The organism is Desulfobotulus pelophilus (assembly GCF_026155325.1).
In the GTDB taxonomy this organism is placed as follows: Bacteria; Desulfobacterota; Desulfobacteria; order Desulfobacterales; family ASO4-4; genus Desulfobotulus; species Desulfobotulus pelophilus.
In genome coordinates this window covers 1-47,580 of sequence record NZ_JAPFPW010000022.1, presented here as the reverse complement: position 1 = coordinate 47,580, position 47,580 = coordinate 1, and the positions used below count along the sequence as shown (strand labels likewise).

General features: G+C 49.4%; 44 protein-coding genes. 34 read left to right on the top strand and 10 right to left on the bottom strand.

Features of this window, described 5'->3' with window-relative positions; all coding sequences use genetic code 11:
- Positions 1–277: 277 nt before the first annotated feature.
- Positions 278–661, bottom strand: a complete 384-nt coding sequence (locus OOT00_RS14265) for a hypothetical protein (RefSeq protein WP_265426072.1) — start codon at positions 659–661, stop codon at positions 278–280.
- 306 nt (positions 662–967) lie between these two features.
- On the bottom strand, positions 968–2,290 hold the full coding sequence (locus OOT00_RS14260; RefSeq protein ID WP_265426071.1) for an FAD-dependent oxidoreductase: 1,323 nt from the start codon (positions 2,288–2,290) through the stop codon (positions 968–970).
- A gap of 634 nt (positions 2,291–2,924) precedes the next feature.
- On the opposite strand from OOT00_RS14260, the gene OOT00_RS14255 reads away from it, so the two are divergent.
- The 10 genes from OOT00_RS14255 (at position 2,925) to OOT00_RS14210 (ending at position 12,796) form a co-directional block, all read left to right on the top strand.
- Positions 2,925–3,785, top strand: a complete 861-nt coding sequence (locus OOT00_RS14255) for a hypothetical protein (RefSeq protein ID WP_265426070.1) — start codon at positions 2,925–2,927, stop codon at positions 3,783–3,785.
- Between the two features lie 63 nt (positions 3,786–3,848).
- Positions 3,849–4,466, top strand: coding sequence for a GTP-binding protein (locus OOT00_RS14250; RefSeq protein ID WP_265426069.1), 618 nt, complete (start codon positions 3,849–3,851; stop codon positions 4,464–4,466).
- A 41-nt stretch (positions 4,467–4,507) separates the two neighbouring features.
- Entirely contained in the window at positions 4,508–5,674 is a 1,167-nt protein-coding gene (locus OOT00_RS14245) for a DUF4388 domain-containing protein (protein WP_265426068.1), read from the top strand.
- A complete protein-coding gene (locus tag OOT00_RS14240; RefSeq protein ID WP_265426067.1) occupies positions 5,649–6,011 on the top strand; it encodes a PilZ domain-containing protein in 363 nt (120 codons plus the stop codon). The genes OOT00_RS14245 and OOT00_RS14240 overlap by 26 nt, the downstream gene beginning before the upstream one ends.
- Before the next feature lie 9 nt (positions 6,012–6,020).
- A complete protein-coding gene (locus tag OOT00_RS14235; protein WP_265426066.1) occupies positions 6,021–6,536 on the top strand; it encodes a metallophosphoesterase family protein in 516 nt (171 codons plus the stop codon).
- Positions 6,537–6,587: 51 nt separating this feature from the next.
- Positions 6,588–7,469, top strand: a complete 882-nt coding sequence (locus tag OOT00_RS14230) for a phosphoribosylaminoimidazolesuccinocarboxamide synthase (protein WP_265426065.1) — start codon at positions 6,588–6,590, stop codon at positions 7,467–7,469.
- 160 nt (positions 7,470–7,629) lie between these two features.
- Positions 7,630–8,055, top strand: coding sequence for a type 2 periplasmic-binding domain-containing protein (locus OOT00_RS14225; protein ID WP_265426064.1), 426 nt, complete (start codon positions 7,630–7,632; stop codon positions 8,053–8,055).
- 49 nt (positions 8,056–8,104) lie between these two features.
- Complete coding sequence (locus OOT00_RS14220; RefSeq protein WP_265426062.1) at positions 8,105–9,352, top strand: porin; 1,248 nt, start codon at positions 8,105–8,107, stop codon at positions 9,350–9,352.
- Positions 9,353–9,435: 83 nt separating this feature from the next.
- A complete protein-coding gene (locus tag OOT00_RS14215; protein ID WP_265426061.1) occupies positions 9,436–10,608 on the top strand; it encodes a hypothetical protein in 1,173 nt (390 codons plus the stop codon).
- 97 nt (positions 10,609–10,705) lie between these two features.
- The gene (locus tag OOT00_RS14210; protein ID WP_265426060.1) at positions 10,706–12,796 is read left to right on the top strand and encodes an SUMF1/EgtB/PvdO family nonheme iron enzyme; all 2,091 of its coding nucleotides are present in this window, start codon (positions 10,706–10,708) and stop codon (positions 12,794–12,796) included.
- A 258-nt stretch (positions 12,797–13,054) separates the two neighbouring features.
- Here OOT00_RS14210 and OOT00_RS14205 read toward each other — a convergent pair whose 3' ends face one another.
- Positions 13,055–14,260 (bottom strand): ABC transporter substrate-binding protein, encoded by a 1,206-nt coding sequence (locus tag OOT00_RS14205; protein ID WP_265426059.1) that lies wholly within the window; start codon positions 14,258–14,260, stop codon positions 13,055–13,057.
- Between the two features lie 453 nt (positions 14,261–14,713).
- Between OOT00_RS14205 and OOT00_RS14200 the strand changes: the two genes are divergently transcribed.
- The 11 genes from OOT00_RS14200 (at position 14,714) to OOT00_RS14150 (ending at position 24,539) form a co-directional block, all read left to right on the top strand.
- Positions 14,714–15,109 carry a roadblock/LC7 domain-containing protein gene (locus OOT00_RS14200; protein ID WP_265426058.1) on the top strand — a complete coding sequence of 132 codons (396 nt, stop codon included), beginning with the start codon at positions 14,714–14,716 and terminating at the stop codon, positions 15,107–15,109.
- A 19-nt stretch (positions 15,110–15,128) separates the two neighbouring features.
- A complete protein-coding gene (locus OOT00_RS14195; protein ID WP_265426057.1) occupies positions 15,129–15,740 on the top strand; it encodes a GTP-binding protein in 612 nt (203 codons plus the stop codon).
- The gene (locus tag OOT00_RS14190) at positions 15,741–16,400 is read left to right on the top strand and encodes a hypothetical protein (protein WP_265426055.1); all 660 of its coding nucleotides are present in this window, start codon (positions 15,741–15,743) and stop codon (positions 16,398–16,400) included.
- Between the two features lie 101 nt (positions 16,401–16,501).
- Entirely contained in the window at positions 16,502–17,074 is a 573-nt protein-coding gene (locus tag OOT00_RS14185; RefSeq protein WP_265426054.1) for a DUF8082 domain-containing protein, read from the top strand.
- Positions 17,075–17,093: 19 nt separating this feature from the next.
- Positions 17,094–18,275, top strand: a complete 1,182-nt coding sequence (locus tag OOT00_RS14180; RefSeq protein ID WP_265426053.1) for a HAMP domain-containing protein — start codon at positions 17,094–17,096, stop codon at positions 18,273–18,275.
- A 33-nt stretch (positions 18,276–18,308) separates the two neighbouring features.
- On the top strand, positions 18,309–19,295 hold the full coding sequence (locus tag OOT00_RS14175; protein WP_265426052.1) for a hypothetical protein: 987 nt from the start codon (positions 18,309–18,311) through the stop codon (positions 19,293–19,295).
- A gap of 75 nt (positions 19,296–19,370) precedes the next feature.
- On the top strand, positions 19,371–20,450 hold the full coding sequence (locus tag OOT00_RS14170; RefSeq protein ID WP_265426051.1) for a response regulator: 1,080 nt from the start codon (positions 19,371–19,373) through the stop codon (positions 20,448–20,450).
- A gap of 76 nt (positions 20,451–20,526) precedes the next feature.
- Positions 20,527–20,910 (top strand): hypothetical protein, encoded by a 384-nt coding sequence (locus OOT00_RS14165; RefSeq protein WP_265426050.1) that lies wholly within the window; start codon positions 20,527–20,529, stop codon positions 20,908–20,910.
- Between the two features lie 24 nt (positions 20,911–20,934).
- Positions 20,935–23,322, top strand: a complete 2,388-nt coding sequence (locus OOT00_RS14160) for a GspE/PulE family protein (protein WP_265426049.1) — start codon at positions 20,935–20,937, stop codon at positions 23,320–23,322.
- A 25-nt stretch (positions 23,323–23,347) separates the two neighbouring features.
- Positions 23,348–23,815 carry a PilZ domain-containing protein gene (locus OOT00_RS14155; RefSeq protein ID WP_265426047.1) on the top strand — a complete coding sequence of 156 codons (468 nt, stop codon included), beginning with the start codon at positions 23,348–23,350 and terminating at the stop codon, positions 23,813–23,815.
- A gap of 160 nt (positions 23,816–23,975) precedes the next feature.
- Positions 23,976–24,539 carry a thermonuclease family protein gene (locus tag OOT00_RS14150; RefSeq protein ID WP_265426046.1) on the top strand — a complete coding sequence of 188 codons (564 nt, stop codon included), beginning with the start codon at positions 23,976–23,978 and terminating at the stop codon, positions 24,537–24,539.
- A 13-nt stretch (positions 24,540–24,552) separates the two neighbouring features.
- Here the strand turns inward: OOT00_RS14150 and OOT00_RS14145 are convergent, their stop codons facing one another.
- Entirely contained in the window at positions 24,553–25,071 is a 519-nt protein-coding gene (locus OOT00_RS14145; RefSeq protein ID WP_265426045.1) for a hypothetical protein, read from the bottom strand.
- Positions 25,072–25,447: 376 nt separating this feature from the next.
- On the opposite strand from OOT00_RS14145, the gene OOT00_RS14140 reads away from it, so the two are divergent.
- The gene (locus OOT00_RS14140; protein ID WP_265426044.1) at positions 25,448–26,461 is read left to right on the top strand and encodes a 3-oxoacyl-ACP synthase III family protein; all 1,014 of its coding nucleotides are present in this window, start codon (positions 25,448–25,450) and stop codon (positions 26,459–26,461) included.
- Here OOT00_RS14140 and OOT00_RS14135 read toward each other — a convergent pair.
- Positions 26,443–28,050, bottom strand: coding sequence for a phosphoglucose isomerase-related protein (locus tag OOT00_RS14135; RefSeq protein WP_265426043.1), 1,608 nt, complete (start codon positions 28,048–28,050; stop codon positions 26,443–26,445). The two genes, OOT00_RS14140 and OOT00_RS14135, sit on opposite strands and share 19 nt — an antisense overlap.
- Before the next feature lie 177 nt (positions 28,051–28,227).
- On the opposite strand from OOT00_RS14135, the gene OOT00_RS14130 reads away from it, so the two are divergent.
- The 3 genes from OOT00_RS14130 to OOT00_RS14120 are packed head-to-tail and all read left to right on the top strand — an operon-like array spanning position 28,228 to position 32,255.
- On the top strand, positions 28,228–29,376 hold the full coding sequence (locus OOT00_RS14130; protein WP_265426042.1) for a protein GlmU: 1,149 nt from the start codon (positions 28,228–28,230) through the stop codon (positions 29,374–29,376).
- 16 nt (positions 29,377–29,392) lie between these two features.
- Positions 29,393–30,742, top strand: coding sequence for a phosphoglucosamine mutase (gene glmM, locus OOT00_RS14125; protein WP_265426041.1), 1,350 nt, complete (start codon positions 29,393–29,395; stop codon positions 30,740–30,742).
- 55 nt (positions 30,743–30,797) lie between these two features.
- Positions 30,798–32,255 carry a mannose-1-phosphate guanylyltransferase/mannose-6-phosphate isomerase gene (locus OOT00_RS14120; protein ID WP_265426040.1) on the top strand — a complete coding sequence of 486 codons (1,458 nt, stop codon included), beginning with the start codon at positions 30,798–30,800 and terminating at the stop codon, positions 32,253–32,255.
- 116 nt (positions 32,256–32,371) lie between these two features.
- Here OOT00_RS14120 and OOT00_RS14115 read toward each other — a convergent pair whose 3' ends face one another.
- Entirely contained in the window at positions 32,372–33,055 is a 684-nt protein-coding gene (locus OOT00_RS14115; RefSeq protein WP_265426039.1) for a Bax inhibitor-1/YccA family protein, read from the bottom strand.
- Between the two features lie 615 nt (positions 33,056–33,670).
- On the opposite strand from OOT00_RS14115, the gene xseA reads away from it, so the two are divergent.
- From xseA to OOT00_RS14070, 9 genes are all read left to right on the top strand, one after another.
- Entirely contained in the window at positions 33,671–35,011 is a 1,341-nt protein-coding gene (xseA, locus tag OOT00_RS14110; RefSeq protein WP_265426038.1) for an exodeoxyribonuclease VII large subunit, read from the top strand.
- The gene (xseB, locus tag OOT00_RS14105; RefSeq protein WP_265426037.1) at positions 35,004–35,243 is read left to right on the top strand and encodes an exodeoxyribonuclease VII small subunit; all 240 of its coding nucleotides are present in this window, start codon (positions 35,004–35,006) and stop codon (positions 35,241–35,243) included. Before xseA ends, xseB begins: the two co-directional genes overlap by 8 nt.
- Positions 35,240–36,145 (top strand): polyprenyl synthetase family protein, encoded by a 906-nt coding sequence (locus OOT00_RS14100; protein WP_265426036.1) that lies wholly within the window; start codon positions 35,240–35,242, stop codon positions 36,143–36,145. Before xseB ends, OOT00_RS14100 begins: the two co-directional genes overlap by 4 nt.
- A gap of 38 nt (positions 36,146–36,183) precedes the next feature.
- A complete protein-coding gene (gene dxs, locus OOT00_RS14095) occupies positions 36,184–38,064 on the top strand; it encodes a 1-deoxy-D-xylulose-5-phosphate synthase (protein WP_265426035.1) in 1,881 nt (626 codons plus the stop codon).
- Positions 38,064–38,924, top strand: a complete 861-nt coding sequence (locus OOT00_RS14090) for a TlyA family RNA methyltransferase (RefSeq protein ID WP_265426034.1) — start codon at positions 38,064–38,066, stop codon at positions 38,922–38,924. Before dxs ends, OOT00_RS14090 begins: the two co-directional genes overlap by 1 nt.
- A gap of 34 nt (positions 38,925–38,958) precedes the next feature.
- Complete coding sequence (gene fusA, locus OOT00_RS14085) at positions 38,959–41,025, top strand: elongation factor G (protein ID WP_265426033.1); 2,067 nt, start codon at positions 38,959–38,961, stop codon at positions 41,023–41,025.
- Positions 41,026–41,316: 291 nt separating this feature from the next.
- Positions 41,317–42,618, top strand: coding sequence for a pyridoxal phosphate-dependent aminotransferase (locus OOT00_RS14080; RefSeq protein WP_265426032.1), 1,302 nt, complete (start codon positions 41,317–41,319; stop codon positions 42,616–42,618).
- Between the two features lie 81 nt (positions 42,619–42,699).
- Entirely contained in the window at positions 42,700–42,978 is a 279-nt protein-coding gene (locus tag OOT00_RS14075) for a hypothetical protein (RefSeq protein WP_265426031.1), read from the top strand.
- Positions 42,979–42,980: 2 nt separating this feature from the next.
- Complete coding sequence (locus OOT00_RS14070) at positions 42,981–43,445, top strand: regulatory protein RecX (protein ID WP_265426030.1); 465 nt, start codon at positions 42,981–42,983, stop codon at positions 43,443–43,445.
- Between the two features lie 14 nt (positions 43,446–43,459).
- On the opposite strand, the gene OOT00_RS14065 is transcribed toward OOT00_RS14070, so the two are convergent.
- The 4 genes from OOT00_RS14065 to OOT00_RS14050 all read right to left on the bottom strand — a co-directional run.
- Positions 43,460–44,731 (bottom strand): valine--pyruvate transaminase, encoded by a 1,272-nt coding sequence (locus tag OOT00_RS14065; protein WP_265426029.1) that lies wholly within the window; start codon positions 44,729–44,731, stop codon positions 43,460–43,462.
- A 191-nt stretch (positions 44,732–44,922) separates the two neighbouring features.
- Entirely contained in the window at positions 44,923–45,237 is a 315-nt protein-coding gene (locus OOT00_RS14060) for a DUF4389 domain-containing protein (protein ID WP_265426028.1), read from the bottom strand.
- A gap of 163 nt (positions 45,238–45,400) precedes the next feature.
- Entirely contained in the window at positions 45,401–46,621 is a 1,221-nt protein-coding gene (locus OOT00_RS14055; protein WP_265426027.1) for an OmpP1/FadL family transporter, read from the bottom strand.
- Between the two features lie 351 nt (positions 46,622–46,972).
- A partial coding sequence (locus OOT00_RS14050) for an AAA-type ATPase lid domain-containing protein (protein WP_265426025.1) occupies positions 46,973–47,580 on the bottom strand: 608 nt, incomplete at its 5' end.

The window sequence follows — 47,580 nt, the reverse complement described above, 5'->3', positions numbered from 1 at the left end:
AAGGCCTGGGTTGATGGGCTAAAGTCTGGTTATGAAATGAACGGATCTCTTCTTTAATGATTAGCAATAATCATGCCTTCGAATGTGCAGAGCGTGCTATGCTGCGCAATTAAACACAAAAACAAAAGCTTATGCTCATGGTATCGCAGTGGTAATAAAAAAATATGCGGTTGCTTCCCCCTGTTTTGGCCCAAGGAAGTCTCCGGTTTTTTACACCTGCTGTCATCATGTTTGGCAGCCGGTATATTCTATTAGCATCGGATGGTAAAGATGGGACTTACAAAGGTCGTACAGGAAGGGTGCTTACCCGTATTCCGGGTTCCGGGTCCATACAGATTTCATGATGAATAATTCCTTTCAGAATACCCGGATATTTATTTTGCCGCTTCCGGATAACCGTTTCCATGAATGCATAAAGGACCTGGCGCTGCTCTCCCGCCAGCCGGGCAGGCAAATGGCTCTCAATGCGTGCCGCATAACCATCATCCCCTGACGGTTCCAGAGACAGATTCCACCCGGCAACCGTCAGTTCAGCAAAAGCAGCCATCAGTTCCATTTCTCCATTACAGGCCGAGAGCATGGGGCTTGCCATTGAGGTGATTGCCATACCCACTTCTTCATCACTGGTTCCTTTATACTGGCGGATCCGAACTTTCGGCATTGGTTCCTCCTTTACTCTTCTGTCCATGGATCTGAATGCGGCCCAGGAAGGCCGGGATGGGGTAGATATCCTGATACCTGATATTTCCCCTATGATACATCGTATCCGTTTTTTTTCTTGACACATATGTTCTGTATGTGGAAAGGTAGGACTCAGGAGTAAACATTGTTTATTGGGTAAAGCTTTGTAACGGGTCTGCTATGACCCATAACCGTACACCACCAACCCACTCCTAACTTCCTCCCTTGTACAGGCTGCACCCCATCCCCAGGGTGCAGCCTGTATTATTTATGCTGTCCCTTCATGTCATCCAAACAAAAGTTCTTCCGTAAAACGATTTTCGTCAAAGGTGCAGCCAAGATAATTTTGAATGATTTTAAGGTCTTTATGGGCGTTATCAAGACATACGGTTCCTCCCGGGGATGGTGTCATGTTGAAAGTAATCCCTTTTCCCGTATCGATCTTCGCCTCACCAAGGAGAAGTTCTTTTTTCTTTTTGTCAATCAGCTGGGGACGCAGGCCACCGAAGCCTTTGGCAAATTTCAAGTCTTCCAGTCTTACGGAAGGAATAATTTTTTTCACATCTTTCAGGAAAAGCCTCCGGTTGATATAGGGAATTTCAAACAGGAAGTTTTTGAAGATATAGTTTCTGATGTCCGGGACGGTGTATAGATCCATCAAAACACTTGCGACGGAGGTGTCCAGTTTCAGAACCCGAAGAAAATCCACGATTGTTCTGGCGTTATATCGCTCCAGCATGGGGAGCAGAAGGGCGGTAGGGCCTATGCGGGTCATGCCGGGAGCAACAAAATCAGGGTCTCCGTGAATGGCTGCAAAGGGAAGTCTGTCATTTTGGACTGTGTACACCTTGCCCCTCAGGTAAGGAGGAATAAAGTAATAGGACCCTCCCACGGGGAGGCAGCTGAACTCGTGTCCATACCCCATGTTCTGCGCAAAAAGCAGTGAGTGACCTCCCGCTGAAACAACCACAAATTTTGCAGAAATGTTACCTCGGGCTGTCGTTATGTCGTATCCGTTTTCCTGCTTACGAATTCTGAGGACTGGCTCGCTCAGACGTATGTCTACGGTTTTTCCGGATTCCCTGCGGGCATTACGGACAAAAGAGTGAGCCATGGCATAGTAGTCCACAGCTGTATACTGATTTTGCACACCAATGGCCACAATCTCATCCTTCCGACCCTTGACAACAGCCGGCTCAATGCGGGCAATATCCTTTTCCTCCCAAAGACACATGTCCGGAAAATGGGGGGTAAAATTCTCAAATCGCCTACGCAGAAGCGCACATTCTTCTGGACCCACACCCAGCACCATTTTAGAGTAGACCTCCATCAGGGCATGGGTGTTTTGCTGCGCTTTGGCATAATGAATCAGCATATGGGCAGCTTTGTTGACCTTGATGGCTTTTTCCAGAGAGTAGTTCGTTTCTATGTCTCCGCAATGCAGAGTCTGAGAGTTGTTGCTTGCAGCGGAATTAACCAGAGAAAAATCCCTGTATTTTTCAATCAGCCCTATATGTTTGAGGTCTGTATACCTTGCCAGCTCATAAAGCAGGGATGTACCTGATATCCCCCCGCCAATAATCAGAACGTCATATCGGTCCGTTGCCATTGTTGTTATCCTTTAATAATTGAGGCCTGTTTCGGGCTGCCAGATCTTCTGACTTTCTGCCGGTGTCTTCCTGAACACCCACCCCGGGATTCCTTCGCAGCCGGTAATAAAATCCCCTTTGAAAAAGCCTTTTATACTGAAAATCAAAAGGGGACAACTCCTGCTGCTTTTTTGAAAAAAAAATAGCCGCAGCTCAGCATATGGCATGCAGGAATTTCAAAGATGTTATTTCCGCCACCGGAGCCCGGTGAAAGGCAGGCATGTGTGTGCATGATTCTGTCCCGCATTCATGGTTTTTGCGCTTGAGAGCAGAAGAACAATCTGGCCTGCCTATCGGTGCGGCTGTCTGGCAGGTTGGGGAATTGCACCGGTTAGCAACAAAGTATATCACGCTGCCGCTTCCTGCTGTCAGTTGTTTGCCGCTTACCTGTATAATCCTCTTTCTTGCCATGAAAAGCGGAGACATGATGCTCGTTTTCATGGAGTTATGATTCTCTGAGCTTGCCAAAACATATTCAAAGGAAAATAATTGACTATGGGATTGGAGTCTAAAGGATTGTGCTCCATATCAGCTTCTGGTAGTATAGAATATTTAAGTTCAAAATTAAATTTAGGCATTTATGCGGGAGAATCCATGCCGACGAAAGAGAATTTTCAAACTATCCTCAAAGAGGCACGACTCTATTCTTCACAGGGACTGTTCGATGAAGCCCTGAACCGCTTTGAGACCCTTGAAATCCTTGTCCATCAAATAACAGGGCTTAAAAAGAAAGAAGCGCTACAGGCAGATATCCGTGCCCGTATTTCCGAGTTGAAAAGAAAGATGGCCGATGTTTCTGAGGAAAATGAAACCAGAATTTTTACAGCCGAGGAATCCGAACTGGTTACAACGCTTCTGCCGGATACCGATGAAATTCCCCTTGAAATGAGACTGGAAAAGGCACGGCTTCTTGCACGTTACGGTTCCTACGCAGCCGCTATTGCTCTCTTTTCTCCTCTGGTAAAGGAAAAAGAAGTGGGCGAGGAGGCGGCAAAGGGCCTTATCACGGCCATGGTCAAAGACGGAAAAGATAATGATGCTGTCAACCTTCTGAAAAAGTGGGAAAAAAGCCGGAATTTCAACGAAAGGTTTCTGGTGCGGTGCCAAAGTCTTATTCCCGGCATGGCATCGGAAGCGGACCCGGCGGATGAAAATGAAATGGATCTGCTTCCGGTAAGCTCCGTGGGTATCCGGCTGGAAAACGTTCCGGAGGATTTGAATGATCAGGTAGATCTTGATGTGAGTTTTCAGTCCGGCAACCAGGTAAGTCTGATCATCTCCAGTAAAGATAAAAAACTCATTGATGACTTGAAGGTAGGGCTTCGGCTGAATGACATGCGCTGCTATTCCCCAGTGGCAGTTTTTCGGAGTTCAGGAATAGTGGCTTCCAAGCACCAGATTCATGCCGGACCCAAAAAGGGGGACTGGTGCCTGAACATAGAAATCAAGGGCTGATGTTTTCCCATAGGGTCCCAGCGGATTGTCATGGTTGGAGTAACGGAATTCTGGAGGGTCTTTATGGCCGTTTTTAACATGCAGCAACGGGTCATTGAATGTAAAATTGTTTACTATGGCCCGGGCCGATGCGGTAAAACAACCAACCTCGAAACCATACACAAACTTTTCCGGAAGCATATGAAAGGAGAGCTGGTTTCCATCGATACTCAGGGAGACCGGACCCTTTTCTTTGATTTTCTGCCCATGGGGCTTGGCAAGATTCATGGCTGCGATGTCAGGGTACAGCTGTTCACCGTTCCCGGCCAGCCCCAATATGCATCTACGCGAAAACTGGTTCTGAAAGGGGCGGATGGCCTTGTCTTTGTTGCTGACTCCCTTACGGTTCGCAGGGAAAAAAACATGCTCTCCCTGAAGGATCTGCATGAAAATCTCAAATCCTACGGATTGAATATCGCACGGGTTCCTCTGGTCATGCAGTACAACAAGCGGGACCTGGCCAGAGAAGGGCTGCCCGTCATGTCCATTGCTCAGATGGAAAGGGATCTCAACCGCCAGCTGAAGGTTCCTTCCTTTGCCGCCAGTGCGGTAACCGGAGAAGGGGTTGGAAAGACACTCAAAGCCTGCATAGAAAGCACACTCAGACATCTGCAGAAAGAACTGGACTGGGCGAAAAAATAAAGTCTGTCCGTAAACGGCCATGATTGATTCTGGAAATACCGATGCCAAAATCAGACGTCCTTTCAGGCAAGCTGTCTTTTATCAGTCTTGCTGACCTTCTTCAGTTTCTCGGAACCGCTGTAGCCAGTGGTGAGGTTCGCATTTTTGCGGAAAATGGTGCGGAAGGTGTCATTAACATGAAAAACGGAGATGTTTTTGATGCCCGCCAGGGGGGACTTTCCGGTGAAAAGGCTTTCCATGAACTGTTTACCTGGCAGGATGGGGATTTCCTTTTTCTTCCGGGGACTGGCCCAGCTTCCAGAGAGATCCACCGAAATCTCACAGGGCTTCTTCTGGATGCTCTCCGCCGGGTGGATGAGTCCCGGGAAGAACAGTCCTTTCATCACAGCTCGTCAGGTAAAGAGCCCTTTCTCAAAGGCCCATCCATTGAGTACAGTGATATTGTCGATGAAGAGTTCCACCGGGACGGCAGCGTGGTGGTGCGTCAGGGGCGTTTTGGTTCATGGCTATGGGTTATTCTGGAGGGGAAAGTCCGCACCCACAGGGAAATAGGGGGGCGGAGCATACCCCTTTTCTGCCTTGGCAAGGGTGCTTTTATCGGAAGCGCTGCCACTTTTTCCCTCATGAATCGCCCCAGAAATGCATCCGTACATGCGGTTGGTGAGGTATTGCTGGGAGTTCTGGATGCCCAGAGGCTCGCCCGTGAATACACAACTTTTTCTCCTTTTTTCCAGCAGCTTTTTCTGGATGTGGACAAAGAACTGACTCAGCTTGGCGAAACTCTCGCAAGGCTTCGGTCGTCCCTTTCCCTGTCTTCGGAAATACCGAAATCATGGACTGTCCTGCAGGCCTCAGGCACCCTTTCTTCAGGATCTTTTTTCTGTGTAAAGGGAGGGCGGGCCATTCTGGCCTATAAAGGGAAAGACGTCACATGGGAACTGGCATCTTTTGCCGAAGACAGTATCCTTGCCCACCCCATGGCGGGTAACCCCCTTGCCATCGATGGCCTTGTTTTTATGGGAGACAGTCATACATCCATTGTACCGGTAAGCGATGCAGATGCGGGCATGCTCTGGGACAGGCTCTCACCAACGTTCAGAAAAATGCTGGGTTTTTCCCTGAAGTCGGTGCAGACAACCCTGGAGCTCATTGGAGAATCCATAGATGTCAGAGGAAAAAGCCATGACACAGACCCGGAATCAATCTGAAAAAAGGCGTTTTATCTTTCGTCCGGAAACCCGGAATCTTGTTCACTTTTTTGTTCTGGGAGATCGGGGAGGCCTTATTCTTCAGGGGATGGGAAAAACCCTGAACATCAGCCGGGGAGGTGTGCTTCTGGAAATTCACACCCCCATTCCCGAAGGTTCCCGTGTACAGCTGTCCATTGGCATAGAGGACGATATTCTTGAACTGGATGCCATTACAGCACATATAAGAACTTCCCGGGAGGGTACTATCTATATAGGCTTTGCTTTTTTGCCTATGACGGGTCCGAAGGCAAGGCTTTTGTCCCTTTTTATTCAACGATTTGAAGAATATATATAGGAAAGTGTAATGGAAGCGGAAGCTGACAGCGGAATCCGGATAGGCGTTCTATCGGATACCCATCTGGAAAGGGCTGATGAGGGCCTGTCTCGTATACGGGAGGAAGTGTTTGCCAGCGTATCTCTCATACTTCATGCCGGAGATATCATCCATCCATCCGTACTCGACTGTTTTCATGATGTGGAAGTTCTGGCCGTATGCGGCAACTGTGATGGCCCTCTGGTACGGGAGATATGCCCGGTCACCCGCATTGTTCCCATAGGGCCGGTTTCCATCGGTCTTATCCACGGGTGGGGAGAACGCAGTGGTGTAATGGAGCGGGCACGCCACTCTTTTGAGAATGTGGATGCTGTTGTTTTCGGCCATACCCATGAACCGGAATGCCGTATGCTGGATGGGGTGCTTATGTTCAACCCCGGCAGTTACACGGATAACCGGAGGGGGGCATGGCCCCGTACGGTTGGAATATTGACAATTTCTTCCAATGGAGGTATCAGCGGGAATATTTTTCCCGTTTCTTTTTAGCATTGTTTTTTTCCTGATTGATCTTTACCGGAAAGGATTCTCCAGAATACTATGACTGCTTCATTTACCAATACGGAACTACATGGGCTTGCACTGCTTCGCAGTGGGAAAGTCCGGGATATCTATGATCTGGGCGACACCTACCTTATGGTTACTTCCGACCGGCTTTCTGCCTTTGACGTGGTACTGCCCGATGCCATACCCGGAAAGGGACGGGTGCTGACACAGCTTTCTCTGTTCTGGTTTGAGCGTATGCGTTCACTGGTGGGGAATCATATCATCAGCGGAAATGTGGATGATTTCCCTGAGGTCTGCCGTCCCCATGCAGACTATCTGCGGGATCGCTGCATGTGGGTCAAAAAAGCAGCCCCCCTTTCCATTGAATGCGTGGTGCGGGGTTATATTTCGGGTTCCGGATGGAAATCCTACCGAAAAGACCAGAGCGTATGCGGTATTCTTCTCCCTCCAGGTCTTGAGGAATCCAGTCAGCTGCCCGAGCCCGTTTTTACCCCTTCGACTAAAGCGGATGTGGGTGATCATGATATCAATATAACTTTTGAAGAAGCCGTTGACCGTGTGGGGAGAGAAACAGCTGAAAAGGTAAGGGATCTGAGCCTGAACATATACAAAGAAGCATCGGAATATGCCCGTCAGCGGGGAATTATCATCGCGGATACCAAGTTTGAATTCGGCTTTGTGGACGGAGAACTCATCTTGATTGATGAGGTACTGACTCCGGACTCTTCCCGTTTCTGGCCCGTTGACTCCTATCGTCCCGGAGGAGCCCAGCAGAGTTTTGATAAGCAGTTTGTACGGGATTATCTTGAAACTTTGGAGTGGAACAAAGAGGCTCCGGGACCTCGTCTTCCGGAAGAGGTCATACGGAAGACGGCTGAAAAATATGAAGAAGCCCTTGCGCTTCTCAGCCAGTAAACCATTTGGAACATCAAGGGGCGGCTTTTACGGGCTGCCCTTTTTTGTATACGAAAACAGGAATGGGCAAGGCAAGGCTCTGACCTGTATTTTTGTAAAATCTGCTGTCAAAAACCGCCCATGGGGGGTGGTTCATTTCATACTTCACCAAGGGGAGATTATGATGAAGCATGTACGGATAGGAGCCCTGATCCTATTATTCTTGGCGGGCTTCACAGGGCATGCCCTGGCAGATGTCCTGATCATCGCCAACCGCAGTGTGCCAGTGGCCACCATTTCCAAAAGCGAGGTGGAACGTATCTACCGTGGCCAAATGAGCCGGTGGGAAGACGGCAGCCGGATCAATTTTGCCGTTCTCAGGGGCGACACCATGGAGGGTTTTCTGTCTGACTATGTGAAAATGTCTGCATCCCAGTTTGACCAGCACTGGAAGCGTCAGGTTTTCACAGGAAGGGGGCAGATGCCTCCGGCCATGGGCAGAGCCAGTGATATGGTCACCTACGTTGCCAACACTCAGGGAGCCATCGGCTTTGTTCCGGAAGGAACCCGGACGGATGAGGTGAAGGTTCTGGGCATTACACCCTAGTATTTTTCCCCCCGCATTTACTAACAGACTGTTTGTATAAGGAGGCTTTATGAAAACGCTGAAGGGACTCATGCTCGGGCTTGGCCTGTTATGCATGGCATTTCCGGCAATGGCCGTTGAATTTGGTGACGACCTTTTTGGTGGTGTCACGGTTCATGGTTTTATCTCTCAGGGCTACCTGAAAAGTGACAACAACAACTTTTTTGCCAAAACCGAAGACGGAAGTGCCCGTTTCAATGAATTCGGGGTGAATATCAGCAGCCAGGTAAGTGATCAGCTCCGCGTGGGTCTGCAGATTCTCGGCCGGAACCTTGGCGAGTTTGGAGAAGGCGATCCTGAAATTGACTGGGCCTTTGCCGATTACCGGTGGCGAGACTGGATGGGCCTTCGTGTTGGTAAAATGAAAATGGTCCACGGCCTTTACAATACCACCCGTGACATCGACATGCTCCGTACCAGCATTTTCCTTCCCCAGAGTGTATACAACGAGGCCTGGAGGGATACGGTTTCATCCATTACCGGTGCCGAGGTGTACGGGGATATCTATATGGGCAATGCCGGCTCCCTTACCTATCAGTTTCAGGGTGGAGAGGCTGATTTTCCCACTGACGGCGGGGTCGTGGCGACACTGAAAGACCAGGCCAAGCTTGAGGGTAACCGCGCTGACCCCAGGTCCACTCACACAAAACACAGCTATGCCGGTGGCCTTGTCTGGTCCACCCCTGTGAATGGTCTTCGGCTGAGCACAACTGGCTGGATAGTTGAATTTGATACGGATGCTGATTTATACCTTGGCGGTAGCGGTCAAATATTAGATTTTCGTGCCAATACAATATCCAAAGCCTATACAGCATCTCTTGAGTATATCTTTGGCTCCTTCACCTTTGCGGCAGAATACATGGGCAACCGGTATGAATTCTCAAATAACCTGGTAAATCAAACAAATACACTGAATACCGAAGGCTACTATGCAGCCATGGGCTACCGCTTTACGGACTGGCTGGAAATGGGTCTTTCCTATTCGGAATACTATGCGGACAAGGATGACAGGGACGGTAATAAAAACAAAACCGATCAAAATCGTATTGCTGCAGGCTATAAGGACCACGACGCCTGGCTGAAGGATCTGGCCCTCACCGCACGCTTTGATCTCACCCCCAACTGGGTGTTCAAGCTGGAAGGCCATGCCATGAACGGTGCCGCCATTCTGATGAAGGACATCAACTCAGAAAACAATATCCTGAACACTTCCGAAAACTGGTTCCTCTTTGCTGCCAAGATGACCGTAAGTTTCTGATTTCTAGAAAGCTTATCCATGCAGAACATGTCATGCTCTGCCCCTTGCAGGCAGGGCATGGCCTTTATCCATACGGGGGGAATATGAGACGCAGGGCATTTTTCACCATGGTTGGCCTTTGGGTTTTCGCATGGGCCGTAGCGGGCACACCGGCCGGAGCAACCTCCGTACAGTCCGAACGCGAAGTGTCCGTACTGCTGGAACTGGAAGACACGGAATCCGTTATGCAGGCACTGGCTCAGGCGAGACAGCAGGTGGTACAACGTCAGTCCCGACGGGGAAGGGATGTGACAGTAAAGGGCATACGGGATTTTTTTGACCTTAGCGACAAGTATGCGGCCGTTGCTTATAAGGCAACCATTTCTCCGGATACTCCCGCCATTGCCATGGTTCTTTTTGAGCGGGGTGCTTCCAGCCTTATCATTCCGAGAAACTTTCCCTATCTCTTTTTCGTGGGCCCTACGGATATTGCCACCTATGAACGTATCGATGATGCAGGGATATGTGGTTATTTTCGGGAAATGGGGATTACGGACTGTGTGCCTGTCTTTACGCAGCGGAGATGGAAGCAGATGCTTTCAGAAAAAGCGGACAGAAATCATACCCACGACCTTGCCAACCTTAGCGGTGTTCTCCCCGCAGAGCGCATTGATTCTTCACTGGTGAGGCGGTCTGAGCTGACCGCTGCCCTTGAAAATAAAGCCGACATCAGTCTGGTTCAGCCTCTTCTGGTGGGTGGTGTGGTGGCTGCTGGCGGGGAAGGTGTTCATCTTCATCAGAGAATTGCCACCCTTGAAGCCCAGGTGGCTCACCTGACAAGGCTTCTGGAAGGCGTACAGCGCACAGGATCCAATCTTCAGCTGGAAGGTATCAATCTTATTCTGGTAAATGGTGAGGGTAAAACAGCCAGCACCAATGGAACCGGCAACCTTGTAATTGGCTACTCAAAGCTTCAGAATGTTACGGGATCCCACAATATGCTGGTGGGTGATAATCACAGCTGCAGTGGATATGGAAGTCTTATATCCGGAAGCGGGCATAAGGTGACAGGTGTATATGGTGCTGCGGTTTCAGGCAAAGACAACACCGTTTCCGGCCAGGCCGCTCTGGCCATTGGCGGTGAAGAGAACCGTGCGGATGGTGATTTTTCTGCCACTGTCGGAGGACGAAAAAACAGAGCTGGCGGAAAAAACGCCATCATAAGCGGGGGGCAAAACCGGTCTGTGATGGATGAAAACCCCCATTTTACGGAATGAGGGAGACACGAACCCTGCACCCAAAAAGGGTTGTGCCTTTTTACATTTCGGCTCCGGCAATCCGTGTCGGATGCGGTAGAAAAAGTGAGGGGACATCATGATGAAATTGCAATCATATTCAGCCAGAATACCTGCTATGGCATTCTGCCGTCAGCTTATACCGATACTCAGCGGTCTGCTGCTGATAATGACAGTTACTGTTGTTTTTGCAGCTGAGAACAGGGCCTTGATTATTGGGGTCCATACGTATACGGATGAAGATATTCAAGCGCCGGTCACAGCCAAAGCCGATGCAGACGCCATGGCCGCTTTTCTTGAAAAAAAACTCGGGTTTCAGGTTACAAAAATTTCCGGCTCTTCTGCCTCAAAACAAGCCATCATGACTGCTCTTGAATCCGCTGCCAGAAATACGGCCCCAGAAGATGCACTTCTGATTTATTACGCGGGCGCTGCGGAAGTCGAAACTCTTTATGGATACGGATGGTGGCTGGGAACGGATGCCGTTCATTCAGACTCACAGACCTGGGTGGACATCGGATCCGTACAGCGAATTTTGCGTCAGGCCGCTGCCAGACGCATCTTTCTGATTTCTGACACAGTTTTTCCCGAATCAGCCTGCGGTGACCCTGTCACCCAGGAAAGTGCACAACTCTCGAATAAAGATTCCGGTGGGTTTGCCCATACGGTTCTGTACAGGTCATCAGGCAATGCCATTATTTCCGAAGGCCCGACAGGTCTTCTGGTGTCATCCCTTTTCCATGTACTGTCATCGAAAGGGGCCAGCTTCAGCGGATACGAAATTTTCACCGCTCTTTCACAGGAAGCGGAGGGGCTCGGTGGCAGACTGGAATATCGTAATCTTACAACAGGTCAGCCCTTTACCGGAGATCCTGTTTTCAGCACCGCAATCCGTGAAAAGTCTGTCCCGGAGGTGCACACGCCGGAAAAAGAACCTGCTGCACACCTTGGAATACGAACGAATGTTGAAGAAGCCCGGATACGAATCAACGGGCAGGATCGTGGAGCCGGACCGCTGCAGATAACAGGACTGGATGCAGGGCGCTATCGTGTGGAGGCCAGTGCTTCGGGCTATGAGGATTTCAGCGAAGAAATTTTGCTGTCTTCCGGGGAATCCAGGGAGCTCTCCCTGTTCCTCTCTGCCAGAAGACCAGAAAAAGGTTTTCTTTTGATTCGAACATTGCCAGAAAATACACATATTGAATTTATGGATAAGGATCATGGCTACAGGCCGGAGCTGCCACTGGCCCCGGGCATTCATGCACTTCGCTTCCAAGCGCCTCTCCATGAAACCTTGGAAAAAAATATCAGCATCCGGGCCGGTGAAAAAAAGAACATTCACGTGGAACTGACTCTTTTGCCTTCTTTTGAAAACGAACTTCAGATGAGGTTCCTGAGGATAGAAAGTGGTCGTTTCACCATGGGTAGTTCCGGGGGAGAAACCCGGAGAAAGGCAGATGAAGCACAACATCAGGTACTCATCACAAAACCTTTTTTTATGCAGGAACAAGAAGTTACCATCGGGCAGTGGAAACGCTTCATCACGGCTACAGGATACAGGACGGAGGCAGAAACGGGCCCAGGAGCTTTTGCCCTGGAAAACGGATTCCGCTGGGTCCGCGATCCTGCGTACAACTGGAAGCAGCCAGGATATGCCATTGAGGATTCTTTTCCCGTAAGTGCCGTTTCCTACAATGATGCAAAGGCTTTTGTACAGTGGATGCGCCAAGAAGAGGGACTTTTCTATGACCTTCCCACCGAAGCGGAGTGGGAGTATGCAGCAAGAGCTGGCAGTCAGACAACCTATGCCTATGGGGACTGCCTGACTCAGGAACAGGCAAATTTTGCTGCCAATTCATTCCGGTCAGGTTGTCCGGCCGGCAGCTATCGTCAACAGCCCATGCCCGTAGGAGCCCTGGCTCCCAATGACTGGGGCCTTCGGGATATGCATGGCAATGTATGGGAGTGGTGCCGTGACTGGTATGCGGACTATCCCTCCGGCGATGGGGAATCTTCAGACCCTTCCGGTCCAGCCACAGGTCAGAGAAAAATTATCAGAGGAGGTGGGTGGGATACGGATATGGATGCTGCGCGCATTGCTAACCGTCACACGGCAGAACCCTCCGCCGCCTATGCCAACATCGGTTTTCGCCTTGTAATCCGGCCTTAAAAGATGGAAACCGTACAGACAGGTCTGATCTGATCGTAAAAACAGCAGGACCGCAGCCTGAACAGGCTGCGGTCCTGCTGTTTTTACCGTTACAAATTACAATCGGAACTCACTCAACAAACCTGTTTTTTTCAGGTCTGTTCAAAAAATCAGGTACATTACTGAAGAAGCTGAACCAGTATAAGAATGAAGGCACGGATACGTGCTGCCAAATTCCCTTACCCATACCTTTTTCAGGCAAAAAAGACCGACAGATTGTTATGGATGAAATTCATACATTTCCGAAAATGTCCGGATAGGCGTTACAAAGCCGCCGGGTGCAATCTGTGTCAGATAGACCTGGCCGGATCCGATGCGTCTCTGATCGGAAAAGGTAAAGCGGAAACCACCAAGGTCCGTTTCCGTCTGCTTGGATGCTGTGGTAATAAAAGCCTCTGTTGTGAGGGCAGGACTCTGCTGCAGAATATGAATAAAAACCCTGGCATTCAGGTAACCTTCAAAACCAGGAAAGCTCATTTCAATAGATGGATCATCCTGTTTGAAAATTTCAACGGCCGACGCATAGGCACTGACTACGGGGATTCGCCTGTAAAATGGAAAGGGTACCGTCTCGCTGATCACAACACCTAGCCCCCGGTTCATCAGTATGGACGCCAGCTCTATGGGGTCATCCTGTGCGGCAACAATCAGAACCGTTTCTCCTGTGTGCTCTCTTACAAGGCGAACAAAAGCAGCTGTGGTGTCCTTATCCGCCGCTATGATCACAGCATCGGGCCAGCTTTCCATCATAGCCGCAACAGCGGGTGCTATGGCAGGAACAGCACTGGCTGCAGGTACCGAAAAGACAGCTTGCGGCTCCAGCCCTTTCTGCTCAAGGGCTTTGCGGACTCCTAATTCTGCTTCTTCTCCATAGGTGTTTTCCGTATGGAAGACGGCTATTTTGCTCCTGCCGGTTTCGTTTATAAAACGGTCCACCAGTATGCGCATTTCTGTTTCTGTGTCCGGCCTGAGATTAAAGACGTTGCTTTTTACAGGGTTTGTCAGAGACTGTAAGCCGCTATTGCTTCCGAACAGCAGCACACCGCTTTCTTCGGCCCGTAAAAGGGCATCGGCTGCGCCATCGGCACCGTAGGCCCCCACCAGAGCAAATACTTCTTCCTGTTCCGTAAGTGTCAGGAGGTTTTCGGAGCGACGAACCGCTGCACCACCGTCATCCAGAGGAAGAACACGCAGTATGTGTCCATGAACTCCCCCTTCGCTGTTCACATTTTCCACAGCAGCCTGTATTCCGTGGAGCCACTTGCGTGCATGCACGGCACCCTGACCACTCAAGGGCAGGCTCAGGCCAATGATAAGCTCCGGATTGTCATCGGCCCGGACCAGTCCGGATGATGCCACACAAAAAAGGGAGCAAACTAAAACGAAGGCATTTTTTTTCCAGCTTCTCATTTTTTGTAAAATCATTTCCTCACCGTTCTTTATTTTTCGAAAGGACAGATTATCCAAACTACATACGACCAGGCTGCCGCTCTTGTCAAGGAAACGAACATCTCCTGAATCAAACCCTATTCTACTATAATTTTTTATATGGATATATGTGAAAACTTAAGGTTTGCTTCCACAGATCTTTTAGGTTATATTCCCGGTCTAAAGATGAAACCCATCTTCCTGACTGCCGCAAAACATGACACAAAACGCCACAGAGTAAAAAAAATCCTCAACCCAACAATGGGCAAGGATACACACTGGATAGACTTCAATGCCTGATTTATGCTGAACGAGCAGAACCTGAACAGACTCCAGAACCTGGCAGGGAGAATGTTACAATGGTTTCGTTGCAACATGAATTTCTGGATTCTGGCTTATCAGAATCTGCATTGACACTTATGACCCAAAGTACCATTTGAGGAAGGGACTATGGACTTTACCTTAGATTTGGACAAGCATCAGCTTGAAAAGATTGAAAAGATTCTGGATGAAGAACTGATCGATCTCGGTGTAAGCAACGTGATTCTGCTGGATCTTGCCGGCAACGTCATTGTCAATCTGGACAATGGGAATACCCAGCATGACGTTTACTCCCTGGCCGCCCTTGCAGCAGGGAACTTCGGTGCTGTCAGCGCCATGGCCAACCTGATAGGAGAACAGGAATTTTCCCTCCTTTTTCACAAAGGGGAGACAGACAGCATCCACTTCAGCAAAGTAACCGACGACCTGCTTCTTCTTTCCATTTTCGGTAAAGAAGTCTCACTGGGCTTTCTTCGGCTGAAAGTGAGTGAAGCCGTGAGAAAAATCGAATCCCTTTTCGGATAGAAAAAGTCGGAGGCTTATTTTGGCGCTGATTAATCCCAAAAAAAAAGAAGTCCAGGTTAAAATTGTATATTACGGACCCGGCCGAGGTGGAAAAACAACGAATCTCGAATACATTAATCAGAAATTCAAGGCCCGTATCAAATCGGAAATGGTTACGGTTAAAACCTATGGTGACCGAACGCTTTTCTTTGATTTTCTTCCCCTCGATATCGGTACTATTAATGACTATAACATTAAAATACAGTTCTACACCGTGCCGGGTCAGGTAAAGTACAATGCCACCCGCAAACTTGTCCTTCGCGGTGTGGACGGTATTGTTTTTGTTGCAGATTCCATGGGGCTGAGACGGGATATGAATATCCGCTCCCTGCAGAATCTCGAAGAGAACCTTCGTTCCTTCAATAAAGATCTTGCCAGAATTCCACTGGTATTCCAGTATAATAAACGAGACCTTGCTTCGCACAACATCTCTCTTCTGCCCCTTGAAACCATGCAGCAGGATCTCAACTCAACGCTCAATGCTCCCTACATCGAAGCCAGCGCAATCACAGGAGATAATGTGGCTTTAACCATGAAAAAAATTATCTCTATAACGATTGGATCCCTTAAAAAAAAGCTGGAGGAAAAATAAGTGACGGATAAAGAGGATACCCTGGGGGTGGAGCTGGACAAACGTCTTGACGACCTCTTTGATGAGGACAGCCTTGAAAATCCGGAAAGTTTTCTTGCTTCTCAACCGGATCCGAAACCCAGAGAAAAAAAAGATATACCTCGCAGTCATCCGGAAAGGCAGGGTGAAGAACCGCAGCCGGGAGGGGAAACACTACGGGGTCTGAATGCTCTTTTACTTTCCATGGAATGGGAAATAGATGACAGTGTTATGGCTCAGTACCTTACAGAAATCAAACGCTTACAAAAAGCTGCGCAGGACGATAAAGCCCTGCTCAACTTTTTCAGGCTTCTGGAGTCGGTCAGTTTGTACCTGAAACGCAACAAGGTTCATGCCCACCAGGATACCTTGAGAATACTTCAGGAAATACAATCCGGTGCCGGTCTGTTTCTCGATTTGCAGCCTACACTGTCAGATAACGAGAAAAAAAATTATTTCAATCAAGCCTATGAACGGTTCAAGGCTTTCAAGGAACAGATCGCTGGTAAAAAATCTACGGATAAGATGCCAGCCCCAAGAAACCGGGAGCTTGTCAATCTCATACGAAGTATTGTGCGTAAAGAGCTGGAGTCTTTCCGCAAAGATCTGCTGGATGAGATCCACCGTACTCAAAATTCCTGACATTTACTTTTTACTTGAGCACAAACAGAGCAGCAGAATGTCGGGCCATGGAAGTTTGCAGGCTCTTTCCGTAACGGGAACGTTTCATATAAGGGACAGACATGGCAACTTTTTCAGGAAACCCATCCGCAGTTATTCTCAGACAGAAAGACGACGGGAATGACCGTGAATTTTCCATGGACAGGGATATGCTCAAGGTCTTTACGGCCATTGACGGTAAGCGGAGCCTTGCGGATATCACTGCCCATACCGGCATGCCACCGAACCTTATCCGTGAAGTCATCCAGCGACTTCTGGATGCCGATGTGGCTGAAGTCGCAGAAAAAAACCCTCCTACTTTGCATAGGCAAAGCCTTGCGGGTTACTCGTTTACCGTGGCCAGCGAGCCTGCTCCTCGATCCGCTCCCGTAGAATCCCCTGCAACAGAAACAAGAAGTAACTCTTCATCCTCTTTCATGGATTTCCTTGAAGAACATCTGGCTCTGGCCATCGGCCCCATTGCCTCCGTAATGATAGAAGATGAAATCGAACTGATGGATGAAACCTGGAAAAAATTTCCCATCGACCGGGCACCTGAGCTGATTAACCTGCTTGCCCGCCAGATTCCCAGGGAAGCAAAACGCATGACCTTTCAGCAGGCCATGATTCAGCTTTTAAAAGACCTGCCGCGCTAAGGCCTCCGGAGGAGATAGCATGACAACTCTAATCTGCGAAGAATGTGGTAAAATTTATCATCTGGATCCGGAAAAGCTTAAAGAAAAGCTTGCCGGAGATGAGGCCAGAACCCGATGCCGGGAGTGTGGTCATGTTATGCTTGTGACGAGGGAACAGCTGGTCGCAGCCCCCCCCCCGAAGAGTGTTCCCGCCAAGTACGAAGCAAAGGAAAAGGCTGAAATGACATCCTTTGACGAGCCTCGGAAGGAATCGAGAAAAAAAGTCTCTAAAAAAGCGATTGTTGAAGACGCGGACCGGCGCAAAGGCTTCGGGCTCAGGGCAAAAATGTTTTTTCTCTTTCTGCTTGTCCCCCTTTTTCTGATGACAATTTCCGGCTTGTTTTCCCAAAACCAACTCAATGATCTTTCCGCACGTATAACAACGGAAAGTACCCATGTTGTACAGAGTATGGCCGAAGAAATCATTGCGGAAAAAGCCCGTTCCGTTGCCCTTCAGTCGAATATTTTCCTGCGCAGCCACCCTGAGCTGGGAAAAATGGATTTCAATTATGATCCTGAATTCAGCCGCATTGCCGTGCAGCGTGTTGCGGATTCCGGTTACACGGTTCTGTTTGAACGTCCAGCACCGGATCAAAGTGACCAGGCCTTTCGTATCTGGGCCCATCCCGATGCCCGCATCATCGGCGTACCGGTTCTTGACAGTCTGCAGCAGGCACTGGGGCCTCAGTACTATCCTGAATTCAGAAGAATTATCGAGGATGCCACAAGGTTGCGGGAAGCAAGGGGATATTACACATGGGTGGAAAGGGACGGTCAGCTCCGGCAGAAATTTGCTGTTATCAGCCCAGTGGAGGGTACCCGGTACCACATTATGGCAACGGCCTATATCGACGACTTTACGGAGCCCGTGCGGGTACTGGAAACAGAAGCCAATGCCATGGCGCTTCATACACGTAACGTTACGCTGATTATCCTCGCCGTATCCCTTGTGATTATAGGTCTTTCCATTTCTGTTTACGGCTACCGAATTACCCGCAGCATCAAATATCTGACCGATGCAGCCGACAGGATCAGTGTGGGTGAGCTTGATATGGAAATCCAGGTTCGTTCCAATGATGAAATCGGCAACCTTGCGGATGCCATTTCCCGAATGCAGGACAGCTTAAAACTGTCAATTGAACGTCTACGACGAAGACGATAACGTCCTTATTTTTGATTCTCTGGAGCAGGCAGGATGGCTGAACTTCTTTTTCCCAACGATACCCCGCTGATAACGGGTATGAGCAGTTTTTATCTTTCTTTACAAAGGCTGGTAGAGCACTATCAGGGAGTGGCTGGTTGTGGTTGTATTCATGGCAGGTCAGCTTCTGCCGAAGCACTTCTGTATTTTGACAAACAACGGCTTGTAAATGCCGTATTTGAAGATAAAAAAGGACGTTCTACCGGAACTTCCGCTACAGACCTTCTTATGAAATCCATGCCGGAAAAAAATTTCAGGGTCTCTGTCTACGGTATTCAGCCGGATGCCCTCTCGTATTGGGTTTCTCTTATCCATGTAGTTCCCATGGCAAAACCAGTTATTTTAACCTGCAATCAACTCCTGCCACTGCTCGACAAGGAGCATGAAAACCGTCCTTTTACCGGTTATTTGCGCTTGCAGGGTGATAAAAAACGTCAGCTTGGGTGGGCCTTTTTTCAGGGAAAACGTATCTATGGTTTCCGTCTTCCCGGCGAAAAGGCCCCTTGGATGGAACCAGAGGAAATGCCTGATTTCATTCAAAGATTTGAAACATCATCCCGTGTTGAAACTACATTCTGGGGTTTATCACAGAATGTAACAGGAGAAAACAGCACACAGAAAGCGCCTGTTTCCGCTGAAACGATTGAGATGCTTCAGAAGCTCATTGTGAGAACGGAACAGTACTTTCACAATATGAAAAAAGATAGAATCACCTTTGATATACGGTTCCGAAAGGCCTGTGTACAATGGGCAGAAACCTATGATTTTCTTGATCCTTTTGTTGCCGAGCTGGACTACCGGGATGGAATTCTCTCTTTTGAAGGCAAAGCCGGTGATGCACAAGTTACGGAAGGCGTCTGCCGGGCTGTTCTGTCCATGCTGGAGGAATCCGGACTGGAGAATCATTTTTCACCCATTTTTGAGCAGTGGAAAGATGAGCATGAAAAACGGCTCCATGATTTACAGATTCGTTTTTCATAATACCCATGGGGTCATAAACCCAAGGGAAGGAACTCTCCTTATTGCCCTTTGGGCCGGAAGACTGCTGGAGGTTCAATGCAGCTGCATGTTTTGATAGCCGATCCGGATAAAATGATGGCACAGCGTATCTCCGGGTGGATTGACAGTCAGGGGAATAACTTTGAGTGCCTTCACGCCGCCACTGGTATGGAGGCCATGGATTATCTCCGGAGCAAGGCTGTTGTCCTTTTAATAACAGAGCTGATTTTGCCCGATATTGATGGATTTGGTCTTCTTGACTGGGTAAACAAAGAATGTTCCGAGGTTCCAGCCATTGTTATTTCTGCCCATGGCAAGCCCAAAACAAGGGAGATTCTTTTGCGGAAAGGGGCGGAAGAATTTCTTCCCAAACCCGTTGACGAGAGACTGTTTCTTTCCGCTCTGGGTAAAACACTGCAACGCATACAGGAAGGCGGGGCTCTGAATGGGGCCTCCCTGGATACATTTGCCCAGATGATCGAAATGGAGCAGAAAACCTGTACTCTGCGGGTGTTGCACCCTCCTTCCAAAGGCTATGGCATTCTTTTTTTCAGCAGCGGGAATATAATCCATGCACGAATTCCCGGTCCCAAAAAAAGTGATGGTATCAGCGCAGCCTACACCATACTGGGGTGGCAACCCGTATCCCTTATGATTGAAAATCATTGCCGTGCACCTTCGGAGACTATCCAAGCCGATCTTCAGGGCATGCTCATGGAGGCTATGCGTCTCAAGGATGAAGAAGGCCCTCAGGAACTCCAGCCTGCGGCACAGACCGTCCTGCCTGCCAGTACGGATAAGAGCGAAAATCATGCTCCTTCTACCCCATCCACCATTGATTCCCTTCAGCAATGGCTTCAATCCCAATCCCAACATGATCGCTCACTGGGGATTCAGGGGGTATATCAAGATGCTTCGTGGAAGGAACTTTTGAACTATGCCAGCCTGATTGGCGCAGCCTTCGATGCCGGAAAACTGGAGGCCTGTTACGTTAACACGGAAGATGCATCGGAGTTTCTTGCGCTTCCGGATGAAGAGGCCACGGTAATAGCCGTACGACCGGCCTGTAAACGGGAACACCTTGTGAGCCTTCTGGCAAAAAAGCCATCTTTCCGCACTAGCGGAGGGGTTCTCTGAAAGAGAATATTCTGCATGATTTTTTTTTAAAAAAAAAAGTGTTTGCTTTATCTGTAATTCATATTGAGAGAAAACCATGACCCTTTTTTCAGAAATTTTATCCCTGGAAGGTGTGGAGGGAAGCCTGCTTTTTTCGCCGGAAGGAGAGCTGCTGTCCTGGTCCTTTGCGTCTTCAATCCAGGCTCACATGGATCAGAAAAACTGGCAGTCTCACTTTCCCAACCCGGGTGATATAGCCAAAATGATCCAGAGCTTTGATGGCATGCATGAGATAGAATTGTTTTTTGATGCCAAAAAGATTCTGATCCGTAACATAAGCCCCAATTATCTGACGGTTATCATGAATCGTAGTGCCTCCACAGATATGGTTCGTCTAGTTTCCGACACCCTGATACCCAAACTCAGAAAAGTCAAAAAGACTAAAAAAACATCCAGTTTTTTCAAAGCCTTTGATTTTTGATGTTTCTTATAAAAGGATGAGAGAATGAGTCTGAACCAGCAGGAACTTTCCAGTATAGAAATCCGTATTCGTGAAGCAGAAGAATATTACCGCCACGGGCTGTACACGGAGGCTACCCAGCTCTACGAAAAGTTGCTGGCAGACACTTCTTTGGATGCGGACAGTGCTGAGGGCATTGCTGAACGGATCCGGGAAATTGAAAAAAAGATTAAAGAAATGGAAAGTATTGACCGTCAGGTACTTTCCTCCAGAGACCTGGACTGTATCCGGAGTGCATGGGGAAGCAAGGAAAAGCCATCGGATATTCTGGAAAGCGGAAAGGCTTTCTCCGAACTGGGGCTTTATCAGGAGGCCCTCGGTGAATATGTGAAGCTGATGGGAAAGGACACCCCCATTCAGGAAACGGCTAAGTTAATACTGGACTGCCTGTTGGCCGCCCATCCAGGAGGACGTATACTGGAGCCGTTTATACTTTTTCTGAAGGATACGAAACTTTCTGGCAAACAAAGTCAGGAGCTGCTTTTTACATGTGGCAAAGACTTGATCAAACGGCAACAGTTGGATGCGGCAGAAGAGTTTTTTGTTCACATCAAGCAGGATAACCCACAGTATCCGGGCCTTCAAATTGAACTGGCCAAATTTAACATTTCCCAGCGCTACAATTCCCGCTATGCATATCTGCTCGAAAACAAGATGGTAAATCCTGAGCAGCTCCAGAAAGCCCTGGCTCAGGCCAAAAAATCCAAAAAAAGTGTGGAGACGGTTCTCATTGAAGAATACCGTATTCCCCGGGAAAAAATTGCTGAATCCCTCAAACTTTTTTACGATGTTCCCTTTAAGAATTTCGATCCGAAATTTCCGGCTCCTTACGAACTTGTTCAGAAGCTTAAAAAAAGTTTTCTCTATGAAAACAAGTGGGTTCCTCTTTCATGGGATCTGAATTCCGTAGATATTCTGATCGATGATCCTAAAAACATTATCAAGACAGATCAGGCACAGACCCTTCTTAAAACCAACAATCTGAGGCTGTTTGTAGGCTTCAAAGAAGATATTGAAGCCTTTATTAATCTTTTTTATGATGAACGCCATGAGACAGAAGAAGATCAGGATGGCAGTATCTCTCTTCCTGATGGTTTTGACATGCTTCCCGATGTATCCTTTGAAGATTTTGATGATGATGATGAAAATACCTCCCACGATTCCGGAGAAGAAGAATCTGGTCAGATTGTCCGCATGGTGGATCAGATTCTGATCACTGCCTACCGGAAAGGTGCCTCGGATATTCATATCGAGCCTTCACCCGTAACCAAAAAAACCCGCATCCGCTACCGTATAGACGGAGTCTGCCAGGAAATTCTGCAGATTCCCAACCAGAGCGCCCGCCCGCTGATTTCCAGAATTAAAATTATGGCCAAACTGGACATTGCTGAAAGAAGGATGCCTCAGGACGGTAAGATTAAGTTCAGACGAAAGGGAATTCAGCCCTTTGAACTTCGTGTGGCCACTCTGCCAACGGCAGGTGGTTTTGAAGATGCCGTTCTTCGTATTCTGGCGGAATCCGGAGCCATGCCCCTTACGAAAATGGGTATGAGTGAACGAAATCTCAGCTGTCTGCAGAAAATCATCCGTCAGCCCTATGGCCTCGTGCTTGTGGTAGGGCCGACAGGCAGTGGTAAAACCACAACACTGCATGCCGCATTGGGTGAAATCAATAAGCCCGGAATTAAGATCTGGACAGCAGAAGATCCTGTAGAAATTTCTCAGGAGGGCCTTCGCCAGGTGGAATGCCAGGCAAAAATCGGACTCGATTTTGCTAGAGTCATGCGGGCATTCCTCCGCGCGGATCCGGACGTCATTATGATTGGTGAAATGAGGGATCACGAAACCGCAGCCATCGGAATTGAAGCCTCCCTTACGGGCCATCTTGTTTTCTCAACGCTTCATACCAACAGTGCTCCGGAAACCATCACGCGTCTTCTGGATATGGGCCTTAACCCACTGAACTTCTCGGATGCCTTCCTGGGGGTTATGGCTCAGCGCCTTGTTCGTCGTTTGTGCAAGGACTGCAAAGAAGCCTTCCATCCCACAAAAGAGATGTTTGATGAAATTACCCGACTGTACGGCAGGGCTATGGATGAAGTAGGCATTGTGTACAGTGATGAACTGACTCTCTACAGACCCAAAGGCTGCCCGGAATGTAACAATACAGGATACCGGGGCCGCCTTGGTATCCACGAGCTCCTTTTGGGAAGCGCTCCGATCAAGCAACTGATCAAAAAAGCAGCTCCCACAGAGGAAATTTTTAAGCAGGGAGCTGAAGAGGGAATGGACACCCTTGTTCAGGACGGACTTGTGAAAGCCTTTCAAGGAGTCACAGATATCGAAGAGGTGCGGCGTGTCTGTGTAAGCTGAGTGCCGCCGGATAAAGGAGTCTGCGGTGGAAACAATTTTCGTGACCGGTCACCATGCTACATTCATCTGCCCGGCCTGCGGCTTTTCCACCTGCCGGGATGTATTGCGATTCCTGCAGATTGAAAGCGCTGTCCGCATACGTTGTACCTGTAGGGAATGTCGTCATACCTACCGGGTACTACTTGAGCGCAGGCGCTTTATCCGGAAACCAACAGCTTGTGCCGGTCGGTACAGGATAAGCGGCCGCACTCCCCGCGAGGGTGACATGATTGTTGTGGACATCTCACGTACTGGCCTTCAGATACAGTCGATGGTTTTGCATGTCTTTTATCCGGGTGAGAGGGTTGAACTGGAATTTCGCCTGGACAAAGGCAGCTTTCCCCTGATTCGAAGAGAGGCTCTCGTTAAAAATGTCCGTAGTCAGTACGTAGGCATGGCCTTTGTCTCGCAGGAACATACGGACGCCCTTGGTCCCTATCTGGCGTTTCTCTGATTTTTACATTGGCGGAAAGCATGCCGGAGCCATAAAAATATGATACAGATAATTTTGATTTTTCCAGAAGGAAATAAGCCTGAAATTTATTCTGATTAAGATATTCTTTCTTTTGCTGCTGTCGGGTGCTTGTTTTTTTGTCGGGGTTGCTTCTGCTGATATGGAAGAGGTCAACGTATCTTTCATCCCGGATGGGGACACCATCCGGCTGAAAGATGGTCGATGGGTTCGGTTCCCCGGTATGGACGCCCCTGAAATAGGTCATGGAGATCGGCCGGACAATTGCGGTGGCATCATGTCACGTGATTCCCTCCGGGATCTTATCGGTGGCAGCAGGCTTTTCATGAAATCCAGTGGCATGGACCGATATGGCCGTGTACTCGGTTCCCTGTTCCTTCAGGATGGGACCTGTATTTCCACAGAAATGATTCGCATGGGAATGGCATGGGTGTATATCCACGGAAAACCGGATCAGAACACAGAGGCATGGTTACAATTACAGCAGGAAGCCATCCGTATGGGGGAGGGGATCTGGTCCCTGCTTCCTGATAAAAGCCACAGCCTGACCGGGAACCGCCGTTCCTATCGGTTTCACCAATCAGACTGCAGCTATGCCCGAAAAATCAACACGGCAAACCGGGTTACTTTTCCATCCCTGAAAAGCGCATTTATGGCCGGATATGCTCCGGCAAGGGAGTGTCTTCCTGATCCCATCTGTCCGTAAAGGAAGGAATAGCTCAGGCTGGCTGCGCGGGATTGAGACTGTCTTTCAGGTATTCGTGCAGACTGGAGAGAACTCCCGTAAACACACGCCGGCCGGCTACCAGGGCATAGGTGTCCTCTGCATCGCCACAGAGTTCAGCATAGCAGCTTCCCACCTCTATACCTGGATCTCCCGGATCCTTTGCACCGGAAAGAGCGCTGACGTATATATCCAGACGTTTTCTCAGGGCGGCAAAATAATCAATTTCCGTGCCGGAAGCCTTGCAAATTTCATCGATTTCCTTTGACAATGATGAAATACGGTGCCAGAAAGCTTCGCTCAGTTCTATTCTTGCGGGGTGATCCGACAAAATAAAGGCAAGTCCCCAACCGACGGAAAGAATTTTCAGCATGCGCATCTCATATTCCATGGTGGGTCTGGCAATGCGACTTTCTTCAGGAAGCGCTTCCACGAAGGGAAGGATATCCTTACTATGAGTGGCATAGGCAACGAGTGATTCTGAAAGTTCCTGCATGGTTTCTTTTTCTTCCAATGTTACCCCCTTTTCAGTTTCAGCAGTCAAACCCTTTATGAACATCTATCATACAAGCCTATCACAGGCTAGCCCCTCTTGCCATGCACCGACATGTCTATTTCAGGGGAAAGGCAGGTTTTTCTGCCAAGCTTTTCCTTCTCATTTGAAAATGCTTTTGCTATCTTGCCGTGCAGGCTTTCGGGATACTGGCCATTCCAGACTGCAGGCAGAAAATTAATTGTCACCTGATTTTATGGCCTGAATATGTCCTGATTGCATTCCGGGTGCCATGCCAAAAATGATTCTCCGGCAGCATCCCATGCCTGCGTCTTCATTTATTCTGCACAATCACACCAGATTTTCTACCATATCACCTGAACCGTAAGGAGATACCATGATCCGCAGTCTTATCCGAAGTACCGGCCGCTATCTTCCTCCCAGACTTGTAACAAACGAAGATCTTACCCGCCTGATGGATACAACCGACGAATGGATTCAGCAACGCACAGGCATTGAGCAACGATACTGGATTCCGGAAGAAGGGGGCGTTGGTGCTTCGGATCTGGGTCTCGAGGCATCCCGTATCGCACTGAACCGAGCTGGCTGGCAAGCCGAAGATCTTGACCTTATTATCTTTGCCACCTTAAGCCCGGATATTTTCTTTCCCGGATCAGGCTGTCTTCTTCAGGACAAACTGGGGCTCGAGACCACACCGGCACTGGATATCCGTCAGCAGTGTACGGGTTTCATCTATGGACTGGCTACAGCGGATGCCTATATCAAGGCCGGTATGGCAAAACGTGTGCTGGTGGTTGGTGCGGAAGTGCATAGTTCAGGCCTTGACATTACAACACGTGGCCGGGATGTGGCGGTTCTTTTTGGAGATGGTGCCGGAGCTGCCTGCGTGGAAGGCATAGAAACGGATAAGGAAATCGGCATTCTGGCCACCGCCCTGCATGCTCAGGGCAGGCACGCCTCCAGCCTTATGCTGGAAGCTCCCGCATCAAGATACACAGAACGCATTACGGTTGAAATGCTGGAACAGGGGCGGCACTATCCCAGCATGGAAGGAAAAACCGTATTCAAACATGCCGTTAAACGCCTTCCGGAAGTCACGCAGGAAGTTCTGGCCAAAGCCGGTCTTACCCTGAGCGACATTGATCTTATCATTCCCCATCAGGCCAATCTTCGCATCAATCAGTTTTACCAGCGGGCCATTGATGTGCCGGATGAAAAAATGTTTCATAATATTATGCGTTACGGCAACACAACCGCAGGAAGCATTCCCATTGCCATGGATGAAGCCATCGAGCTTGGTCGACTCAATCCGGAAAAGGATACCCTTCTGCTGGCCGCTCTGGGAGCCGGCCTTACCTGGGCAGGCCTTGTTTATCGTTTCGGTTCCTGATCACGGAAAAATCCCTGTCTGAGGGCATTCAGGTAGGTCTCCACCCTTTCCCCGGAGGAGGGGACCTCACCTGAAAAATGCTTACGCAGATCGGCTGCCAGCGTCTTTCCGTTTTCTACGCCGAACTGATCAAACGGGTTGATATCTTTTAACAATCCGACATATACTGTCCGGGCTTCAAGATAGGCAAGAAGGCGGCCGATATGGTTCGCATCCAGGTCCCTGAGGGTCAGAATGCTGCTGGGTCTGTTGCCGGGACAAAGCTGTTCAGGCCTTCCTTCTCTGCGACCCAGAGCGAAAGCATCGGCCTGTGCCAGCAGATTGGACCAGAGTTCTTCATGGGGTGTCAGCCCATGTCCGGAAACATCCGCACAAGCCTCCAAGGGTGAATTGAGCACACCGATAAACTCAACGGGAGCGCCTCTGCCCTGATGCAGCATTTGAAAAAATGAGTGCTGGGCATCGGTTCCAATATGCCCGAAGCAAAGCATGGCCTGTTTTTCCGGCGGAATGGGTTGACCAGAAAGGGTTTGTCCTTTGCCCAGACTTTCCATGTACAGCTGTTGCATGTGGAAAGAAAAAAACAACAAAGGGGCTGCATAGGGGACCATAACAAAGGCAGGAAATCCAAGATATTCACCGTTCCAGATATCGCATAAGGCAGCCAGAAGTGGCAAATTTTTTTCTTCCGGTGCCTGTGCTGCATGAGCATCCATCTCCCTGCATCCGGCAAGAAATCTTTCCACAACGTCCTTGCCAAAGGCAAGACTCAGGGGAAGAGTACCCACCGCTGAGGATGCACTGTAACGTCCTCCGATAAATTCGAACATGTGAAAGACATCCCGGCATATATCCTGTTTACAATCACCCGGGCTCCCCTTTGCCGTGACATGAATCATGTGATCCGATGGCTCCACCCCTGAGTTTTTGAGCCAGTTACGGACCATCTTCTGATTCATGGCAACCTCTCTTGTTGTAAAGCTTTTGGAGACAACAAGAACAAGGGTTGTTTTGGGATTCAGTTCCCGTGTCTGCAGATAAAAGGCATTGGGATCTATGGTGGAAAGAAAGACCAGCGGCAGCCAAACTGGGTGGCGGGCTTTCAGAGCCTCATATACGGCCTCCGTTCCGAGGCGGGAACCTCCAATACCCACAACCAGTACATGGGAGAACCGGTTACCAGCCGAACCAAGGATTTCCCCGTTGTGAGCAGCATCCGCAAAGGCAAAAATCTTTCGAAGGACTGTTGCCAGCATGGCTGCAGCATCGTTGCCATCCACCCAGACAGGAGCCCCGGGATTTCTTGCCGCGGTATGCAGGACCGCCCTTTTTTCACTGGCATTCACCTTGAGGCCTGCCATCATATCCTGAAAAGATTGACGAACACCGCGTTCTCTGGCTTTTTCCGTCAGGGTTACCATGACTTCTGAATTCATATTCTGACGACAAAGATCGAGATACAGTCCGCCGCCTTCATAGAATAAGGCAGCGCAACGCTCCTTATCCTGCAGCAGACTGCGCAGATGGAAGGCAGGTTCCTTCATTTTCAAAGAAAGATTTTTTAATTTTTTATCATGGAAAATTGGCATGGTGTGTGCGTCCTGCTTTGCTTTATGATATGAAGCCATGAATAAAAGAAAGGGTAGGTATCCTGATCATGCCTTACAGCTGAGCGCATGAGCCGGGTTGCTACAGATTTTTCCATAAATTTGGAGTTTATCAGCATGCAAGGTATTCAGGCAAGGCTTTTAGAAAAGGGAGTTCGCATGCCCGATCCCTCACAGGTTTTCATTGCCGATGATATCCGCGAAAAACGTATCGAGAGCGGAGTCACTCTCCATCCGGGCACACGGATCTCTGGCTCTGACACACTTATTCTTCGGGGGTCCTGCCTGGGAGGGGAGGGGAGCACGGTCCTTCACAATGTCCGCACTGGCTGCCATGTACACCTGAAAGGTGGTTATTTTCAGGAGGCGGTTTTTCTTGAGGGAGCGCAGGCAGGTTCCGGAAGCCATGTCCGTGGAGGAACAATCCTTGAGGAAAGGGCATCCATTGCCCATAGCGTGGGATTGAAGCAGACCATCCTTTTTCCCTACGTTACCCTCGGAAGCCAGATAAACTTCTGCGATATTCTCATGGCAGGCGGTACAGGGCCAGACAATCACAGTGAGGTGGGCAGCAGCTACATTCATTTTAATTTTACACCCAATCAGGATAAGGCAACGGCTTCCCTGATTGGGGACGTTCCTTCGGGCGTCATGCTCAACAAGCCTCCTGTTTTTCTCGGAGGACAAGGTGGCCTGGTAGGCCCATGTCGTCTGGCCTTTGGTACGGTTGTGGCAGCAGGTACCCTGCAGCGTAAAGATGAACTTCGTGAAAACCGGTTGATTTTTGGTTCCAGCCTCAAGGCAGGGAATGTGGAAAGAGTACCGGGGAAGTATCCTGGGCTGAAGAAAATTCTGCAAAATAACTTCACTTATATAGCCAATCTTCACGCCCTCAGGGAATGGTACCGGCATGTACGTCATCAATTTCTGGATTCAACGTTTCCCTTTGAACTGTATGAAGGCCTCCTTCTTCAGGTAGAATCCGGCATTGCTGAACGAATCAAGCGTCTTATCCAATTGCGGAATAAGGTTGCCGCTTTTCACGGAGAAGAGAAGGGCATAGGCAGAGTCTGGTCGGAAAAAGCGGATACTGTCTGCGCTCTCCTTGGCCGGGATACCCGTGAAACTGAAAGTAGGAATATCATCCGTCATCGTGCGGATTTTTTACAAACAATGAAGGTAAAAGAAAGCTATCTTTCCACCCTTGCCTCCATGGATGATCAATGGAGGGAGGCGGGGAGATCATGGCTTCAGTCTCTGGTGGATGATCGGCTTCAACGGGCATGGGAAATCCTCTCCGCCCAATGATTTTCAAGGAGAAACAATGGACAACATTTTTGGCACAGACGGAATCCGTGGCCGTGTTGGCTGTCCTCCCATGGATGCCCGTAGTGTTCTTGGGCTTGGAAAAGCTTTTGGAAGCTGGCTGCGAACCCGATCAGGAATATCGGGTTCATCATCCCCCGTCGTTATCATCGGCCGTGATACCCGTTACTCCGGAGACATGCTTGCCGCATCCCTTGCCGCTGGCCTGATGGAAGCGGGGGTGCATGTTATCGATGACGGCATCCTTCCTACTCCTGCCGTGGCTCTGGCCGTCCGTGCCGGGCATGCCCATGCAGGAGCGGTTATTTCCGCATCCCATAATCCTTATCATGATAATGGTCTCAAGTTTTTCGGAAAAGGAGGCTTCAAGCTCAGCGAAAAGGAGGAAAGGGAGATTACGGACCGGCTGCACACCCCCGTGGAAACCGAGCCTTACCCCATGGGTCAAAAGCTTCTTCCCGTCAATTGTATTAGCGATTACATGGAGTTTGTTATCCGGAGTGCTGCCGGAACCCAGGCCTCCCTCAAGGATTTGCGTCTTGTTCTGGACACATCCAACGGTGCCATGTTCCGGGCTGCACCGGCCGTCTTTCAAGCCCTTGGTGCAGAGATCCATGTACTGGGCGCAGAACCCGATGGGTACAATATCAATGAAGGAGTTGGGTCACAGCATACGGAAAGGCTTTCCCATCGGGTATGTGAGGTCGGAGCCCATGCGGGTCTGGCTTTTGATGGCGACGGTGATCGGCTCATCGCCGTAGATGCTTCCGGGCACAAAATCAGCGGTGATGCGCTCCTTGCCATTTTTGCCAGAGCCGCCTTGGAAGAGGGGACTTTACATCCTCCCGTTCTGGTCAGCACGGTCATGAGTAACCTCGGCCTTGGTCAAAGCCTTGCAGAGGCAGGAATCCGGCATGAGATCACAGGGGTAGGCGATCGGCAGGTACTGGAACGCATGCAGGAACATCGGGCTCTCATTGGTGGGGAAGATTCGGGTCATATCATTTTTCTTGGCCCCCACTGTACAGGAGACGGTCTTTTTGCGGCAGTGAAACTTGCCGTGCTGTGTCTGAAGACTCCTCTGGAAAAACTGGCCTCCTGCATGAACCTTTATCCGCAGGTGCTGATCAATGTGCCTGTGAAAGAAAAAATCCCTTTGGAAACGCTGGCTCCAGTCCAAAACGAGATGGAAGCTGTGCGGAGAACACTAGGGACAGCCGGCCGTATCCTTGTGCGTTATTCGGGAACGGAATCCATGTGCCGGATAATGGTGGAAGCTCCCACCAGGGACAAAGCAGAAACTTACTGCCGAAGAATTCAGGATGCCCTCCAGGCCTGTACGGGATAACCGCAGGAAAAGGGCTTAGCGTTTCGATGTTTTATTTTTTATCCCGGAGTCATTCATGAAAAAAAATGTCATTGTCCCTATTATCCTTGCAGGCGGATCCGGATCCAGGCTGTGGCCCCTTTCCCGCCAGCTCTACCCCAAACAGCTCATTGCTCTGAACAGCTCCCGTACCATGCTGCAGGAAACCGCGTTGCGCCTTGCCAATTTATCCGAAGCTGTCAGTCCCATTGTCATATGCAATGATGATCACCGTTTTATGGTTGCAGAACAACTGCGTCAGCTCAATATCTGTCCAGAAACCATTCTGCTTGAACCGGAAGGACGCAACACGGCTCCAGCCATTGCCGTCTGCGCCATGGAAGCCGCATCCCGTCATAATGACCCACTGATTCTCGTACTTCCGGCCGATCACTTCATTGCGGATACGCAAGCATTTTTGTCTGCTGTCCGGGAAGGGGCAGGGGAGGCGGAAAAGGACAGGCTCATCACCTTTGGCATTGTACCCGATGGCCCGGAAACAGGATATGGCTATATCCAGAAAGGAGTCCCCCTTTCTTCCTGTGCCTTTGCCATTGAACGATTTGTGGAAAAACCGGATCTGGAAACGGCCACTTCCTATGTGGCTTCAGGAAATTACTTCTGGAATTCCGGCATGTTTCTTTTCAAGGCATCCACCATACTGGAAGAACTGCGCACGCTGGTTCCGGAAATACTCTCCAACTGTGAAGCGGCCCGGAGAAAGGCCGCAACGGACCTGGATTTTATCCGCCTGGATGGGCCCAGCTTTCATGCCTCTCCTTCCGATTCCATAGACTATGCCGTTATGGAGAAAACCCAAAAGGGTGCCATGATCCCCCTGAAAGCAGGGTGGAGTGATCTCGGCTCATGGGAAGCTCTCTGGCAGGTTGGGGAAAAAGATTTACAATCCAATGTCATTCATGGCGATGTACTGACCCATGATGTCCGGAACTCATTTCTCCATGCAGAAAGCCGTCTGGTGGCTGCCGTGGGCCTTGAAAATCATATAGTGGTGGAAACCCCGGACGCCGTGCTTGTTTCTCCCAGAGACAGGGTGCAGGATGTTCGTAAAATGGTGGATTACATGCGGCTCATAGGGAGGGGGGAAGCCATATCCCATCGAAGAGTCTACCGCCCCTGGGGCAGCTATGAAACCATTGCCATGGATAATCGTTTCCAGGTTAAACGGATCACCGTTAAACCGGGAGCCAAGCTTTCCGCACAAAAACATTACCATCGGGCGGAACACTGGGTTGTGGTGAGGGGAACGGCTGTGGTGCAGAGAGGTGATGAGGAAATTCTTCTCAGGGAAGACGAATCCATTTATATTCCTCTGGGTGTGACCCACAGGCTGGAAAATCCGGGGAAAATACCTCTGGATCTCATTGAGGTTCAGTCCGGGAGCTATTTGGGCGAAGACGACATCGTTCGTTTTGATGATGTGTACGGACGGGTTAAAGACCCTGACGCAAAGAACGCCACACCCTCTGCATAGGCATGCCAAACTCAGGAAGATTTTTGCATACGGAACAGGCGCTGTTCTCCTTATAGCAGGGGAACAGCGCCTGTTTTATCAGGTAGCCGTTAGGGTGCCTGCCATCTCTGGTACAATCAATCCCTGTTCCCAAAGATATGCAGCATCATAATAAAAAGGTTGATGAAATCCAGGTAAAGAGAGAGGGCACCAAAAATAGCGCCTTTTCTCAGGGTGGCGTTATCCAGATCGGCAGGCTGTGACAGTGCCATCTGCTTAATTTTCTGTGTATCCCAGGCAGCCAGTCCCACAAAAACAAATACGCCGATATAGCTGACAATCATGGTCATAGCAGGGCTACGCAGAAAAAGATTGACCACGGAGGCAATGATGATACCAATGAGTCCCATCATCAGAAAGCCACCAAAACTTGTCAGATCTTTTTTGGTCACCATGCCATAGGCACTGGCAGCGGCAAAGGTCAGGGCACAGATAAAGAATGTGGAGACAATGGACGCATTGGTATAAACTAAAAAGATCCAGGAAAGGGTGACTCCGTTGAGCGCCGCGTACAGAACAAAAAGCCCCGTGGCCGTTGAAGCGGAAAGGGACTGAATTTTACCCGCAAGCACGAACACCATTCCCAGCTGAGCAACAACAAGAATAAGAAAAAGACCGGGTGGTACCACAAACATCTCTGAAACCAGATAAGCCAGACCTCCGGTAACGGCAAGACCAATGGCCATCCAGTTGTAGACACTCTGAATAAAGCCGTTCACATGGGCGCGGGTGGCTTCATTGGGAGCAAGGATCTTTTCCATGCTTTTTTCCTCCTAAAGTATGTTTACACGTTGCATTGATTTTCCTGGCAGGAGAAAATCCCTATGGATTTTCTTTTTCAGGATCACGGAAGAACCTGAATTTCTGCAGTCTTTCAACTGGATAATATAAGAAAGGCTGGCCTTCGAATCAAGAAAAGTCGGAAAAAAGCGCTGTTTTTTTCCATATTCAAACAAAAACAGACAAAAAAAAAGACGAGAAGCAGCGAGAATAATTATTAAAAGGGAAAAAAAGGACTGGAATCAAAATTTGATGCCATTTGCTGTAAAAAAATCCTGCTGTCAAATGCGGAGGATGGAAAGCATCTGTCCTGAACTCAAAAGGCTGTACAAAACGGTGGAACGGATAAAGCAACCATTCCGTTGATATTGGTTTACATAATGCACATTATAGGTTTTATATAAAAAAGGAATATGGATGAAGAGATCCGAAACGCTTGTCAAATTTTTTAAAAAAGCATAGGATTTGCACCATTTCCGCACCTGCTTCTGCGCAAGCCTTCGGAAGTTTGAAGCCTGAGCAAAAAAAACAGAAGTGATGCTTCCTGCTGTTACCCTTAGGGAAAGGCACAACAGACTCAAATGGGGACAGATATTTTGGGAAAAGAAACCCGAAAAATCCATACCGTATCCGAACTCACTTCGGATATCCGTTCCCGTCTGGAGTCCGCCTATCCCTTTGTATGGATTACAGGTGAAGTTTCCAATCTGTCAAAACCCTCTTCCGGACACCTGTATTTTGTCCTGAAAGATCAGGAAGCACAGATAGCGGCCATTATGTTCCGGGGTCAGAACCGCCAGCTCCGTTTTCAGGTTGAAAATGGACTCAAAGCCATCGGTTTCGGACGGCTTTCCGTATACTCTCCCCGGGGCAGTTACCAGCTCATTCTGGAATATCTGGAACCTTCCGGCGCGGGCTCCCTCCAGCTGGCCTTTGAACAGCTCAAGATCCGTCTGGAGGCCGAAGGTCTGTTTGATGCTGCCTGCAAGCGAAAGCTTCCCTTTCTTCCCCTTCGCATCAGTTTAATCACCTCTCCGGATGGCGCCGCCCTCCATGACATGCTCAAGGTTTTACGCAACCGGTTTCCTGCACTCTCCATAGAAATAGCTCCGGTACGGGTTCAGGGGCAGGAAGCAGCAGGTGATATCTGTCGGGCCTTTGCACTGATTAATGAAAAGAGGGCCAGTGATATTATCATCCTGGCCCGGGGCGGCGGATCCCTTGAGGATCTGGCTGCCTTTAACAGTGAGGCTGTTGCCCGCTCCATTTTTAATTCCGAAATTCCCGTTATCACGGGAGTGGGTCATGAAACGGACTTCACCATTGCCGATTTTGTAGCTGACTACAGGGCATCGACCCCTACGGCAGCAGCGGAAGCCGCTGTTCCGCACAAAAAGGAGTTGCAATCCAGGCTTTCTGCTATGGAAAAACAGCTTACAAACGCCTTTAGAAAACAATTGGAACGGCTCAGGGAAAAAAATCGTAACCGTACGGAAAAACTGCTGCACCCCAGCCGTCATCTGGCTCTTTGTCGCATGCGCGTCGATGATACGGAACAGAAACTGATCCGGCGGTTTCAACGCCTGCTGACATGGAAAGCACGGCAGGCCTCATGGACACAGAAAGCCATCTCCCCTACCCTGTTGATACGCCGGTTGCAGAAGGACCATGAAACATTATCGACCTTGCATAAGGGGCTCCATCTTCTTCTTGAGCGTGAGTTGCATCAGCACCGCATGATCACAAAAAATCTGACCCTCCGGCTGGAAAACCTGAGTCCTTTTTCCATTCTGGACCGTGGCTATGCCGTAGCCCGTGTCCTTCCCGGGCAGACAGTTCTCAAACACACCCGAAATCTCTGCATTGGAGACAGGGTAGAAATTCTGCTGGCAAGCGGAACCGTCCACTGCCGTATTGAGGAAATAGACCATGGCTAAAAAAAGCTTTGAAGAAGCCCTTGCGCAATTACAGGGCATTGTGGAAGAACTGGAAACGGGTGATCTTCCTTTGGAAAAAGCTATCCGAAAATTTGAGGACGGCATGAAACTTTCCAAATATTGCAATGACTGTCTGGATGATGCGGAGTCCAGACTTACCAAACTCACCGAGTCAGGAGAAGAACGGCCTTTTCTGCCGTCTCCCCCTTCTGAAGAGGAATCCTTTACATGAATCCGGACCTTGCGACGTATCTGGCGCAGTGCCATCAATGGATGGAAGATGCCCTTAAGGAATGTCTTGTTCGGATGTCTTCTCCCTCCCCACGTCTTCAGGCAGCCATGTTCCATTCTCTGATGGCCGGCGGAAAGCGGCTGCGGCCCGTATTATGTATGGCTGCAGCCGAAACCATTCTGGAAAACAGGCTGGATGCCATGGAGATGTGCAGGGAGGTGGCCTGCAGCCTCGAATTGATCCACACCTATTCCCTCATCCATGACGACCTGCCGGCCATGGACAACGATGATCTTCGCAGGGGCATTCCCACATGCCACAGGGCCTTTGATGAAGGAACGGCCATACTGGCAGGAGACGCCCTCCTGACTTTTGCATTCGAATGCATGGCATCTTCGAAACACAAGCATAAAAACCCCGGACTTCTGATCGAGATCATAGGAGAAATTGCCAGATCAGCCGGTCCCCGGGGCATGGTTGCAGGACAGATGCTGGATCTTGCCTCCGAAGGCAGAAAAATAGAACGTGAGGAACTGGAAACCCTGCACAAACTGAAAACGGCTGCACTGATAGAAGTATCCGTAAAAAGTGGTGCCCTTCTGGCCGGAGCAAGCCCCCGGCAGATGCAGTCCCTTTCTCTCTATGGCAGTCTTCTGGGACTGGCTTTTCAGGTAACGGATGATCTTCTTGATGTGACAGGAGATCCTTTGGAGATGGGCAAGGCGGCAGGCTCCGATGCCCAGAGTCAGAAAGCCACCTACCCTTCCCTGCTCGGCCTGGAGGCGACACAATCCCTGGCATCGGAACTTATTCTGGGTGCGCTGGACAGCCTGAAGGATTTTGGTACGGGAGCGGATTCCCTTCGACTGCTGGCTTCCTATGTACTGGAACGCAGAAAATGAGTCTTATGCCTTTTTGTTTTGATGAAGGAGTCTGTACTTTGGCCTTACTGGATACCATCCATTCACCGGCAGACCTGAAACAACTGGATCGTTCGGATCTTCCCCGTCTTGCCAGTGAAATTCGTGCAAAAATTATTGATGTGACTTCCCGAAATGGTGGTCACCTTGCTTCCAGCCTCGGAGCAGTGGAACTGACCCTTGCCATTCACTATGTCTTTGACACTCCCAGAGACCGGCTTATATGGGATGTGGGCCATCAGTCCTATGCCCACAAACTTGTTACCGGCCGCAGTCAGGCCTTTGATACTCTAAGAAAACCCGGTGGCATTTCTGGCTTTCCCCGTATTACGGAAAGTATCTATGATGCCTTCAGCACAGGCCATTCCAGCACATCCATTTCCGCCGGGCTGGGCATGGCCCATGGAAAAAAACTTTCCGGAGACGCCCACAAGATTGTGGCCGTTATCGGAGACGGATCCATGACCGCAGGACTGGCCTATGAGGCTCTCAACCATGCAGGAGATTCCAGGGGGAACCTTCTGGTCATCCTGAATGACAATGATATGTCCATTTCACCCAATGTGGGAGCCCTGTCTTCTTTTTTAAGCCGCACATTTTCGGCCAAATACCTTCAGGACCTCCGCGCTGAATTCGGCAGATTTTTGAAGTCACTTCCTAAAATAGGCGATGATGTCTATCAGCTGGCAAAACGTACCGAAGAATCCTTCAAGGCTTTTACTACGCCCGGCATGCTCTTTGAGGCTTTTAACTTTGATTATTTTGGCCCCATCAACGGGCACAGGCTGGACCATCTGATTGACATACTGGAAAATATCAAAACCCTTGATGAGCCTGTCCTTCTCCATGTAACCACTCGAAAAGGAATGGGATATCCACCAGCCGAAAAAAATCCTACCCTTTTTCACGGTATTGCCCCCTTCGATATCCGGACAGGAATCAAGCACCCTTCCCCGCCTTCTGCTCCGGCCTATACGGATATTTTCGGACAAACCATCTGCCATATGGCAGAAGAAAATCCGGCCCTTCTGGCCATTACAGCAGCCATGCCTGAGGGAACCGGTCTTTCCGCCTTTGCAAAACAATACAAGGATCGTTTTTTTGATGTGGGTATAGCAGAACAACATGCGGTCACGTTTGCCGCTGGCCTAGCAACGGAGGGTTACCGGCCTGTGGTGGCCATCTATTCCACCTTTCTGCAGCGGGCCTATGATCAGATTATCCATGATGTCTGCCTTGACGGACATCCCGTTCTTTTCGCCATTGACCGGGCAGGATTTGTGGGTGACGATGGCCCTACTCACCATGGTCTCTTCGATATGGCTTTCCTCCGACCCATTCCCAACCTGGTGATTATGGCTCCCAGAAATGAAGCCCAGCTGGTTGCCATGCTGAAAACCGGCATAGGCCACAATGGTCCCTGTGCCATACGTTATCCCAGGGGAGCGGGCACAGGAGCGGCTGTTAACTGGGAAACGGAACCGCTGAAAATTGGCAAGGGAGAAGTTTTGCGAAATGGCAGGGATCTGACCCTTCTGGCACTGGGCCGACCTGTTCAGGAGGCCCTTTCTGCGGCGGACATATTAGCGGAAGAAGGCATTGATGCGGCCGTTGTGGATGCCAGATTCCTAAAACCCCTTGATCAGGATCTGCTCAGGGAAATAGGCTCCAGCCAAAAACCTGTGATCACACTGGAAGAAGGCGTGGCTGCGGGCGGTTTCGGCAGTTCCGTACTGGAATTTTTTGCAGAAGAAGGCCTGATTTGCCCCCTGAAACGAGTGGGAATACCGGACCGGTTCATGGCCCATGGACATCCGGATGAACTCAGAAAGGCCTGTGGCCTGGATGCCCACAGCATTGTTCAGGTAGCGCGGAATCTTTTAAAGAAAGCGGCAGCCTGATGGCCTCTGTATCAAAAAAACGGCTGGACAGCCTTATGGTGGAAAAAGGACTGGTTCAAAGCCGGGAAAGGGCCCGGGCACTGATCCTTGCTGGAAAGGTTCTGGTGAATGGTCAGCGTATGGATAAAGCCGGATTTCAACTGACATCCGATGCGGACATTCAGGCGGAAATACCGGATTTCCCCTATGTGAGCCGGGGTGCTCTGAAGCTGAAGGCTGCTCTGGACAAACTGAATATTTCTGTAAATGGAATGAATTGCATGGATGTGGGGGCTTCCACGGGAGGATTTACGGACCTTCTGCTTCGGGAAGGAGCTGCCCGGGTTTTCAGCGTGGATGTGGGATACGGTCAGCTGGCATGGAGCCTGCGACAGGATCCGCGGGTTGTTGTTCTGGAAAGAACCAATATCCGCCATCTGCCCCAGAACGCCGTTGATATCCCTCTGGATCTGATCACCATTGATACAAGTTTTATTTCTCTGCGTCTTGTCATTCCGGCCTGTCGCAGATTTCTGAAAGAAGATGCCCGTATTCTCGCCCTTGTTAAACCGCAGTTTGAAGTAGGCAAGGGAGAAGTGGGTAAAGGAGGTGTGGTCCGGGATCCTTTGCAACAGGCAAAGGTGGTCCGGGATCTTCAGGATTTTTTTATTCAGGAAGGCTTTTCCGCAGGTACTGCCATAGCCTCGCCCATACAGGGCCCCAAAGGGAATCAGGAGTTTATCCTGCCTCTCTGGACCAGGGCTGCAACACAACAGAAAGAAGAATACCCGGAATCTCAGGAACCGGCGATGCGTCCTGATCACATCAGAACTGGGGACACGCCAACTCTGCCTTCCGGTTCGCATGAGGGAGACGTTTAAACGAAAACAGCCTTTTTACTTTAGGAGGAATTGGATGAGCGAAAAAGCCAAATTCAAGCGGAATATCGCGCTGGTCGGTCATAGCGGATCTGGAAAGACGCTTCTGGCAGAACGCCTCCTCTTTGACAACGGGATTCTTTCCCGTATGGGACGAGTGGAAGACGGCAATACCGTAATGGATTTTGAACCGGAAGAAATTGCCCGCGGGGGCAGTGTATCCACTGGGCTTCACGGGCTTTCATGGAAAAAGCATGACATTCTGCTGATGGATACTCCGGGCAACGCCAACTTTTTCTCCGATACCCTCCTCTGCATACAGGCTGCCGAAACCGTTCTTCTGATTGTGGATGCCGTGGATGGCATCCGTGTGAAGACGGAAGAAGCCATGGTCAGTGCCGCAGAGCAGCAGAAACCCGTGGTCCTCTTTATCAATAAAATGGATAAGGAACGCTCTGTTTTCGAAGAAATTCTTCAGGAAGCCGAATCCCTCCTGCAAATCCGGCCCGTTACAATTCAGCTGCCAATCATGGAAAATGAACTCTGCACAGGGTATGTGGATCTGATGACTCTTCAGGCCTTTACTTCTAGCGGGGAAGGTAAAATCCAAAAAGCACCCATTCCCCCTGACCTGCAGGATCATGTGGAAACGGAACGTATGGCCCTTGTGGAAGCCATTGCCGAAGCCGATGATGATCTTCTGGAACGTTATCTGGAAGGGGAGGAACTTTCAGCAGAAGAGCTGGCAGGCGGTCTGAAAAAAGCCGTAACAAACCGGGTATTTGCTCCTGTTCTTCTGGGCTCTGCCCTTACCGGTACAGGTATGGAGTATCTTCTTGATTTTATCATTCAGTCTACCCCATGCCCATTGGATAATCCTCCCCGCATGGCCCGTAAGGGTGAGGAAGACTTTGCTGTTGCCTATGATGAAACCGCGCCTTTTGCGGGATTTGTTTTCAAAACCGTGGTGGATCCCTTTGCAGGCCTTCTCAATATCTGCAAGGTTGTTTCCGGAACCCTTGGCAAGGATGGTACCTTTCTCAATGTAAGCAAAGATGAGAAAGAACGTTACTCCCAGCTCTATGTCATGGCCGGTAAGCAGCAGAAGCCCATCGGAGAAGCAGGCCCCGGTGATATTGTAGCCTTTGCCAAACTCAAAAACACAGGCACCTTTGATTCCCTGTGTGACGAATCCCGTCCCCTGATCTTTCCCCAGGTTGCACCGTTGGCTCCCTGCATGGGTTTTGCCGCCTATGCCGCCAAAAAGGGAGATGAAGATAAAATATTTGCTTCTCTGGCAAGGCTGGCCGAGGAGGATAAGGCCATACGGCTGGAACGCAACGCAACGACCAGTGAGATTCTGGTTTATGGCGTAGGACAGGTTCACATTGAAACCATTGTGGAAAAGCTTAAGCGCAAATTCAAAGTGGATGTGGAACTGAAAACGCCAAAAATCCCCTACAAGGAAACCATTACCCGCAAGGTCCGTGTGCAGGGTCGCCATAAGAAGCAGACCGGTGGACATGGTCAGTTTGGTGACTGCTGGATTCGCTTTGAGCCCCTTCCCCGAGGGGAAGGCTTTCAGTTTGGTGATGAAATTGTGGGTGGCTCCATTCCCCGCCAGTACATCCCGGCAGTGGAAAAGGGACTCATTGAAGCCTCTTCGAAAGGAGTACTGGCCGGATTCCCCTGCGTGGATTTCAAGGCCACGGCTGATGACGGATCTTACCATGCTGTCGACTCCTCTGAAATGGCCTTTAAAATTGCGGCCTCCCTTGCCTACAAAAAGGGAATGGAAGAGGCAAAACCCGTACTTCTTGAACCCATTTACAATGTGTTTGTCAAGGCTCCCAGTGATTATATGGGAGATATCATGGGGGATCTGAACTCACGCAGAGGACGGGTCATGGGCATGGATACCGAAGGAAAGACGGGAACCATTAACGCCCAGATTCCCCTGGCAGAAATACAGAAATATGCACCGGATCTTACGTCCATGACCGGCGGACGTGGTACGTTCACATCAGAGTTTTCTCATTATGAAGAGGTACCTTCCGAGATAGCCCAAAAAATTATTGATGCGGCTAAAAAGCTTACTGAATAAGGTGGTCAGGGGGCCTACAGGCTGGCCCCCTGTCTCCGCACCACCACCCGCTTCTTTAGCAAAAGTCGGCGTAAAGCCCCTGGCTTTAGCCATGGGGAGATTCAGAGTTTTCAGGCCTTTTTCTTTACAAGATCTTTTCCCTCTGTTACGAAGCGATGGTACGTAAAAAGCCCCGTAAGAAGGTTGAACTGCTACTGCCAGCAACGGATTGTCAGCTGATCCCGTGGGGGGACGGGTTGTTGATCCGTTTTATATACCCTTAGCCGCTTTAGATTTTTCAAGGAAGGAAGTATGCGTAGAGATATCGTTCATGTGGGATCGGGGAAACTCACCTATGAAATTCGGGAAATTGTTGCCGTGGCCCATGAGCTCCGGCAGATGGGCGTTGAGATCACATGGGAAAACATTGGAGATCCCATTCAGAAGGGCGAAAAAGTTCCCCAGTGGATCAAAGACATAGTCCATGACCTTGTAAAAGACGATGTAACCTACGGGTATGTGGCAACACCCGGCGTTGAAGAAACCCGCGAATTTCTTGCGGCACAGGTAAACGAACGCGGCGGATACCAGATTTGCGCCAAAGACATTCTCTTTTTCAACGGACTTGGCGATGCCGTTGCCAAAATCTTTGGCTTTCTGAAGCGGGAAGCCCGCGTTATCGGCCCCTCACCGGCATACTCGACCCATTCTTCAGCGGAAGCGGCCCATTCCGGCTACGAGCATCTTACCTACGAGCTCGATCCGGCCAACGGCTGGATGCCCGATCTTGTGGATCTGGAAAACAAGGTCAAATACAATGACTCCATTGCCGGCATTCTTCTCATTAATCCGGATAATCCCACAGGAGCGGTGTACCCGAGAAAAGTACTGGAAGACATCGTTGATATTGCTCACCGCTATGATCTTTTTGTTATCTGTGATGAAATTTATGCCCACATTGTCTACAACGGATCCGAAACTTGTCACCTCAGTGAAGTGATCCGGGATGTTCCTGGCATGGCACTGCGTGGTATATCCAAAGAATACCCATGGCCGGGAAGCCGTTGTGGCTGGATTGAGGTCTTTAATCAGGACCGCTTTCCCATGTTTGCCACCTACATTAAAACCATACGCGATGCTAAAATGCTGGAAGTATGCTCCACCAGCCTTCCCCAGTTTTCCATCCCCAAAGTCATGGGTGATCCCCGTTACCGGGAACATCTGGACTCCCGTGCCAAAATGTTTGAGATGCGGGCCAATGAAGCCTATAATGCATTAAAGGATATCAAAGGTATCTCGGTAATTCCTGCCCATGGTGCTTTTTACATGACAGCCCTTTTTGATGAAAATGTACTCACCCCCCATCAGTCCCTTCTCATTGAAAACCCGGAAGTGCGTGCTTACGTGGAAAAAAAGGTTCAGAATGTGGAAGTTGACAAGCGGTTTGTTTATTATCTTCTGGGGGCAACGGGAATCTGTGTGGTACCCCTTACGGGATTCTGCTGCAAAAAACAGGGTTTCCGTTTCACCCTTCTGGAAACAGATGATGCAAAACGCCCCTGGATCTGGAAGACCCTGAGCGACAGCATAGAACGTTATATTGCTTCCGCATGATACACATCCGGGGCCTTTTTCCTTAATGCCCCGGTCACCTGTCTTTCCTTCCTTTTCCACAACAGCAAAAGGAGGTAACCCATGCTTCATCCTGTCTTTTCACAATATATGCAGGCTTCCATATGTCAGCAGAAAACAATGTACGGCCGCTATATAGACAGTCTTGTCATGATACAGGCGGAAATGGAAAAAAACCTTGCCCACGCCTATGCTGACTTTCACGCCATTCCCCCCGAAGTACTTGATATGATGCAGGATATGGGACTTAGAATGAATGCCTTTCGAAGCACCTATAAAAAACTGGTCAATGCCCAGTTTGACTACTGCATGGGGCTTTTCGGAGGATCATCCGGAAAGTGATAATGGAAGAAACGGAGCTTCGCAGAGTACTGACTGCTGCCATGGGTATTCTGGGCCGCCGAAGCCTCAGTCGTAAGGAACTGAAAACCGCTCTTGAAAAGAAAAAGGCATGCACTGACGTTGTGGAACGGGCCATCCAGATTTGTATGGAACGGGGCTACATAGATGAAGAGGAAAGGGCCAGACAGATTATTCAATCGGGCATTCGTTCGGGCCATGGGCCTTTACGTATCCAAAGGGATCTGGACAAAAGGGGTATCCCAGACATACTGGTACGCAAAATTCAGGGGTGCGTGTCACCAGAAAAAGAACGGGCATATCTTGCACAGACAGCCCGTAAGAAACTTGCCTCCATCCGGGAAGACAATCCCCTTAAACGAAAAGCAAAATTATATCGTTTTCTTATTTCCAGGGGATATCCATCCTCGGATGTTCTTGATTTTATGAATGAAATGGATCCGGACTAAATCTTTTTTAGGCTTCATCCCCTGGATGCTTCTGCATAAGCGCGGTGAACTTCTTCTCCAATGATGCCAATACCTCTGGCCACAAGGTCCGGAGCCTGACTGTAGTTGACCCGTATACATTCCTCGCGGTGGGGCCAGGCTTTATCGTCAGCCATACCGGGAAAAAAATAATGACCCGGAACCACAATCACACCCTTTGCCTTCAATCTTTCGTAAAGAATCTGGCTGCTTATGGGCAGATTCCGAAACCATAGCCACAGAAAAATAGCCCCTTCCGGCTTGTGAATAAAATAATCCGTTCCTTTCAGGGCTTCCTCAAACAGGGCTACGGCTTCCATGGCCCGTTTTTTATAGTAGGGCTTCACCACATCCCGGCTTAAGGGGATGATATCCCCCGTTTGAACAAGATCCATGGCCATCATGGCACCAAAGCTGCCGGTTGCAAGATTCATAATGGCGTTCATGCGGGAAAGGGCGTGAACAATTTCTTTACGGGCAATGACAATTCCCGTACGGGCGGCAGGGAGGCCCAGTTTGGAAAGGCTCATGCACATTACAATGTTGTCATTCCAGAAAGGGGATGCTTTGGTAAAAATAATGTCCGGGAAAGGGGTCCCATAGGCACAGTCCAGAATAAAAGGTATGCCTGCCTTACGGGCCATGAGATCCAGAGTATGGACCTCATCATCTGTCAGCACATTACCCGTTGGATTGGTAGGTCTGGATACGCATAGAGCGGCAATATCGTCTGTAATGACAAGTTTTTCAAAATCCACCCTGTATTTAAAATACGGCCGTTCGAGATAATCGATTTTCGGTTTCACGGCCGTAAAAAAATCCGGCACAAGCCCCGCATCTGCGTAACCAATATATTCAGGAGCCAGAGGGAGCAGAATCCTGCGCATACGACCATCCGTACCGTAACCGGCAAACATATTGAATAAAAGGAAAAAAGCAGATTGTGAACCATTGGTGAGGGCGATATTTTCCGGAGTCAGATCCCAGCCGAACTCACGATTCAGCAATGCAGCCAAGCTGGCAATGAATGCTTTTTCACCCTGTGGAGGGTCATAAATACCTGTCATACGGCGCAGTTCTTCAGGACTGTTCAGAATCCGTTCAAGACGCTGGCGCATGGCCTCTTCCACCTCCGGAATATGAGCGGGATTTCCCCCACCCATCATGGCAATGTCTCCGCCGCCTGCGAGGGCATTACCCAAGTCATCCATTAACTGCAGAATACCACTTTTGGAACTGAATTTTTCTCCGAAAGCGGAAAGACGCATCTCCCCTCCTCTGTCAACTTTCAATAAGAACCGTGAAACAGCAAAACTCCGGTATTACCTTCTGGCTGCTTATGTGTCAATGCTCATATAGGAAGATATCCGCATGCGGGAGAGGTATGATAAAGAGTCCGGGTCTTACAGAAAAGGTTCTGCAAGACCCGGACTCTCTGTCTGATTGGTCATATGGGAGATCAGTCTTTTTCGGTGAAACGAACGGACTCAGATACATCAACAGCTTCGGGAAACTCCGAAAAAGGAAACGGTTTTCGATTTTCATTCAAAGAAATATAGCGAAGAATACGATAACTCAATACGGCAAGGCGATCTGTCAGGGTACGCAGTGGCTCAAGGTGTTTCAGCGTAATGAGCACCCATACATACTGCACGCAGGATAGAAAGATCTGGATAGTCTTCAAGAACTCCAGCACAATGAAAAAAAAGACAGTGTACAGTAAGCGGATGGCCATATCTTTGCGGGCAGCAAAAAACCCCTTCACCTGATCCATAGGTTAAGCTCCTTGTGTTTTGACAGTTCCTGTTATTTGACCCGCATTCTTTTACCATGTTCTTTGCAAAAAGGCATCCATATCTGTACGGATTTTTCATGGCTGTTCAACGGGCCGGAGCCGTCAGGTATAACTGGCAGATTTCCGGCCGGAAAGCTCTTTTCTATCGGAAACGATAATCAAGCCCAAGGGAAAGAATCAGAAGATCTTTCTGGTACGTGATATCTTTCTGATCCGTCTGATCATCATAAAAGAGTCGATTTGCTCCGAACTGAAAGCCCATTTTTGAGTTAACAGCATAGCGGAAGCCCGCTGCAACACCATGGTAACGGAGTTTAGGCTGAAGAGGGAAAAGCTGCTCCATATCATCCCCCGGATGGGAATAGGAGTATCCAGCACTCAGGGTCCACTTTTCATTCATAAAATACTCCACACCCATGGCAAACTCATAGCCTTCGGAAAAATTATCTTCTTTGCCTTCCTGATTGATATCCCTGTTCCAGGCAATGGTAAGATCGGCTGCAAGCTTAAGATCCGGCCTTACCATCCAGGCAAAACCAAAGGCCGTAAGGGCCGAGAGATCCCTTCTGAAGTTTTGATCATCCCCTCCCATCATTTGGGCAAAAACATGCCCCATATCCAATTGGCCGGGTATCAGTGCCGCTCCACGGAGGGTATTGTATTCAAAATCAAGTTTTGTCTTGAACTCATGCCTGATGGAGAGATTCAGGGATTCGACGGGCCTGTAATTGATACCAATAATGGGTGCAAAACCAGTGGCTTCCGCATCCAGATCCAGAATGCTGCCCTTATCAATCTTAAATGAAAGCATACCCCGGATGACACGTCCACCTAAGGAAAGGGACAGTTTCTCTCCAATCTGATAGGCTCCACCAATGGTGAGGCCGGGGTACATCTGGGTCATGGAGGTTTTGGCACTACCCAGATTCAGGTTGTTTCCTGGGAATTGGCTGTCAAAAATATCTCCAAGGATGGTACCATTATTATAGTCCAGCGTTCCTCCCCCACCATGTACGGCAATTCCCGCAAAGGCAGACCAGTTACTGGCTTTGCGGACATAAAACAAACTGGGGTTATGGGTTGTCAGTGTGGTGGTTTCGTACTTACGGTCTCCGTAAAAATGGGTGTAATCCTTAGGCAGACTCTGGTTATGCATGGCACCATAACTGCCCTCATCCATCCAGACCGTACCGGCGGGATTGTACACCACCGCATCGGTGGAATCGGCGGAAGCCACCCTTGCCTGCATGCGGATGAACTCGGTACTCAGGTTGGTATTGTTGTCCAGCAGGGTAGCAAAAACATTCCCTGCCATTACAAAGACGATGGTAGACAAAACGGCTATTTTCACAATGGGTTTCACAACGGACCTCCTTATGGAAGGCAAAAGATGGATGAAATAAAAAAGTATCCGGCAAAACCCATGGAACATAGCAATTTCCGAACCGTTATAAGAGTTTCATTTTTTTCTTGTCACAAACAATGTCTCATGAATTGTAAGGGCTTGTTTTTTCAAGATCATTTGTGGTTTTTTATTTTGTGTACAAAAAAAATGCCTGCGCCAGTTGTCTGGGCAGACATTGATACCGGGGCATAAATGCCACGGTTTAACATACGGAAAGGCATTCAAAACCAAATCTACGGGCCTGTCCGGCACTGGACACAAATGTCCCCTGACGGACTTTTTATTCCACACAAAACCCGGGAGCATGCATCAGTCCGGAATCCCCAGCTCCCTCATTTTTCTGAAAAGTGTTTTTCTGTGTATCCCAAGACCTTCCGCTGTAATTGTTTTTTTCCAGCGATTTTTTTTCAGGGCTTTTTCAATGAAAATTTTTTCAAAGTGGTCCACCGCATCCTTGAGACTGATGGGGTTTCCCGAATAATCCGTATCCTGTATGGTAAGCGGATCCATATCCTCCATATCCGGCTGGCCGGGAAGATCAATACGATTCATGGTCACATACCGCTGAATAACATTTTGCAGTTCCCGGATGTTGCCGGGCCAGGTGTAAGCCTGAAGCATGGCCATGATATTGGGCGGTATGGAAGGTACCCGTTTATCAGCCCCATAGTATTCCATAAAATGGTAAATAAGAAGGGTAAGGTCCTCTCCCCTATCACGGAGCGGGGGGAGGTGTATGGGAATAATATTGATACGATAAAAGAAATCTTCACGCATCATGCGTTTTCTCACCAGCTCCATCAGATTCCGGTTAGTGGCACCGATAATCCGCAAATCCGGCTTATGCAGCCTGTCACTTCCCACAGGAATAAAACCTCCACCCTCTATGGCGCGCAGAAGCTTCACCTGCATATTGA

Bases quoted from the DNA above. Each gene is read 5' to 3' on its own strand.
- OOT00_RS14115 (WP_265426039.1), bottom strand. From the start codon at position 33,055: ATGGAAAAGATCCTTGCTCCCAATGAAGCCACCCGCGCCCATGTGAAC.
- OOT00_RS14140 (WP_265426044.1), top strand. From the start codon at position 25,448: ATGATCCGCAGTCTTATCCGAAGTACCGGCCGCTATCTTCCTCCCAGA.
- OOT00_RS14205 (WP_265426059.1), bottom strand. From the start codon at position 14,260: ATGATTTTACAAAAAATGAGAAGCTGGAAAAAAAATGCCTTCGTTTTA.
- OOT00_RS14075 (WP_265426031.1), top strand. From the start codon at position 42,700: ATGCTTCATCCTGTCTTTTCACAATATATGCAGGCTTCCATATGTCAG.
- fusA (WP_265426033.1), top strand. From the start codon at position 38,959: ATGAGCGAAAAAGCCAAATTCAAGCGGAATATCGCGCTGGTCGGTCAT.
- OOT00_RS14220 (WP_265426062.1), top strand. From the start codon at position 8,105: ATGAAAACGCTGAAGGGACTCATGCTCGGGCTTGGCCTGTTATGCATG.
- OOT00_RS14215 (WP_265426061.1), top strand. From the start codon at position 9,436: ATGAGACGCAGGGCATTTTTCACCATGGTTGGCCTTTGGGTTTTCGCA.
- OOT00_RS14225 (WP_265426064.1), top strand. From the start codon at position 7,630: ATGATGAAGCATGTACGGATAGGAGCCCTGATCCTATTATTCTTGGCG.
- OOT00_RS14150 (WP_265426046.1), top strand. From the start codon at position 23,976: ATGGAAGAGGTCAACGTATCTTTCATCCCGGATGGGGACACCATCCGG.
- OOT00_RS14260 (WP_265426071.1), bottom strand. From the start codon at position 2,290: ATGGCAACGGACCGATATGACGTTCTGATTATTGGCGGGGGGATATCA.
- OOT00_RS14245 (WP_265426068.1), top strand. From the start codon at position 4,508: ATGCCAAAATCAGACGTCCTTTCAGGCAAGCTGTCTTTTATCAGTCTT.
- OOT00_RS14180 (WP_265426053.1), top strand. From the start codon at position 17,094: ATGACAACTCTAATCTGCGAAGAATGTGGTAAAATTTATCATCTGGAT.
- OOT00_RS14060 (WP_265426028.1), bottom strand. From the start codon at position 45,237: ATGGATCAGGTGAAGGGGTTTTTTGCTGCCCGCAAAGATATGGCCATC.
- OOT00_RS14200 (WP_265426058.1), top strand. From the start codon at position 14,714: ATGGACTTTACCTTAGATTTGGACAAGCATCAGCTTGAAAAGATTGAA.
- xseB (WP_265426037.1), top strand. From the start codon at position 35,004: ATGGCTAAAAAAAGCTTTGAAGAAGCCCTTGCGCAATTACAGGGCATT.
- OOT00_RS14120 (WP_265426040.1), top strand. From the start codon at position 30,798: ATGAAAAAAAATGTCATTGTCCCTATTATCCTTGCAGGCGGATCCGGA.
- OOT00_RS14160 (WP_265426049.1), top strand. From the start codon at position 20,935: ATGAGTCTGAACCAGCAGGAACTTTCCAGTATAGAAATCCGTATTCGT.
- OOT00_RS14130 (WP_265426042.1), top strand. From the start codon at position 28,228: ATGCCCGATCCCTCACAGGTTTTCATTGCCGATGATATCCGCGAAAAA.
- OOT00_RS14250 (WP_265426069.1), top strand. From the start codon at position 3,849: ATGGCCGTTTTTAACATGCAGCAACGGGTCATTGAATGTAAAATTGTT.
- OOT00_RS14240 (WP_265426067.1), top strand. From the start codon at position 5,649: ATGACACAGACCCGGAATCAATCTGAAAAAAGGCGTTTTATCTTTCGT.
- OOT00_RS14070 (WP_265426030.1), top strand. From the start codon at position 42,981: ATGGAAGAAACGGAGCTTCGCAGAGTACTGACTGCTGCCATGGGTATT.
- glmM (WP_265426041.1), top strand. From the start codon at position 29,393: ATGGACAACATTTTTGGCACAGACGGAATCCGTGGCCGTGTTGGCTGT.
- OOT00_RS14230 (WP_265426065.1), top strand. From the start codon at position 6,588: ATGACTGCTTCATTTACCAATACGGAACTACATGGGCTTGCACTGCTT.
- OOT00_RS14065 (WP_265426029.1), bottom strand. From the start codon at position 44,731: ATGCGTCTTTCCGCTTTCGGAGAAAAATTCAGTTCCAAAAGTGGTATT.
- OOT00_RS14255 (WP_265426070.1), top strand. From the start codon at position 2,925: ATGCCGACGAAAGAGAATTTTCAAACTATCCTCAAAGAGGCACGACTC.
- OOT00_RS14185 (WP_265426054.1), top strand. From the start codon at position 16,502: ATGGCAACTTTTTCAGGAAACCCATCCGCAGTTATTCTCAGACAGAAA.
- OOT00_RS14175 (WP_265426052.1), top strand. From the start codon at position 18,309: ATGGCTGAACTTCTTTTTCCCAACGATACCCCGCTGATAACGGGTATG.
- OOT00_RS14170 (WP_265426051.1), top strand. From the start codon at position 19,371: ATGCAGCTGCATGTTTTGATAGCCGATCCGGATAAAATGATGGCACAG.
- OOT00_RS14165 (WP_265426050.1), top strand. From the start codon at position 20,527: ATGACCCTTTTTTCAGAAATTTTATCCCTGGAAGGTGTGGAGGGAAGC.
- OOT00_RS14135 (WP_265426043.1), bottom strand. From the start codon at position 28,050: ATGCCAATTTTCCATGATAAAAAATTAAAAAATCTTTCTTTGAAAATG.
- OOT00_RS14090 (WP_265426034.1), top strand. From the start codon at position 38,064: ATGGCCTCTGTATCAAAAAAACGGCTGGACAGCCTTATGGTGGAAAAA.
- OOT00_RS14210 (WP_265426060.1), top strand. From the start codon at position 10,706: ATGATGAAATTGCAATCATATTCAGCCAGAATACCTGCTATGGCATTC.
- OOT00_RS14100 (WP_265426036.1), top strand. From the start codon at position 35,240: ATGAATCCGGACCTTGCGACGTATCTGGCGCAGTGCCATCAATGGATG.
- OOT00_RS14080 (WP_265426032.1), top strand. From the start codon at position 41,317: ATGCGTAGAGATATCGTTCATGTGGGATCGGGGAAACTCACCTATGAA.
- OOT00_RS14235 (WP_265426066.1), top strand. From the start codon at position 6,021: ATGGAAGCGGAAGCTGACAGCGGAATCCGGATAGGCGTTCTATCGGAT.
- OOT00_RS14265 (WP_265426072.1), bottom strand. From the start codon at position 661: ATGCCGAAAGTTCGGATCCGCCAGTATAAAGGAACCAGTGATGAAGAA.